Source organism: Sinomonas halotolerans (genome assembly GCF_039615075.1).
Classification (GTDB): domain Bacteria; phylum Actinomycetota; class Actinomycetes; order Actinomycetales; family Micrococcaceae; genus Sinomonas; species Sinomonas halotolerans.
The window spans coordinates 1-43,092 of the sequence record NZ_JBDFRB010000019.1 but is presented as its reverse complement, the minus strand read 5'-3'; the positions used below and the strand labels follow the sequence as shown (position 1 = coordinate 43,092).

Below are 43,092 nucleotides of genomic sequence, written 5' to 3'. Positions count from 1 at the left end.
GGGGGCGCCGCCCGGCCCCGCGGGCCCCCCGCCCGCCCCCCCCGCCTGGCGGCGGCGGCCCGGGGCCGTGGAGCGACGGCTCAGACCGTCTCGGCTCGCTTGGAGCCGAGCACGGCGGCGAAGAAGGCGCCGAGCTCGTCCGTGGCACCGAGCGGCAGGACATTGGCGACGTACTGGTCGGGCCGGACCACGACCACGGCCCCCTCGCGGGAGATGCCGCGCTCTTCGAAGATGTCCTCGCCCTTGTACGTGCCGAAGACGTTCTCGAGGTTGTTGAGCTGGAACGGGCCTACCTGCGGCTTGAACACGGCGGGGACGTCCCCGAGGTCGAATGAGTGGTGGTCCTGCTGGTAGATGACCTTGACATCGAACCACGCGTCGCGGTCCAGTCCCTCCGGCGTCGCCACGACCGGCGAGGCCGGATTGCTGGCCAGCCAGTCGGCGAAGGCCGAGAGCGCGGCGCCGGGGGCGCCGGCCCGGGCAGCGTCGGCGAAGGCGTAGATCCGCCAGCGCCCGTCCGCCTCGGCGAGGTGGCCGAGGTGGAGCGGGTTGGTGTCGCAGATGCGTGTCACCTTGGCGGACTTGAAGCGCTTCCCGACCGGGAACCCTGTGGCGAGGTCCTGGTGGACCGCCTCGGCCACGATCATCGACGGCGTGTACTGGGTCATGAAGCCGGCCGGGAACTCTGCGGTGCGCACGTAGAAGTCCGCCAGCTCCGCCGGGTTCTCGAACTCCTCCGGCTTCTTGGCCATCATGGAGGACCACGTCCGGTCGAAGTCGATGAGGTTCTGGGCGATGACCTGGCGCTCGGCCGTGTAGGTGGAAAGGAGGCTCTCCGGGCTGCGGCCTTCGAGCACGTGGCCGAGCTTCCAGCCGATGTTCCAGCCGTCCTGCATCGAGACGTTCATGCCCTGCCCGGCCTTGGCGCTGTGCGTATGGCAGGCATCGCCCGTGATGAACACGCGGGGCGCGCGGGCCCCCGCCTCGGCCGTCGGGACGTCGTCGAAGCGGTGGGTGACGCGGTGGCCGACCTCGTAGACGCTGTGCCACGCGACGCTCTTCACGTCCACGGTGTACGGGTGCATGATCTCGTTGGCCTTGCGGATGACCTCCTCGAGGGGGGTCTCCCTGACCTTGCCGTGGTCGCCCTCAGAGACCACGCCTAGGTCCACGTACATGCGGAACAGGTAGCCGCCCTCCCGGGGAATGAGCAGGATGCTGCCGCCGTCGTGCGACTGGATGGCGCACTTGGTCCGGATGTCCGGGAAGTCCGTGTTGGCCAGCACGTCCATGACGCCCCAGGCGTGGTTGGCCCGGTCGCCCGACATCTCGGCCCCGATCGCATCGCGCACCCCGCTGCGGGCGCCGTCGGAGCCGACCACGTACTTGGCCCGCACGGTGCGGCGCTGGCCCTCGTTGTGGGCGGTGCCGGCGAGCTCGACGGCCACGGGGTACTCCCCCGCGCCGATTTCGAGGCTGACGAACTCCCAGCCGTAGTCCGGCTCCATGCGGGTCGGCGAGTTCCGCATGAACTCGGCGAAGTAGTCGAGCACGCGCGCCTGGTTGACGATCAGGTGCGGGAACTCGCTGATGCCCATCTCGTCGTCGACTGCACGCGAGGTGCGGATGATGTCCTTCGGGTTCTCCGGGTCCGGGGCCCAGAAGTTCATCTCCGTGATGTGGTACGCCTCGGCGGTGATCTCAGGGGCGAAGCCGAACGCCTGGAAGGTCTCGACGCTGCGGGCCTGGATCCCGTCCGCCTGGCCGATCTGGAGGCGTCCCCCGCGGCGCTCGACGATGCGGGTGGTCACGTGGGGGAATCGGGAGAGCTGGGCCGCGGTGATCATGCCGGCGGGTCCCGTCCCGACGATGAGGACGTCGACCTCTTCGGGGAGCACGTCCGGGCGGTCGATGCCGGTCCCTGCCACGGGCTGGGCCTTGGGGTTGGTGGACACATATCCGTGATGGTGGAACTGCACGGTATTCCTCACTTCGCTGTGGGTGCCTGCCGGACGACTGTGTTCGATATTAGAACTGTCAGTTCAACTATCGCTCACATGATGGTAAGCCACGTGTCACAGCCCATCAAGCGCCGGAGCGGAAGTCGTATACGAAGTCTCCCGTCCTCGGAGACGACAAAGGGCCCCGATCTGCCGAAGCAGATCAGGACCCTGTGTGTGTCGGGCTGACAGGATTTGAACCTGCGACCCCTTGACCCCCAGTCAAGTGCGCTACCAAGCTGCGCTACAGCCCGAACTTTGCCCGCCCGTTCTCGCTGTTCGCGTCCGTTCAAGCAACCGCTTCAGCTTATAGGAAGCGGCCCGCAATCTCCAATCCGAGCGGCCTCCGCGCGGCGCCTTGACGGGAGGGCCCTGAGCCCTCCCGCACTGGGCGCTGTGGGCCTACTTCTTGCGGCTGCGGCGCTCGCGGACGCGCATGCCGATCTCGATCGGCGTGCCCTCGAATCCGAACGTCTCGCGCAGGCGGCGCGTGATGAAGCGGCGGTAGCCCGGGTCGAGGAATCCGGTCGTGAACAGGACGAACTTCGGGGGCCGGCTCTGGGCCTGGGTGCCGAAGAGGATGCGCGGCTGCTTGCCCCCTCGCACGGGGTGCGGGTGGGCCGCGACGAGCTCGCCGAGGAAGGCGTTGAGCCGCCCGGTCGGGATGCGGGTGTCCCAGCCCTCGAGCGCCTTGTCGAGCGCGGGCACGAGGCGGTCCCTATGCCAGCCGGTCTTGGCGGAGATGTTCACGCGAGGCGCCCACTCCACGTGGGCGAGGTCCTTCTCGATCTCCCGCTCGAGCCAGCGCCGGCGCTCCTCGTCCATGAGGTCCCACTTGTTGAACGCGAGCACGAGCGCGCGCCCGGACTCGATCGCGAGATTGAGGATGCGCACGTCCTGCTCGGAGAGCACCTCGTCCGCGGCGAGGAGCACGACGGCGACCTCCGCCTTCTCGAGCGCGGCCTGCGTCCGCAGCGAGGCGTAGTACTCGGCGCCGTGCGCCATGTGCTGGCGGCGGCGGATGCCCGCCGTGTCCACGAAGCGCCACGTGCGGCCGCCGAGCTCGATGTACTCGTCGATCGGGTCCCTGGTCGTGCCGGCGAGCTCGTTGACCACCGCCCGTTCTGACCCGGCGAGCTTGTTCAGGAGCGAGGACTTGCCCACATTGGGCCTCCCGATGAGCGCCACGCGGCGCGGACCGCCGGAACGCTCGACCCCGGCGACGGCCGAGAACTCGGGCAGCACCTCGAGGGCGGCGTCGAGCAGGTCGGCCACGCCCCGCCCGTGCAGGGCGGAGACGGGCCACGGCTGGCCGAAGCCCAGGCCCCACAGCGCAGCCGCGTCGGCCTCCTGGACGAAGTCGTCCACCTTGTTCGCGACGAGCAGGACGGGCTTCTTCGCCTTGCGCAGCATGCGCATGACGGCCTCGTCAGTAGCGGTCGCGCCCACGGCAGAGTCGACGACGAAGAGGACGGCGTCCGCGAGGCCCACCGCGATCTCAGCCTGCTCGGCGACCATCGCGTGGATGCCCTTCGCGTCCCGTTCCCAGCCGCCGGTGTCCACGAGCGTGAAGTTGCGCCCATTCCAGTGGGCCGGGTACGAGACGCGGTCACGCGTCACGCCCGGGACGTCCTCGACGACCGCCTCACGGCGGCCCAGGATGCGGTTGACGAGCGTGGACTTGCCCACGTTGGGGCGGCCGATGATCGCCAGGACCGGGTCCATGCGCGTGGGCGCGTCCGGGTCCCAGTCCTCGTCCAGCCCCTCGAGCAGGCGTGCGTCCTCCTCGTCGAGCTCATAGTCCTCGAGCCCGGCGCGGAGGGCGGCAGCGCGCTGCTCCGCCTCCTCGTCGTCCATCGCGGCGAGGTGCTCGGCGACCTGATCGGCGCCCTCGGGCACGTATTCGTCGCCGTCCACGGCGCCGTCCACGGCGGCGGGAGCAGAGTCCCGGGAATCAGTCATGGAGGTCTCCTAGGAAGTGGGTGGGGCGCCTCAGGCGCCGGAAGTGGAGCGGCCGTCGACGACCGCGTGGACGACGCCGAGGACGGCCGTGACCGTCTGCTCGAAGTCGAGGTCGGATGAGTCGACGGTGTAGACGCCGTCCGCGGCGCGTGTGAAGCTCGCGACCGCCGAGTCCTTGGCGTCCCGCTCGAGGACCTGCTGGGCGAGCTGCTCGTCGCTCTGGGTGCCGCCGAGCTGGGCGCCGCGGCGGCGGAGGCGGGCCTCTTCGGAGGCCGTGAGCAGGAGCCGCACCTCGGCGTCGGGCGCCACGACGGTCGTGATGTCACGGCCCTCGACGACGATGCGGCGCCCATGCTCGGAGATGAGGGCGCGCTGGCGCCGGATGAGCTCGTCCCGCACCCCGAGGTTCGTTGCGACGGCGCTCACGGAGGCAGAGATGCGCGGATCGCGGATCGCGTCCGTCGCGTCGGTTCCGCGGACGAGGACGCGCTCGTGGTCGGGGCTCGTGCTCAGCTCTAGCTCGAGCGCGCGGGCGGCCGCCTCGACGAGCGCCCCGTCCGTGAGGTCGATCCCCTTCTCGAGGCAGTCCCATGCGACGGCCCGGTACATCGCGCCTGTGTCCAGGTAGGCCACGCGCAGGCGGCGGGCCACCTCCTTGGACACACTGGACTTGCCGGAGCCGGACGGGCCGTCGATCGCGACGACGAGCGGCCGGCCCACGCGCACAGGCTCGCCCGAGCCGACGGACCCGTGTGCCCGGACTCCGGCAGAGGTGCCCTCGCCAAGTCCCGAGGCCGTCATTGCAGTACCCGCCATCCGCGTTCCTCCAGTTCAGCTACCAGTGCATCGTGCTTGCTCGGGAGCACGGAGATCTCCACCATGCCCACGTTGCGCCCCGACGAATGGTCGAGGCGCAGGTCTTCGAGGTTTACCCCGATCTCGCCGATCTCCGTGAGGAGGCGCGCGATCTGGCCCGGACGGTCGTCGACGAGCACCGTGAGCCACGCGAACGCCTGCGGCGGACCGCCGTGCTTGCCGGGAATCCTGGCCTGGCCGGCGTTTCCCTCGCTCATGAGCTGGGCGAGGTCGAGCCGCGCGCCCGGCGCGGTCGGCGCCTCGAGCGTCGTGATGAGCCGCTCCACGTCCTCCCGCACCCCGTAGAGGTGGCTGACGAGCTTGGAGGCGTTGGCACCGAGGATCTGCACCCACAGGCCCGGGTCGCTCGCGGCGATCCTGGTGGTGTCCCGCAGCCCGTTCCCAGCGAGGGCGAGGAGGCGCAGGTCCGTGCCCTGCAGCCGGCTCGCGAGCAGCGAGGACATGACCTGCGGGAGGTGGCTCACGAGGGCCACGGCCTCGTCGTGCTCGTCGGCGTCGAACTCGACCACCATGGCGCCGAGGTCCGTGCCGAGGGCCTTCGCGATGCGGACGGCCTCCGGAGTCGCGTCAGGGTGTGCGCACACCACCCAGGGCATCGACGTGAACAGCTCGCCGCGCGCGGCGACCGGCCCGGACTTCTCGCGGCCCGCCATGGGGTGGGTGCCCACGTAGCGCGCCGTGTCCGCACCGGCAGCACGCAGCGAGGCGAGGATGCCCGACTTGACGCTCGCGATGTCGACGACGACGGCGCGCGGCCACCGAGCGAGGGCAGAGGCGACGACCTCCGCCGTGACGTCCGGCGGCGCGGCGACGACGACGAGCTCGGGCTGGACCGCGCCGCGGCCTTCGGCCACGGGGCTCATCTCGGCCACCGGCCGGCCCGCGCCGATGTCCACGGCGACAGCCTGGTTGGTCGGGGACGGGTCCTCGAGGTAGACGGGGACCCCGCGGTGCTCGAGGCCCAGGCCGATGCTCGTCCCTAGCAGGCCCGTGCCGATCACGACCACGGGCCCGTGCAGGTGGGTGAGTGCCATGCTCTCCCCCGGCCTAGAGGCCGACCGCGGCCATGAGGTGGCCGATCTCCTGCTTGCCGAGCTTGCGGATGGTCCCCTGCTTCTGGTCGCCCAGGCCGATCGGGCCTACCTTGGCGCGCACGAGGCGCTGCACGGGGAAGCCCACCGCGTCGAACATGCGGCGCACAATCCGGTTCTTGCCCGAGTGGAGGACCACCTCGACGAGCACGAAGCCCGGCGTCGAGTCCACGAGTCGGAACGAGTCCACCTTGGCCACGCCGTCCTCGAGCTCGACGCCTCGGCGGAGCTGCGCGCCGATGCCCTGGGGCATGGGTGCGCGGACCTGGACCACGTACGTCTTGGGCACCTCGTAGGACGGGTGGGTGAGCCGGTTGGCGAGCTCGCCGTCGTTCGTGAGGAGCAGCAGGCCCTCGGTGTTGGTGTCGAGGCGTCCGACGTGGAACAGGCGCTCAGGCGAGCCCGGGCGGAGGTAGTCCGAGATGCAGGGCCTGCCCTCAGGGTCGTCCATCGTGCACACCACCCCGCGGGGCTTGTTGAACGCCATGTAGACGAGGTGCTCGTTGGTCTGCACGCGGACGCCGTCGACATGGATGACGTCCTTCTCCGGGTCGACGCGGGTGCCGAGCTCGGTGACGATCTGGCCGTTGACCTCGACCCGGCCCTCCGCGATCAGCTCCTCGCACACGCGGCGCGACGCGACGCCGGCGTTGGCCATGGCCTTCTGCAGCCGCACGCCCTCGGCGCTCATCTCGGCGCGCGAGGGGCGGGGACGGTGCTGGGGCAGGGGCGAAGGCGCCTTGCGCTCGGACCCGCGGACGGGACCGAGGCTCTGGCCGAAGCGCTCACCCGCGAAGGGCGCGGCGCCGGACCCCTTGGGCTGGGGGCGCTCGCCGCGGCGGCGCGAGGGTGCCTTCGGCGCGCCCTTGGCGCCGCCGCGCGCCGAGCTCCCGCGGCCTCCGGCGCCGCCCTGCGAGGGCCCACCGCCCTGCTGGCCTGCGCGGCCCCTGCTGTTGTTGTTGCGTGGTGAACCCTGGCGTCCCGCCTGTGTCATGACCAATGCCTCTGCGATATTGACGCCCGCTCGCTGCGGACGGATGTTACGGATGTAAGGGGATTAGGAGGAAGAAGGGCGAAAGCCCGCCTTCAAGGATACCGGATCAGGCACCGCGGCCCGGGTAGCCGCCCTCGAGCTCGGCCAGCCCGGCGAGCTCCGTGAGGCCGGGGAGGTGCGGAGAAAGCTCGGGGAGCTCGGCCACCGAGCCGATCCCGAGCCGTTCCAGGAAATAGGACGTGGTCGCATACAGGATCGCACCGGACTCGGGATCGGTGCCCGCCTCCTCGATGAGCCCGCGCGAGACGAGCGTCTTGACCACCGAGTCGACGTTGACGCCGCGGATCGCGGCGACGCGTGAACGTCCCACGGGCTGCCGGTACGCGATGACCGCGAGGGTCTCGAGCGCGGCCTGCGTCAGGCGCGAGGTCTGCCCCTCGAGGACGTACTTGGAGACAAAGCCGGCATACTCGGGCCGCGAGTAGAACCGCCAACCGCCCGCGACCGCGCGCAGCTCGAACCCGCGGCCCTGCTCGTCGTACTCGGCGGCGAGCGACCGCAGGGCCTCCTCCACCGTGTCAAGAGGCTCGTCGAGGGCGGAGGCGAGCTCGCTCGCGCCGATCGGCTCGTCGACCACCATGAGGACAGCCTCGAGGGCCGCCCCGACCGTCCTAGACCCGTGCATCTGCTGCATCCTCCTCGTACCTCCTCGGCACCGCCGGCTCCCCGGGCTCCCCGGGCTCGGCCTGCTGTCCCCAGTCCTCGTACTCCTCGCTGACCCGCTCGGCCGTCCAGCCCTCCGCGGCCGTCCACCGCACCATGAGCTCGGCGAGCGGCGCCGCCTGCTCGAAGGCGACCGCCCGGTCGCGGAAGAGCTCGAGCAGCGCCAGGAAGCGCGCCACCACCACGAGCCGGGAGTCGGCGTCGTCCGTCAGTGCGCGGAAGCTCAAGGAACCGGCGGCACGCAGCCGTGCACCGAGCACCGCAGCCTGCTCCCGCACGCTCACCGGGGGCGCGTGCAGGTGCCCGAGGGAGACCTCCGACGCCGGTGCCTCCTTCGGCGCGAAGGCCGCGGCCGCGAGCGCCGCGAACTCGGCGGGGGTGTGCCGCCAGACGAGTTCGGGCAGCAGCGCGGCGAATGCGGGCTCGAGCGTGACCGAGCGCGGGTAGCGACGGGCCTCCACCTCGAGTGTGCCGGCGAAGATCCCGGCCACCTCCTTGAACGCCTTGTACTGCAGCAGCCGTGCGAACAGGAGGTCCCTCGCCTCGAGCCGCGCCACGTCCTCCTCGTCCTCGACCTCGCCGGCGGGCAGAAGCCGGGCGGCCTTGAGGTCCAGGAGCGTGGCGGCGATGACGAGGAACTCGCTGGCCTCGTCCAGCTCCCAGTCCTCGCCGCGGTCCTGGAGGGCGCGCGTGTAGGCGATGAAGTCGTCCGTGACGGTTGCGAGCGCGACTTCGGTGACATCCAGACGCCGCTTCGCAATGAGCCCGAGCAGGAGGTCGAACGGACCGGTGAAGTTGGTCAGCCGGACTTCGAAGCCGGACCGGGACGGCTCCGCAGGCGTCTCGTCAGGGAGCGCCACCGCGGGCCACGAGCTCGCGGGCCAGGCTCCGGTAGGCCTCGGCGCCGGGGTGGTTGGAGGCGTACTGCGTGATCGGCTCCGCGGCCACCGTGGCGTCGGCGAACTTGATGGTGCGCTTGATCACCGTCTCGAACACCTTGTCCCCGAATGCCTCGACGAGGCGGGCGAGGACCTCGCGGCTGTGGAGGGTCCGCGCGTCGTACATCGTGGCGAGGACGCCGTCCACGGTGAGCCGCGGGTTGAGGCGGTCCTGGACCTTCTCGATGGTCTCGACGAGCAGGGCCACGGCGCGCAGGGCGAAGAACTCGCAGATGAGCGGGATCACGACGCCATGGGCGGCCGTGAGCGCGTTGACGGTGAGGAGGCCGAGCGAGGGCTGGCAGTCGATGAGGATGAGGTCGTACTCGTCCTCCACCTTCCGCAGGGCCGTCGCGAGGACCTGCTCGCGTGCCACCTCGGTGACGAGCTGGACCTCGGCGGCCGAGAGGTCGATGTTGGCCGGGAGGAGGTCAAGGCCCGGGATGCTCGTCTCGCGGATGGCGTCGTGCACGTCCACGTGCCGGTCCATCATGACGTTGTAGACCGTGGTCTCGAGCTCGTGGGGGTTGATGCCGAGCCCCGCGGAGAGCGCGCCCTGCGGATCGAAGTCCACGAGCAGGACCCTGCGGCCGTACTCGGCGAGCGCCGCGGCGAGGTTGATGGTGGAGGTCGTCTTGCCGACCCCGCCCTTCTGGTTCACCATGGCGATCACGCGGGCCGGGCCGTGCGAGTCGAGCGGCGCGGGCACCGGGAACTCGTGCAACGGCCGGCCGGTGGGGCCCAGGACGGTGTCCTCGGCGTCCTCCGAGATGCCCTCGAGAGTCATTGACCCCTGATCGTTGCTCACGTATCTCCACACTTTCGGTATCGCTGTGCTGCGGTTCCTTCATGCCAGCGTACACAGGCACGACACGCATCCGGCGAACCTTGACACATCGCCCCCGGCGCGCCTCACCTTCAACCGGAGCTTCAGGGTTTGCGCCCCGCGAGCGGGGAATGCCCTGAGGGGCCGCCCGGAATCCGGACGGCCCCTCAGGCCAGGCCAGGGCCCGGCGGGTGCGACGGCCTGGCGGGCGCCAGGCGCCGGCGCGACGTTCAGACGCCGGCCGGGACCTTCTGCCCTGCGCCCTGCACCGGGCTTCCCTCGGCGGTATCGCCGCCGTGCCCGTGCTCGGCGAGCATGGTGGTCTCGTCGAAGGGGAGCTGGCCGGAGAGGACCTCGTCCACGCGGCTGCGGTCGATCTCCTTGGTCCACGTGCCCATGAGCACGGTCGCCACCGCGTTGCCCGTGAAGTTGGTCAGGGCGCGGGCCTCGGACATGAAGCGGTCGATGCCCACGATGAAGGAGACGCCGCCCACGAGCTGCGGCGCATGGGCCTGGAGTCCGCCCGCGAGTGTCGCGAGGCCGGCTCCGGTGACGCCTGCGGCGCCCTTCGAGGCGATGACCATGAACACCAGGAGGCCGATCTGCTCGCCGAGGCCCAACGGCGTGCCCATGGCGGTGGCGATGAAGAGCGAGGCCATCGTGAGGTAGATCGCGGTGCCGTCGAGGTTGAACGAGTAGCCCGTCGGGACGGTGACGCCGACCACCGGCTTCGAGACGCCGAGGTGCTCCATCTTGGCGATGAGGCGGGGAAGAGCGGCCTCGGAGGACGAGGTCGAGACGATGATGAGGTACTCGCGGCCCAGGTACTTCATGAGCTTGAAGATGTTCACGCCGGAGACGGCCTTCAGGAGCGTGCCGAGCACCACCACGATGAACACGATGCACGTGGCATAGAAGGCGAGCATGAGCGTTCCGAGGCTCAGCACGGCCTGCCAGCCGGTCGCGCCGACGACGGCCGCGATCGCGCCGAAGGCACCGATCGGGGCGAGCCACATGATCATGATGAGGATGCGGAAGACCAGGGCCTGCGCCTGGCGGATGAACTCGAGCAGCATGGCGCCGGTGCGGCCCATGCGCTGGAGGGCGAAGCCGACGAGGAGCGCGACGAAGAGGGTCTGGAGGATCTCGCCCGAGGTCAGGGACGAGAGCATCGTCTTGGGGATGATGCCGAGCAGGAACTCGGTGGTGTCCTTCGACTCGGCTGCCTCGTAGGTGGCGTCGGCGAGGTCCAGGCCCTCGCCCGGGTGGACGATGTTGCCCACCACGAGGCCGATGCCCAGGGCGAACGTGCTCATCGCCATGAAGTAGGCGAGCGCGAGGCCTCCGACCTTCCCGACCGTGGCGGCCTTCGCGATCGATCCGATGCCCAGGACGATCGTGCAGAAGATGACCGGCGCGATCATCATCTTGATGAGTGCCACGAAGGCGTCCCCCACCGGCTTGAGGCTTGCCGCGAAGCCCTCCTTGCCCGGGAATACGAGGCCGACCACGACGCCGAGGACGACTGCTGCGATGACTGCGATGTAGAGGAAATGGGTTCGGTCCACCGGCTTCTTGGCCGGTGCGGGCCGCTGGGCCGCAGGCGACATTGCCACGGGGTTCTCCTTGGTACGTTGTCCGTTGGCCCCCCGACGGGGCCGTTCCAGGACCAACTCTCCCCTTGCGTGTGACAGACCTCACCCTTGCGGTCATATTGGTCACAGCACCTCGTTCCCAAGGGCCTGCACCCAGGGCCCGCACCGCCGGAGGAAGGCACAGCACATGAAGGGCATGAGCCTCGCAGGGCGCCTCATCGCGCTGCTGGTGCTTGCCGTCGTGGTGCTCACCGCGTTCGTCGGCACCGCGATGTACCTCGACGCGCGGACGCAGGTGTACGACGCCGCCGGGCTCCGCACGCTCGCCGTCGCCGAGGCGGTGGCGGACAGCCCGCTGGTGGTCGGGGCCGCACAGCAGGCCGCAACGCGCTCGCCCACCCCGCTCCTCCAGCCCTACACCGAGCAGCTGATCGCGGACGCTGACCTGGACTTCATCACGGTCATGGCCCCGGACCGGACCCGCTGGACGCACGCGAATCCCGCGCAGATCGGCGGTGCGTACATCGGGAGCATCGACCAAGCGCTCGCGGGCAGGCCCTTCACGGAGACGTACGAGGGCACCCTGGGCCCCTCCGTACGCTCGATCGTCCCCGTCTTCTCCGAGGACGGCCGCATCCTCGGGATGGTCTCTGCCGGGGTCCGGGTCAGCGCTGTCGACGTCGCGCTCGCGGGCCGGCTCCCCGCGGTGCTCGCGGTCGCCGCGGCCGTGCTCGCCCTCGGCGTGCTGGGGTCGCTCGCGCTCGGCCGGTACCTCTCGGCGGTCACGCGCGGCTATGGCCCCGAGCAGCTCGGCCAGCTCTTCGCCTACTACGAGTCGGTGCTGCATTCCGTGCGCGAGGGCGTGATGCTCGTCGACACAGGCGGGCGCGTCGTCATCCGCAACGACCAGGCCTCGCGGCTCCTCGGGCTCGCCCCCGCAGACGACGCCGTCCCCTCCGCCCGCGGCCCGATCGCCGCCGGCGTGGACTCGCTCGAGCTTCCCGCGAGCCTGCGCGACCTGCTCGCGAGCGGCCGCCGCGCGCACGACGAGATCCACGTGACCCGCGACCGCGTGCTCGTGGTCAACCAGGAGCCGGCAGTGAGCGCGGAGCGCCGCCGGACGCGCGTCATCGGGGCGGTCGCCACACTCCGGGACCGCACGGAGATCGAGGCCCTCGGGAGCGAGCTCGAGACCATGCGGACACTCTCGGACGCCCTGCGGAGCCAGACCCATGAGCACGCCAACCGGCTCCACACGATCGTGTCCCTGCTCGAGCTGGGGCGTACGGAGGAGGCCCGCGACTTCGCAACGGAGGACCTCCGGCTGAGCCAGGCGCTCGCGGACGAGCTCGTCGTCTCGCTCGACGAGCCTGTCCTCGCAGCGCTCGTCATGGGGAAGGCGGCCCAGGCGAACGAGCGCGGTGTGCGCCTCGACGCGGAGGCCACCGCCTCGCTCGCGGGGACCGGCCTGCCGGCGGTGGAGCTCGTGACGGTGGTGGGCAACCTCCTCGACAACGCGATAGACGCCGCAGCCTCCTCGGGCCCGCCCCGGTGGGTCTCGCTCGAGATCGTGCGCGACGGCGGCGAGGTCGTCATCGAGGTGGCCGACAGCGGTCCCGGGGTCGCGGAGGACGAGGCCGAGAAGGTCCTCCGCTACGGGTACTCCACCAAGCCGCATTCGGGGCCGCATTCGGGACGGGGCCGAGGCCTGGGGCTCGCCCTGGTGGCGCGGTCGGTGGACCGGCTCGGAGGGGCGCTCTCGCTCAGCCGCCGGAGCGGGGCCGTGTTCACAGTGTCCCTGCCGTGCCGGGACGGAGCGGAGCGGTGATGCGCGAGCTGCGGGTGCTCGTCGTCGAGGACGAGCAGATTGCTGCGGACGCGCACGCCGCCTACGTGGCGCGCGTGCCCGGATTCGTGCACGTGGGGACGGCGCGCGACGGGGCCTCCGCCCTCCGGGCCGCGGCGGAGCTCGAGGCGGCAGGCAGGCCCGTGGACCTCGTGCTCCTGGACATGAACCTCCCGGACCTGCACGGCGTGGACGTGGGCCGGCGACTCCGCGCCGGCGGCCACGGCGTGGACATCATCGCCATCACGGCCGTGCGCGAGCTGCCGGTGGTGCGGAAGGCCATCTCGGTCGGCGTGGTGCAGTACGTCATCAAGCCCTTCACGTTCGCGGCCCTCGCCGAGCGGCTCGAGCACTACCGCGCCTACCGCGAGGCGCTCGACTCTCTGGGCGGCACGGCGTCGCAGGCCGCTGTCGACGCCGCGCTCGCGGCACTGCGCTCCCCTGTCGCTCCGCCGCTGCCCAAGGGCCTCTCCGGAGAGACCCTCGCGGCTGTCCGCGACTACCTCCGGTCCAGGGACGCCGCCGTCTCCGCCGCCGAGGTGACCGAAGCTGTCGGGGTCTCGCGCGTGACGGCCAGGCGGTACCTCGAGCATCTGGCGGACACGGGCGAGCTCGTGCGCTCCGCCCGGTACGGGTCCCCGGGAAGGCCCGAGAAGGAGTACCGCTGGGCGGGCTGAGCGCCGGGACGGGGCGCCACGCCGGCCCTCCCGCCGGTCGTCGGGCCCGTCCTCCCGCGGGTCCTCCCCTTTAAGGCGGCAGGGGCCTACCGTTGAGTCAGGGAGCGGGCTCCCCTCGCCGCTCCCCCGAGATGGGAAGGAGCTGCCATGAGCCAGGACACCGAGAACGTCCCCGCCGACGAGGAAGCGCCCCGCCGCCGCACCCCCGACGTCGCGAGCCTTCCCGACGGGTCGGGCAATGACCGCGACGCAGACGAGGGCGACGACGAGCGCTTCGACGCAGGCTGAGAGGAGCACGCGATGACGCACAGCCTCGACTGGGGCGACACCGAGGACGACGACCTGACCGAGCCCCTCGACGGACGCGACAGCCAGGCGGTGGAGGGCTCGAGCGACAGTCCGGAGACGATGGACGGGATCGACCCGCTCCACGATCCGCGCCGCCTCATCGAGCTCGACGCCGTGGAGGAGGAGAACCCGGACATCAATCTGGGCTCCGACTGACAGCCCGCTGCGGCGCCCCGGAGGCGGGGCGCCGCATTGGGGCGCGCAGGGACGGTGGCCGAACCGCATCCCGTCCTGTACCGTTGAAGCCGTAGTCGTTGTGGTTCGCATTATGGTTGTACGCAAGGCCAGTCTCCGCCGGAGGCCGGGTGTGTGTCTGCTTCGCGGTACTGAACACCGCTGCAAGCGGTTCCGAGATACGGAACCTGCACCCGTCCGAGGAGGACAGAATGGCAACTGGCACCGTCAAGTGGTTCAACAGCGAAAAGGGCTTCGGCTTCATCGCCCCGGATGACAACAGCGCCGACATCTTCGTGCACTTCTCCGCGATCGAGTCCACGGGCTACCGCGAGCTCCAGGAAGGCCAGAAGGTCGAGTTCGAGGCGCAGCAGGGCCCGAAGGGCCTCCAGGCCGCGAAGGTCCGCCCTCTCTGAGCCTTTCCACTGCATCTGGCTGAGGCCCTCAAGGGCCAAGGCCGAGACGACCGCAGGGCCGGCAGCATCACGCTGCCGGCCCTGCGGCGTCCTCGCGACGGTCCGGCAAGGGCACGCCCCGGCGTCAGGCGAGCAGCCGGCCCCAGCGCGGGTCGAGCAGCGGGGGGCCCACGAGCTGGAGGCACCTCCACAGTGTCACCGCCACCGAGTCGAGGACCGGCACGCCCGTTGACTCCTCGATCTCCGCCGCCACCGCCGCACCGTAGAGGTTCGTGCACAGGTAGACGATCGCATCAGGCCGTCCGGCAGCGAGCTCGAGCGAGCCGGGCACGAGCTCCGCAGGGTCCACCCGCGCAAACGACTCGTTGTCGCTCAGGCCGAGGGCGCGATGGCCGCAGGTGTGGATGCCGGCCTCGGCGTAGCGTTCGATCACCTGCAGGTTCACGTCCGGCGTGTACGGGGTGAAGAGTCCGATCGACCCGGTTCCGAACTGTGCGAACGCATCGAGGTAGGCAAGCGTCGATGTCGTGGCCGGGATGCCGGTCGCCGCGGTGATCTCGGCGGCGATGGCGCGGTCGTGGTCCGGACCGAGCCACGACCCGGACGTGCCGTTCCAGGCGATGACATCCACGGCCGCAGAGGCGAGCAGCTCGGCGGCACTGCGCATGCCGGCCACGTCGAACTGCCGGTCCGAGCCGGCGTCGAGGGCGATGCGCGTGACGGGGATACGGGCAGAGTGGACCGTGGCGTCCTTCCGCGCGCCGAGGACGCGGTAGCTCATCGGCTCGAGGCATGTGTTCGATGAGGGCACGATCATGCCGATGCGGCGGGGCCGGTCTGCGTGGACCATGCTCACTCCCCTCCTCCGCTGCCGGCCGTCTGCAGGGCATGCGGGGTGCCCGGACCCGATGCCCCGGCAGCCTGGTGGGATTCCCGGTAGCCCTGCCTGGCGAGGAAGCGGCCCACCGGACCCGGGTCATGGAACCCGTCCCCGTCGAGGACGACGCGGCCCGCCGAGACGACAGCCTGGGGCCAGCCGCGCAGCCTCATCCCCTCGAAGGGCGAGAAGTCCGTCCCCATGTGCAGCGCCGTCCCGTCGACGGCCCGCTCCTCCTCCGGGTCGAACACGACGAGGTCCGCATCGTATCCGGACGCGATGACGCCCTTGCCGGGGATCGCGTTGATCCTCGCCGGGCCAGCCGCGAAGAGCTCGACGAACCGTTCGAGGAGGCGCACGCCGTCGTCCCCTCCCCCGCGTCCCGTGCCCGCCGCGGACATCGCCTCCGCGAGCGCCGTGAAGGCCACCGGCATGCGGGTCTCGACTCCGGGCAGTCCGTGCGGCATCTGCCGGATGTCGTCGGTGCGCTCCCGCTTCTGCGCCAGGTCGTAGCACGAGTGGTCGCTGGAGACAGTGTGGACGGACCCTTCCGCGAAGCGCCTGCGCAGGGCCTCGACCGTCTCCGGCGAGCGCATGGGCGGGCAGCACGCGTACCACTCCGGGAAGCGCGAGGAGTACACGCCGTCGTCGAGGACGAGGTAGTGCGGGCACGTCTCGGAGTGCGCCTCGACGCCCCGGGCCCGGGCCTGTGCGACGAGGTCGACGGCGCGTGGTGTGGACTGGTGCACGAAGTAGACGGGGGCGCCCGTGTACTCGGCCATCGCGAGCACTTCGCGGACCGAGGCCTCCTCCGCAAGCTCCGGTCGGGTCTCGTGCAGGTGCCCGATGCCGGTCCGCCCCGCATCGGCGTGCTCCTGGGTGCAGTCGGCGATCATCGCGTCATGCTCGGCATGGATGTAGGTGAGCCCGTCCAGGCGGACCATCTCCCGCATGACCTTCAGGACCGTGTCGTCGTCCGCCATGGTCGACCCCCGGTTGGTCATGTACATCTTGACGCTGCGGACCCCTAGGGCCGCGAGCGCGTCGAGCTGGGCCGGGACGGTCTCATCCCACGTGATGACCGAGCCGTGGAGCGCGACATCGCAGCGGGAGTCGGCTGCGAGCTCGAGCTTGTTCCGGGCAGCCGCGAGCGGGGTCTCGGAGGAGTCGCGGGGGATGCCGAAGTCGAGGATCGTCGTCGTGCCTCCCCACAGGGCTGCGGCGGAGGTGACGGCGTAGTCGTCGAGAGTGGTCCAGGGACCCGTGGTCTGGGCCACGTGGCAGTGTCCGTCGATCCCGCCGGGGATGACGGCGCGGCCCGTGGCATCGATGACCCGCTCTGCAGCGGGCACGGGCTCCGTGGCGTCGACGATGGCGGTGATGCGGCCGCCGTCGACCACCACGTGGGCCCTGCGCGCGCCGGTTGCGTTGACCACGAGGCCGTGGGCGATCACGAGCCCGGCAGCCGTGCTGCGGGCACCGTCGGGCACGCGGGCCGTCATCGGGCACCGCCTCGGGTGTGTGCGCCCTGCACGGCGAGCTGAGCGGCGTCGAGCGCGGCGTCGAGCGCCGGAGTGAGCCCGTCCCTCCGCTTGACCGGCGGGGCCGCGAAGGAGCCGGCCCGGTGGGCTCCGGAGCCGAGCCCGACGATGGCCTCGGCGAGGCGGATGCCTGCCCCGATGCCGTCGACGACGGGCACCGGGATGTCATCGGCGACGTCCCGGGCGAGTCCCGCGAGCGGTGCGCCCGCGAGGATCACGACGTCGGCGCCGTCTTCCGCGACGGCCAGTCGCGCGAGCTCGACGAGGGTCGGGCGGAAGTCCTCCTGGACGCTTCCGATGCCGCGCAGGGCCTCCTTGATGGAACGGATCGAGGCGAGGCGGGAGCCGAAGCCGAACCGCTCGACGCAGTCGCGGTACCAGGCGGTGATGCGGTCGGAGATGGCGATGATCGAGAAGCGCTGGCCTTGGAGCGCGGCCGCGCAGAGTGCCGCCTCGGTGATGCCGACGACGGGGACGTCCGCGAGTTCCTTGACCGCGGGCAGGCCCGGATCGCCGAAGGCCGCGACGACGACCCCGTCGACGCGCTGGCCGTCGCCGGCCGCGTGCTCGGCGATGAGCTCGGCGACGGCCCCCGCGGCGATGAGGGACTCGAGGCGGGTCTCGATGTACTCGACGCCGTGGCCGGCGGTGCGCACGACGAGTTCCGTGTCCGGCGCAGCAGAGCGCTGTGCCTCCGCGCGGATGAGCGCGGTGACGTCCTCACTGATGTTCGGGTTGATGACGAGAAGTCTCATTGATGGTCCTTGGTCTCGGACCCGCGTCCTTCGCCGCGTGGCGGCGCTCAGACGGTGTCCGGGTATTGGTCTCTGTACTTGCCGATGTGCCGGCGCGACTGCTCGGCTGCCTGCTCCGGGTCGCCTGTGGCGATGGCGGAGAGGAGGTCCCGGTGCTCCTGGACGAGCTCGGGGAGGTCGGTGACGTGGCGGAAGAGCCAGTGCATGCGGCCTTGGAGGGGCTCGAGGGCCGTGCGGAGGAAGGCATTGTCCGCGATCCTCGTCACCTCGTCGTGGAAGTCGTTGTTGAGGCGGTGGGCCTCGTTGATGCTGCCTCTGGCCAGCGCGTCGGCGGCGCCGTCCAGCAGTGCCCCGAGCCTCGCGAGGTCCTCAGGCGTGGCCCGCTCCGCAGCGAGCCGGCACGCGAGCACCTCGAGGGAGGCGCGTACGTCGAAGAGGTCCTGGACCTCCTTCTCGCTCAGCCCCGCCACGACGGAGCCGCGCGTCGCCCGCTCGGCCAGGAGCCCCTCCTGCAGGAGCATGCGCAGGGCCTCGCGGACGGGCAGCCTCGAGACGTTGAACTCAGCGGCCAGGTCGCGCTCGATGAGCCGGGTCCCCGGGGGGTAGTAGCCCTCGAAGATCCGAGCCCTGAGGGCGTCGCGGATGATCTCGCGCAGCGGGCGGTCCCGCGTCGGCTCGTCGATCGGCTGTGCCATGAGGGAGTTCCTCTCCTCGGGCGGGCCCCAAGGCCCTGCAGTGGCTGATGGCTGTTGCCCCATTCGACCATGGGGCAGGCGGCGGGGCCGTCGCCGCCCCGCCGCCCACGGCTCAGACGGGCAGCCGCTTCGAGTAGTCGAGCGTGAGCACCGAGGCGCCCATGACGATGGCCGACCCGACGAAGTACAGCAGCGCCCACGTGTAGCCGCCCGTCGCCCCCACGATCAGGCCGACGGCGATGGGCGTCACGAAGCCGGCGATGTTGCCGCTGAAGTTCATGGCACCGCCGAGGACTCCGGCGTTCGTCCGCCCGCCCAGCGTGGCGGGGATGGACCAGAAGAGCCCGACCCAGCGCAGGAAGAACAGGACAACCGAGAGGAGGACGACGGCGGCGATCGGGTCCGCCACGATCGTCACCCCGACGAGTCCCGCGGCCACGACGACGCTCGAGGCGCCCAGGAGGGAGCGCATGACGAGGTTGGCGCCATAGCCCTTGCTTCGGAGCCTGTCCGCCAGGAGGCCTCCGAGGATCTCGCCGACGAAGCCCGCCCCGAAGATGACGAAAGTGGACCAGCCGATCGTCTTGAGGTCGAAGCCCTTGGCCTGGGAGAGGTAGAGCGGGCCCCATGTGAGCAGGCCGTAGAAGACGCCGTTGAAGCCGAGCCAGCCGAAGCACATGGCCCAGAACGAGCGGAACTTCAGGTACGGAAGGAGAGCGCGGCGGGCCTCTCCCTTCGTCATGCCGGCAGCCTCGTCCTCGGCGCGGTGCGAGGCCTCGATGTACTCCGCCTCGGCCTCGTTGACTCCCCTGTGCTGGCGCGGGTGGTCCCGCAGGTACCACCAGGTGGCAATGCCGAGCAGCACAGTGGCGACGCCGGCGATGACGAAGGCCGCGCGCCACCCGCCGGCTGCCGCGATGAGCCACGTGATGAGGATCCCGCCCACGCCGGCTCCGAGCGGAGCGCCCGCGTCGAGGATCGTGGCGCCGCGCCCGCGTTCCTTGGAGTGCATCCAGATGGCGTTGAGCTTGCCGCCGGCCGGCATGATGCCGGCCTCCGTGACGCCGATGCCCATGCGGGCGATGAACATGCTGAGGAACCCGCCGGCCATGCCTGAGGCCGCGGTCGCGGCGCCCCAGCCGACGCACGAGGCCGTGACGACCTTGCGCGGGCCGAAACGGTCGATGAGCCAGCCGACCGGGACCTGCATGAGCGCGTAGGTCCAGAAGAAGGCTGAGAGGAGGAGGCCCACGAGTTCCGGAGAGAGGTTGAACTCCTTCTGGATGATCGGCAGGGCCACCGAGATGGAGCCGCGGTCGATGTAGTTGACCGTGACCAGGACGAGCAGGAGCAGGAACAGCTTCCAGCGCACATTGCTGCGCCTGGCGCCGCTTCCCTCGCTGTCCCGAGCGAGGGGCGGCTGGGGACTGGTTTCTTCGCGGACGGACACGCGTCCTCCTTCACGACAGTGTGAATGACGGCCTCCCCGGAAGAGGCCGGGCCCGGATGGGCGTGCGCAACGTGTGAGGAGATCTCTTCTTGGGATTCCAATTTGGGATCCCAAGAGAACGCTAGGGTGTGGCCTGCAACACAGTCAAGAGGGTTGGGATCCCAATTTGGGATCCTGCACCGTCCGTCCCGTTGGCGGCGTCAGAGGCTGTCCCGCCAGCTGTGCTCAGGGCTGTAGCCCAGGAGGCGGCGCGCCTTGTCGATGGACAGGAGCGTCTCGTGCTCCCCCACCTCGCGCGTGAGGCTGGTGTCCGGGAAGACCTCGGCCGCGAGCTCCGCCGAGCGGCGGGACATCACCGTGTCCGCGGCGGCGATGATGTACGCCTCGAATCCGGGCCGCGCCGCCTCGAGGGCACGGCGCACCGCCTGGGCGCCGTCGCGGGCGTCGATGTAGCCCCACAGGTTCCACTTGCGGCCCCGGGGATCCGCATCGAAGGAGGGGAACTCCGCGTAGTCCTCGGGGTCCATGACGTTGGAGAAGCGCAGCGCGCTCACGCTCAGGTCCGGATCCCAGCGGCACAGCTGGACCGCCATCTGCTCCTCGAGGTGCTTCACGAGCGAGTAGGTGCTCTCCGGCCGGGCGGGGTACTCCTCATCCACGGGGATGTACGGCGGCGGGGTGTCGAACGGAAGCCCGAGCACGGTCTCGCTCGAGGCGTACACGATCCGCCTGACCCCTGCACGGCGCGCGCCCTGGAAGACGTTGTAGGTCGCGAGCATGTTGTTGTGGAACGTCGCGGCGTCCGGCACGAGCCCGGGCGCCGGGACCGCCGCGAGGTGCACCACCGCGTCCACACCGCTGTGGCGGTCATCGATCCCCGCGAGCGCGTCGGCCACCTGGCCGTAGTCCGTCAGGTCCGTGCGCACGAACCCCGGGTCCCGCTCCCCCACAGCGTCGAGGTTCCAGACCGTGTGCCCTGCCGCGCGCAGGTGCGCGAGCACCGCCCGGCCGAGCTTGCCGCTTCCGCCCGTGAGCGCGATCTCCATGGTGCATCCCCTTTCGTGCGGCCTGCCGTGGCCGCACGGTCCATCCTCGCCGCTCGGGGCCGGGAGGGCTACGCTTGATGGCACGAGGAGGCACCATGGACTCTCGTCAGGCGGCCATCGACGCGGCCCGGGAGGCCTCCCTGCGCTCCGACTGGCCGGCCGTCCGCGCAGCGCTCAAGGACCTGCCGGAGAGGGATTCGCTCGCCGCCGAGGACCTCGAGGCCCTCGTGGCCGCGCTCTGGTGGCTCGGCGACGTGCCGGCGTCCATGGCCGTGGGAGAGCAGGCCTTCCGCCGTCTCGACGAACAGGGAAAGCCGCGCGAGGCCGGCATGACGGCGCTCCGCCTCTCGCTGCAGTGGGGTCTCCGTGCCGACATCGCCCTCCACGGCGCCTGGCTCGCGCGCGCCGGGCGGCTCCTCGCCCCGCTCCCGGAAGGCCCCGAGCATGGATACCTCGCCTATCTGCGCTCCTCGTTCGAGCTCGACGGATCCGCCGACCCCGCGCGCGCCGAGTCGGCCGCCGCCCAGGTGAGGTCTCTCGCCCGCCGGCACCGGGTCGAGGCGCTGGACGCCTTCGCCCTCGTGCTCGAGGGCAGCGCCCGCGTCATCCGGGGGCACGTGGACGAGGGCTTCTCGCTCCTGGACGAGTCCCTGCTCCCCGTCGTCGCCGGCGCCGTGGACCCGGTCTGGGGAGGGGACATCTACTGCTCCGTCATCCACCTGAGCCACGAGATCGGCGACTACGCGCGCATGAGGGCGTGGACGGACGCGTTGGGCGCGTGGTGTGCCCCGCTCTCCGAGTCGTTCATGTACAACTCGATCACGCAGCTCCACGGGCTCCAGCTCCTCGTCGCGGAGGGGGCGTGGGACCAGGCCCTCGCAAGGCTCGAGGAGACGAGCACGACCCTGCTCGGCGCCCAGTCGTGGACCGCGGCGGAGGGCTTCGCGGCGCTCGGCGACGTGCTGCGGCTGCGCGGGCGGGGCACCGAGGCCGCCTCCGCGTACGCCCGGGCGAGCGCCGCGGGCACCGAGCCCCAGCCGGGACTCGCCTATCTGGCGGCCGACGCCGGCCGGCTGGCTGAGGGGCTCGACTCCCTTCGCGCCGAGCTCGCCGCGGCGCCCCCTGTCCGCCGGCCGCAGCTCCTTCTGGCGGCGGTCGAGCTGGGCCTGGCAGCCGGCGAGCGCGAGGCGGCCGAGAACTGGGCCGGGGAGCTGGACGCTGCGGCGCACTTCTATGGAACGGCCGGCCTCCTCGCCTCGGCGGCACACGCCGCAGCCCTCGTGGCCCTCGGCGCGGCCCGGATCCCTGATGCGGCGGCTGCTGCGCGCCGCGCGGCAGGGCTGTACCGGAGCCAGGGGATCCGCCACGGGCTCGCCCGCGCCCACGAGATCCTCGCCGCAGCCCTCGAGGCGCGCGGGGACGGCTCGACTGCCACCCGGACGGAGGCCGAGGCCGAGCGCGCCACGGCGGCGGCCATCTACCGGCGGCTCGGGGCCGAGCCCGACGTGCGCCGGCTCGACCGCCCGAGGCGCCACATCGCCGTCGGGCCCCTCACCCAGCGCGAGACGGAGGTGCTGCGGTACCTCATGGGCGGAGCCGGCAACCGGGACATCGCGTCGGCCCTCGTCCTCAGCGACAGGACCGTGGCCCGTCACCTCGCCAACATCTACACCAAGCTCGGGGTTGCCTCGCGGACGGCCGCTTCAGCGTGGGCACACGACGCGGGCCTGCAGCCGCCTGCACAGAATGGACCACAGCGCCACTGATGCGGCCGCCGGATGGGCGTGAAGATGCAGGATTCTGCCGATCCGCAGGCCTGGGCGCCGCTCCTACCGTCGAAGCACGGGAACATACCCTGGAATCGACAAGGAGCACACCATGGGCACCACGGCAGACCTCGACCGGGCGACGGGCCTAGGCCAGACGAACGAGCCCGACGGGACGACGGGCCCCGTCCGGGCCCACGCCCCCGGCCAGCCGGCAGAGCAGGAGCCGGAGGGGACGGACCTCGCCGCAGAGCACCTCCTGCGGATCATCAACGATGCGGGCGCGGGCATCCTGCTCAGCATCGGCTACCAGTCCGGGCTGCTCGACACCATGGGCGCCCTTCCGCCTGCCTCGACCCAGCAGATCGCCGACGCTGCCGGGCTCGACGAACGGTACGTGCGGGAGATCGTCCACGGCCTCCTCAGCACCGGGATCGTGGAGGCTGCGGGCGAGGGGGCCTTCAGCCTGGGCCCCGCCTACGTGCCGGTCGTCACCGGGCCCGGCGTGGACAACCTGGCGCGCATGACCCGGTATCTGACGCTCATGGGAGAGGTGACGCCGAAGGTAGTCGAGGCGGTCCGGCACGGTGGAGGGCTCGGCTACGAGGACTATCCGGGCTTCCACCGGATCCAGGCCGAGGAGAGCGCGGCCGTCAACGACGCCTCCCTGCTCTCGGAGATCATCCCGCTCACGGGCGAGGTGGGGCGGCTCGAGGCCGGGATCGACGTCGCGGACATCGGCTGCGGGCAGGGCCACGCGGTCAGCCTCCTGGCCCGGGCATTCCCCGCCAGCCGGTTCGTGGGCCTCGACTTCTCCCCCGAAGCCATCGGGGAGGCACGGGCCGAGGCGGCCGCGTGGGGCCTCGGGAACGCGAAGTTCGAACTTGCCGACGTCGCGGAGCTCTCCGACGAGTCCGCCTTCGACCTCGTGACGGCCTTCGACGCGATCCACGACCAGGCCCGGCCAGCCGACGTCCTGGCGGCCGTGCGGCGTGCGCTCCGCCCGGGCGGCACGTTCCTCATGGTGGACATCAGGGCCAGCAGCGTGCCGGCCGAGAACGCGGAGCTTCCGTGGGCTGCCTTCCTCTACGCCATCTCGACGGTCCACTGCATGTCCGTATCCCTCGGCCAGGGCGGCGCGGGCCTCGGAACGGTCTGGGGCGTCCAGCGTGCGGAGCGCATGCTCCGCGAGGCTGGCTTCGGGGACGTCGAGCTCAAGGACCTCGACGGCGACCCGTTCAACGCCTACGTCGTGGCCCGGCCCTGAGCGGAGGGCCAGCCACCGCACGACGGCGGCACCCGGGTGAGCCCTCAGGCCCACCCGGGTGCCGCCGTCGTGCGCTGCGTAGCACCCCCGCGTCAGGCTGCCACACCCGCCGAGGCGCGGACCGGCTCGAGGGCCTTGGTCCACGCGACGAGCTGGGCGAGCATCGGGTCCACGGAGGCAGCCTGCTGCTCGGTCGGCTTGAAGACGGAGAAGTCCTGGAAGTCGGTGAAGAGCGAGAACATGCCGGTCTTCTGGACGTGGGCGACCTGGAGCTCGGAGAGGATCCCGCGCAGGTGCTCGACCGCGCGGACGCCGAAGGCCGAGCCGTAGGAGACGATGCCTGCAGCCTTGTTGGCCCACTCGGAGTTGAGGTAGGAGAGGGCGTTGGCGAGGGCTGGGGCGACGGAGTGGTTGTACTCCGGGGTCACGAAGATGTAGCCGTCGAACTCGTCGATGCGGGCCGAGAACTCCTTGGTGGCCTCGTGGCCGTACTGGCCATAGGCGGCGGGGAGCGCCTCGTTGAGGAGGGGCAGGCTGAAGTCCGCAATGTCGACGAGCTCGAACTCGACATCGGGGACCTGCTCGGTGGCACGGGCGAGGACCCACTCGGCGACCTGGAGGTTGTTGCGGCCCGGGCGGGTGGAACCGGTGACGACTGCGATCTTGGTCATGGGGACTCCTTGTTGACGCATCAATCAAAACTTGATGGCACCACTGCACCACAGGCATAATTGATGTGTCAAGAAGATGGGGACAGAGGAGTGGGCATGGCGACAGGCGTGCAACAGGATGAGGGGCACAAAGAGGCTGCGCCGGGCGCAGCTGCGCCGGGCACAGCTGCGCCGGGCACAGCTGCGCCGGGCACAGCAGGGCCCGGCACAGCAGGGCCCGGCACAGCGGCGCCGCAGTGGCTCGACGAGCGCGAGCGCGGCGTCTGGCTTGCCCTCCGGAAGCTGCTCTGGGGCCTGCCGCCGGCGATCGACCGCCAGCTCACGCGCGACTCGAACCTGTCGGGCCCAGAGTATTCGGTGCTGGCCACGCTCTCGGAGTGTCCCGACGGCGTGCTCCGCTCGGGCACGGCGGCGCACGAGCTCGGGTGGGAGCGCAGCCGCCTCTCGCACATCCTGCGGCGCATGGAGGCGAAGGGGCTGATCAGCCGCTCGTGCTCGGCCGAGGATGCCCGCGGCCAGGACGTCCACCTCACCGGGGCAGGACGCGCCGCCATCGTCGAGGCCGCCCCGGGCCACGTCGCCTTCGTGCGCAGTGCCCTCTTCGACGCGCTGAGCGCCGAGGAGCAGGCGATGTTCGGTGATGCCTGCCGCCGGATCGTCGCGGCCATCGATGAGGCCGAGAAGGCCGCAGGCGGGGGTCCGGCGGACGAGGAGGCCCAGCCCCGGACAGCCTGACCCCGCCGGCCGGCACAGCGCACCGGCCGGCGTCGGGCCCGCGGCTAGACTGGCCGCGTGACCTGGCAGCGCAGCGCATCCCAATGGTTCCGCCTCCCCGCCGAACGGCTGTGGGACGTCCTGTCCCGGCCCGAGCGCTGGGCCGAATGGAATCCCGCCGTGGCCGGCGCGGCGCTCGACGGCGGGCTCCGCGAGGGCGCAACGGGCCACTACTCCCCCGCCCACCGGCTGCTCGGCCCCCTCCACAGCCGCACGGCTCCCGCCTTCACAGTCACGGCCGCCGAGCCCGTCCGCCGCCTCGCACTCCGGCAGCCGCAGCCGGGCGGCCATCAGGACATCGAGTGGACGGTCGAGGAGCGCGACGGCGGAACGCTCTTCACCCAGACGGTGTCCCTCCATGGGCCGCTCGCGCAGCAGTTCGGCCTCACCGCCGGCGAGCCCCTCGTGCGGCGCTTCGCCGAGCAGTGCGCGCGCCTCTACAGGCTCGCGGAGGCGCACGACGGCGACCGGCCGGAGCGGCTCACCGTGCTCGCCGGCGGCTCGGGCTTCCTGGGCACGCTGTTGGCGGCCGATCTCACCTGCTCGGGCCACGACGTGGCCGTCCTCGCCCGCGCCCGCCGCAGCTCGCCCTTCCGGCAGATCCTGTGGGACGGGCGGCGTCCGGGCGCCTGGAGCGAAGAGCTCGGCCGCGCCGGATCCCTCAGCATCGTCAACCTGTGCGGCGCAGACCTGGACCGCCCCGGCACGCCCGAGAACCTCGAGCTGCTCGAGCGCAGCCGGACGGTTCCGACGCTCGCCCTCGCCGCGGCGTCCCGCGAGTGGGAGCGGCCGGTCGCACACTGGGTCCAGCAGAGCGGCGTCCACGTGTACGCGGGTCTGTCCGAGCCTGCCGGGGAGACGGCGCCGGTGCCGGAGAGCACGCCCGGCCTCGCCGCCGTCGTGCGCGCCTGGGAGGCCTCGGCTGCCGGCGCCCGGGCCGAGCGGATGAGCATCATGCGCACGGGCGTCGTGCTCCACCGGGACGCGCCCCTCATGTCACGTCTGGCAACGCCCGCCCGGCTCGGCGCGGGCGGGCATCTCGGCACCGGCGGCCAGTGGTTCTCCTGGATCCACGCCGCGGACTGGGTGCGCGCCGCGAGGACTGCGCTCGGGCTCCCGCCGGGCCCCGGCGAGGAGCCGCTCGGCGTGCCGGCCGGCGTCATGAACGCCACAGCCCCCCACCCGGTCACGAACCGCGAATTCATGGCGCGGCTGCGGGACGCGCTCGGGGTGCCTGCGGGGATCCCCGCACCCACACCCCTCTTCCGGCTCGCGGCGGCGGTGCTGCGCACCAATCCGGACCTCGCGCTGGACAGCATCCGCGCAGTCCCCGAGTCCCTCCTCTCGGCGGGCTTCCGGTTCGAGCACCCCTATCTCGCCTCGGCGCTGGAGGAGATGACCTCCTAGCAGCCGGTACCAGAACGGCGCGTGCCGCCTGCCCGGGGCGCGGTCCGGCTACCAGAGGTGCGGGGCCGGGCGGCGGGTGCTCGGGAGCGCGTTCTCCTCGCGCCAGCGGTGGAGGAACTCTGGCAGGACGAGGTCCGCCGGCGGCTGCCCCACGGCGGCGAAGATGTCCTCGTTGGGCACGGGGCCCGCCGCCGAGACGAGCCGTGTGGCGATGTAGGCGCGGGCATAGAGCTCGCCGCCGGCCACCATGCGCTGCTCGAAGTAGATCGCGCGCTCGTCCACTCCGATGATGCGGGTGGCCATCGTGTAGCGCTGCCAGAGGTCGAGCGACTTGCGGAACGTGATCGTCTCGAGGTTCACCACGGGGCTCCACCCCCTGGCCCGCAGGGTGTCCCACGCGCCGGAGCGCACCATGAGGTCGAAGCGCCCGAGGTCCATGAGGGAGAAGTACATTCCGTTGTTGACGTGGAGCGCGAGGTCCACGTCTGTGGGGAGCACGCGCAGGCGCAGCTGCGAGGTCTCCCAGAGGCCGAGGGGACGGCGGCGCCGGGACGTGATCAGCAGCAGGAGGGTTCGCAGCAGGAGGTGCATGCACCAATACTACTGACGAGTAGCCTATTCGCAACGCCGTTTTGTATACATAAATCGCCCTAAGCGCCTTGAATGCCGCCAAGAGTCGTGCCAGTGTATACACGTGGCGAGCAAGGGAGGACAATGAAGGCCAGTGATCGCGCCTATGCGTCCCTGCGCGACGACATCGTCGAATGGCGGCTCCCGCCGGGCACCGTCCTCGGCGAGGTCGAGCAGGCGGAGCGGCTCGGCGTCTCGCGGACGCCGCTGCGCGAAGCGCTCGCCCGGCTCGCGGCCGACGGGCTGGCCTCCGCCCAGAAGGGACGCGGCGTCGTCGTGAGCGACATCTCGCTCGCACGCATCGACGAGCTCTTCGAACTGCGCGAGGCGCTCGAGGCCAAGGCCGCTGCGCTGGCCGCACAGCGCGGCGACCGCGCGCGCTTCGCCGGCCTCCGGGACCGGCTCGCCTCGGCGGCCGCGCTCCTGAGCGACGATGACCCGCAGCGGCACGAGTACTACGCCCTCGTCACCGAGCTGGACGACGAGATCGACACCGCGGCCGCCAACTCGTACCTCGGCCAGGCCCTCGGCGCCCTCCGCGTGCACCTCGCCAGAGTGCGCCGACTCGCGAAGGACGACGCGCTGCGGCTGCGCGCCGCCGCCGTCGAGCACGCCGCCATCGCCGGCGCGATCGCGGACGGCAACGCGCACCTCGCCGCCGCCGCGACCACCGTCCACCTCCACAACAGCCTCAGGCACATCACGAACCACGCCCATGCCGGCCCCGCGGGCCGGCCGCACCGAGAGGTCTCCCATGACTGAGAAGCACACGGTCCGCGTCTACCGCAGCGAGGAGAAGCTGCCCCGCGAGGAACAGCTCGCCTACAGGATCGCCAAGGTCGCGGCGGACCCGGCCGAGGTCGCCCCGGAGGTGGCCGAGATGATCATCAACCGCATCATCGACAACGCGTCCGTCGCCATCGCGTCCCTCAACCGCCCACCGATCGTCGCGGCGCGGGCTCAGGCGTTGGCCCACTCGCCGTCGTCCGGGGGGCGGGGGGCGCTCGTATTCGGGATCGGAGACCGGGTGTCCCCCGAGTGGGCCGCGTGGGCCAACGGCGTCGCCGTGCGCGAACTCGACTACCACGACACGTTCCTCGCCGCGGACTACTCGCACCCCGGGGACAACATCCCGCCGATCCTCGCCGTCGCCCAGCACGTCGGCGCCAGCGGGCGCGACCTCATCCGCGGCCTCGCCACCGGGTACGAGATCCAGGTCGACCTCGTCAAGGCGATCTGCCTGCACAAGCACAAGATCGACCACGTCGCGCACCTCGGCCCGTCCGCCGCCGCCGGCATCGGCACACTCCTGGGCCTGGGCGTCGAGACGGTCTTCCAGGCCGTTGGCCAGGCCCTGCACACGACGACGGCCACGCGCCAGTCGCGCAAGGGCGAGATCTCCACGTGGAAGGCCCACGCCCCCGCGTTCGCGGGCAAGATGGCCGTGGAGGCCGTGGACCGGGCGATGCGCGGGCAGACCTCGCCGGTGCCCATCTACGAGGGCGAGGACGGGGTCATCGCCTGGCTCCTCGACGGCCCGGACGCGTCCTACGAGGTCCCGCTGCCGGCTGAGGGCGAGGCGAAGCGCGCGATCCTGGACACCTACACCAAGGAGCACTCGGCCGAGTACCAGGCCCAGGCCTGGATCGACCTCGCCCGCAGGCTCCACACCGAGCACCCAGAGGCCACGGACCCCGGCAACGTGCAGAGCATCCTCATCCGCACGAGCCACCACACCCACTACGTCATCGGCTCGGGGGCCAACGACCCCCAGAAGTACGACCCGAACGCCTCGCGCGAGACTCTGGACCACTCGATCCCGTACATCTTCGCCGTGGCACTCCAGGACGGCGGATGGCACCACGTCGACTCGTACACCCCGGAGCGCGCCGGGCGCCCGGACACCGTGGCCCTGTGGAACAAGGTCACCACCGAAGAGGACCCGGAGTGGACCCGCCGCTACCACTCGCTCGACATCGCCGAGAAGGCCTTCGGCGGTTCCGTGGTCATCACCTTGGCCGACGGGACGGTGATCGAGGACGAGATCGCCGTCGCGGACGCCCACCCGCTCGGCGCCCGCCCGTTCGGCCGTGAGCAGTACATCGCCAAGTTCCGCATGCTCGCCGCCGACGCGGTCGCGCCCGAGGAGATCGAGCGGTTCCTCGACGCCGTCCAGCGCCTCCCCGAGCTCGGCCCCGGCGAGCTCGGCGCGCTCAACATCCTGGCCAAGGACGGGGTCATCGACCTCGCCAAGGGCCCGAAGGGACTGTTCTAGATGCTGTACTCGAAGACGACCCCCGAGCAGAAGCGCCTCCGGCTCCGCGAGGCTCTCGCATCCGGGACGGTCCAGCAGTTCCCGGGCGCGTTCAACCCGCTCTCGGCCCGGCTGATCCAAGAGAAGGGCTTCCCCGGGGTCTACATCTCCGGGGCAGTCCTCGCCAACGACCTCGGCCTGCCGGACATCGGGCTCACGACCCTCACCGAGGTCGCGGCCCGGGCCGGGCAGATCGCCCGCATGACGGACCTTCCCGCGATCGTGGACGCCGACACCGGCTTCGGCGAGCCCATGAACGTGGCCCGCACCGTCCAGGAGCTCGAGAACGCCGGCCTCGCCGGATGCCACATCGAGGACCAGGTGAACCCCAAGCGGTGCGGCCACCTCGACGGCAAGTCGGTCGTGGACCAGGACACCGCCCTCAAGCGCATCCGCGCCGCCGTCGACGCCCGCCGCGATGCGGACTTCCTCATCATGGCCCGGACCGACATCCGCGCGGCGGAGGCCGGAGACGCGGGGCTCCGCGCCGCGGCCGACCGCGCCAAGGCGCTCGTGGATGCCGGCGCGGACGCGGTCTTCCCCGAGGCCATGGCCACGCTCGAGGAGTTCGCGGCCATCCGCGCCGCCGTGGACGTGCCGATCCTGGCCAACATGACCGAGTTCGGCAAGAGCCGCCTGTTCACTGCCGACGAGCTTGCCGGGGTGGGCATCAACCTCATCATCTACCCGGTCACCCTCCTGCGCATTGCCATGGGCGCGGCAGAACGTACTCTGGATACCATCAGGGCCGATGGCACCCAGGAGGCGCAGGTCGAGAACATGCTCACACGCTCCCGACTGTATGAGCTGGTGGACTACGAGGCGTACAGCCGCTTCGACGCCGGCGTGTTCAACTTCAAGGTTCCCGGGCGCCACTGAGCCCCGGCACCTTTCGCCGCCAGACCTGAGACCGACAAAGGAGTCACGCCATGACGCAGGTGCCCAGCGCCACGCAGAGCGACAGCGAGATCAAGAAGGGCCTCGCAGGGGTGGTGGTCGACTACACGGCCATCTCGAAGGTCAACCCCGAGACCAACTCGCTCCTCTACCGCGGCTACCCCGTGCAGGAGCTCGCTGCCCGCTGCAGCTTCGAGGAGGTCGCCTACCTCCTGTGGAACGGCGAACTCCCCACCCGGGAGCAGCTGGCCGAGTTCGAATCACGCGAGCGTGCCGGCCGTTCCCTCGACCCGCTCCTGAAGCAGGTCGTGGACGAACTGCCTATTACCTCCCACCCCATGGACGTCTGCCGCACCGCCGCTAGCGTGCACGGGGCCCGCCACCCCCTCGCTGGGGACTCCTCCCGCGAGGCCAACCTGGCCAAGGCGCTCGAGCTCTTCGCCGCGATGCCCGCCGTCATCGCCTACGACCAGCGCCGCAGGCGTCACGACGGCCGCGGCCAGGAGCCGGTCGAGCCGCGCGCGGACCTCGGCTACGCCGCCAACTTCCTCTGGATGGCCTTCGGCGAGGAGGCGGCCCCCGAAGTCGTCCGCGCGTTCGAGGTCTCGATGATCCTCTACGCCGAGCACTCCTTCAACGCCTCCACCTTCACCGCACGCGTCGTCACCTCCACCCTCTCGGATCTCCACTCCGCCGTCACCGCCGCGATCGGCGCCCTCAAGGGCCCCCTCCACGGAGGTGCCAACGAGGCCGTCATGGAGACCTTCGAGGAGATCGGGATCCGCGCCGACGAATCCCACGCGGACGCCAAGACCCGCGCGAAGGCCTGGATGGACGCCGCCCTGGCCCAGAAGAAGAAGATCATGGGCTTCGGCCACCGCGTCTACAAGCACGGCGACTCCCGCGTGCCCACCATGAAGGCCGCCCTCGACGATCTCATCGCCTTCTACGGCCGCCCCGAGATCCTCGGCCTCTACGACGGCCTCGAGCAGGCCATGGACGAGGCCAAGGGCATCAAGCCCAACCTCGACTACCCCACCGGACCTGCCTACCACCTCATGGGCTTCGACATCCCGACCTTCACCCCGCTCTTCGTCGCGAGCCGCATCGTCGGCTGGACTGCCCATGTCATGGAACAGCTCGAGGACAACTCCCTCATCCGCCCCCTCTCGGCCTACAACGGGCCGGACGAACGGCACCTCGACTAGGCGCCTCGATCAAGGGGGCGGCTGGGCCTCACGGAACAGCTGCCGGGCAGGCGCGCTGGTCTGCTCAGGGGCCGAGGACAGCGAAACGGGCCACCGTCTCGTTGTCCTCGGCCATTTCCACGAGGAAGTCCGGCGGGACCGCCCACGCCCCGGTCAGGACGATCGGGAGCCAATGGTCGGCGTCCTGCCACATCCTGTCCACCGGGAGTGCGTCGACCGGGAACCACTCGGGTTCGATCTCCTCGGTCGTGCACACCTCGCCCTCCCAGCGGGTGCAGGTGAACATGGTGCAGGCCATGTCCCATTCCGGCCTGGCCGGGAAGCGGAAGTCCACGGTGCCCGCGGCGCGCATGGCTGCGGCGTCGAGCTCCACGCAGGCCTCTTCGGCGAGCTCGCGCCGAGCCGCCTGCGCGGCTGTCTCCCCCGCCTCGATGTGCCCTCCGAGCCCCACGATCTTGCCCACGCCGAAGCCCCGGCGCTTGCGCCCCAGGAGCACCTCGCTGCCTTCCTGCCCTTCGCGCAGGAGGAAGCAGAGCACCACGGGAGCGCCCATCAGCCCAGCCGTCCCATCAGCCCAGCGCCCTGGGGTGGGCTGCCGCGTAGACCTCGCGGAGCGTGTCCGCGGTGACGAGTGTGTAGACCTGCGTAGTGGTGACTGAGGCGTGCCCGAGCAGTTCCTGGACCACCCGGACGTCCGCGCCGCCCTCGAGGAGATGGGTCGCGAAGGAGTGACGCAGCGTGTGCGGGGAGACGTCCCTCTCGATCCGGGCGCTCTCCGCGACGTCCTTGAGGATGGTCCACGCGCTCTGGCGGCTGATCCGCCCGCCGCGGGCGTTGAGGAAGAGGGCCGGAGTGCCGCGGCCCTTCGCCACGAGCGCCGGGCGGCCTCGGACGAGGTACGCCTCGAGCGCGCGGGCGGCATACGATCCCAGCGGCACAAGGCGCTCTTTGGAGCCCTTGCCGAAGAGCCGCACGATCGGCGGCCCTTCGTCGCCGGAGTCGAGGCGGAGGTCGTCGACGTCGAGGCCTACCGCCTCGCTGATGCGTGCCCCAGTTGCATAGAGGAACTCGAGAAGGGCCCGGTCCCGCAGACCCGAGGGAGTGTCCGCGGCCGCCGCATCGAGGATCCTGCCCACCTCGTCGATGCTGATGGCCTTGGGCAGCCGCTGGCCTGCCAGCGGCGGGTGGACGTCCGCCGCCGGGTCGCCCACCGTGCAACCCTCGAGCGCCCAGAAGCGGTGGAGGCCGCGCACGGCGACCACCGTGCGCGCGGCGGACCGCGCAGTGAGGGGACTCCCGCCGTCGGCCCCGTCCCTGAGCGCCTCGGCGAAGCGGTCAACGTGGGCCCTTGCGATGGAGCCCGGCTCGGCGACGCCCTCCCGGTCGAGGAAGGCGGCGTAGCGCGCGAGGTCCCGCCGGTACGCGGCGAGGGTGTTGGGGGCAAGCCCGCGCTCGACGGCGAGGTGGCGCAGGTAGTCCTCGACGGCGCGCGCGAGCGGGGGCGGGGTCGACTGGGACACGCTCACGTCAAGCCCTCCCGCTAGCGCTGGGCCGGGTGGGCCGGCCAGGGGACGTCGCCCGGGCGGAGCGAGGCGAAGCCGTCATCGCGGGCCGCACGGGCGGCGAGGATGCCGACCACAGCGCTCGGGTTGTTCAGGCGGCCCTCCATCACGGCGCGCACTGCCTCGTCGAGGTCCATCCAGGCGAACTCGATCTCGGCTTCCTCGTCGGTGCGCTCGTGGCGCTCGTGGTGGGGGACCTCCGTCAGGCCGCGCGCGAGGTACACCCGGATCGCCTCGCTCGAGGATCCCGGCGAGGTGAAGAAGTCCGCGAGCACGTTCCACGTGTCCGCGGCCAGGTCGGCCTCCTCGGCGAGCTCGCGGGCCGCGGCGGCGAGGTTCGGCTCGCCCTCCATGTCCAGGAGCCCGGCCGGGATCTCCCAGAGGTCCATGCCGACGGGGTGCCGGTACTGGCGCAGCAGGAGGATCCGGCCCGCCTCATCCATCGGCACGACCGCGACGGCGCCCGGGTGGTCCACGTAGTCGCGCTCGAGTGCCCCCGTGCCCTCGGCGAGTTCGAAGGTGTCGCTGCGGACGTCCCAGATCCGGCCCGTGTAGACCGTGCCCGAGGACAGCACCCGGCGCGGGCTCAGCGCGTCCCGGACGACCGGGCGCTCCCCCCCATGGGCGGGACGCGCGCCGGACTCCGCGCTGGGGGCGGGCCCGCGGTCAGCAGGCCCCCCGTCAGCCCGCTCGCCCTGGCGCTGCGGCGCGCGCTCCCCCATGGCCGGCGCCTACTTCGCCTTGGCCGCGGTCGGGGCCTTGACGGCCGAACCGTCCGACTCCTTGGCTGCCGCCGTGGAGGACGACACCGGAGCGCCCTGCTGGCGGTCGAGGGCCGCCTTGACCAGACCTGCGAAGAGGGGGTGCGGCCGCGTGGGACGGGAGGCGAGCTCCGGGTGCGCCTGCGTCGCGACATAGTACGGGTGCACCTCGCGCGGCAGCTCGACGAACTCGACGAGCTTCCCGTCCGGGGACGTGCCCGAGAACTTCAGTCCCTTGGCCGCGATCTGGTCGCGGAAGGCGTTGTTGACCTCGTAGCGGTGACGGTGGCGCTCGGAGACCTTGGTGGCGCCGTAGGTCTCGGCGACCACAGAGCCGGACTCGAGGACCGCGTCGTAGAGGCCCAGGCGCATGGTGCCGCCCATGTCCCCCTTGCCCTCGACGATGTCCAGCTGCTCCTCCATGGTCGCGATGACCGGGTACTTCGAGTTCGGCTCGAACTCGCTCGACGACGCGCCCTCGAGGCCCACGACGTTGCGTGCGTACTCGATGACCATGCACTGCAGGCCGAGGCACAGCCCCAGGGTCGGTACGCCGGTCTCGCGGGCGAGCGTGAGGGCGCCCAGCTTGCCCTCGAGCCCGCGGATGCCGAAGCCGCCCGGGACGAGGATCGCGTCCACGCCCTCGAGGGCCTTCTTGGCGCCGGCCGGGGTCTGGCACTCGTCCGAGGCCACCCAGCGGATGTTGACCTTCGTCTCGTTCGCGAAGCCGCCAGCGCGGAGCGCCTCGGTCACGGAGAGGTAGGCGTCCGGGAGGTCGATGTACTTGCCGACCAGGGCGATCTCGACCTCGTGGGACGGCTCGTGGACGGCCTTGAGGAGCTTGTCCCACTTGGTCCAGTCGACGTCCTTGAACGGCAGGTCGAGGGCGCGCACGATGTACGAGTCGAGGCCCTGGGCGTGCAGCGTCTTCGGGATGTCGTAGATGCTCGGGGCGTCTGCGGCGTTGATGACGGCGTCCACGTCGACATCGCACATCCGGCCGATCTTCTCGCGCATCGCCTCCGGGACCTCGCGGTCGGAACGGATCACGATCGCCTCGGGCTGGATGCCGATGGAGCGCAGGGCCGCGACAGAGTGCTGGGTCGGCTTGGTCTTGAGCTCCTGCGACGGGCCGATGTACGGCACGAGGGAGACGTGGACGAAGAAGACGTTGCTGCGGCCCACGTCCTGGCGCACCTGGCGGGCGGCCTCGAGGAAGGGCTGCGACTCGATGTCCCCGACCGTGCCGCCGATCTCGGTGATGATGACATCCGGCGCGTTCTCGCCCTCGGAGGGGAGGCGCATGCGCCGCTTGATCTCGTCAGTGATGTGCGGGATGACCTGGACGGTGTCGCCGAGGTACTCGCCGCGGCGCTCCTTGGCGATCACAGTCGAGTAGACCTGGCCCGTGGTCACGTTCGCGGAGCCGTCGAGCGACTCGTCGAGGAACCGCTCGTAGTGGCCGATGTCGAGGTCCGTCTCAGCGCCGTCCTCGGTCACGAAGACCTCGCCGTGCTGGAAGGGGTTCATTGTGCCCGGGTCCACGTTGAGATACGGGTCGAGCTTCTGCATCGTGACGGAGAGGCCACGGGCCCGCAGCAGGTGACCGAGGCTGGAAGCCGTCAGGCCCTTCCCGAGCGAGGAGGCCACGCCGCCAGTGACGAAGATCTGCTTGGTCGTCTGGCCGGAGTCTGAGAAACGGGAATGAGTTCGCTGCACCACGGAATTCGAGCATATCACCGATCCGCCGTCCACCCCTGACATAACGCCCCCTGCGCGCCCCCGGCGCGCCGCGGCCCGACCCTCCGCCGTCGGCCGCGACGTCAGCCGACGGCGGCCGCGCGCGCCGAGCGGGCGTCCTCGAGGAGCTCGAGCGCATGCGCGCGGGCGCTCTCCGAGTCCTCCTGGCCCGCGAGCATGCGGGCGAGCTCCACGACGCGCTCCTCCTCGGTGAGCAGCCTCACGTCGCTCGAGGTCACGCCGTCGACCCCTTCCGAGGTGCGCCCCGTGGCCACTGAGTTCTTGATCACGGTGACGTGCCGGTCCGCGAACGCCGCGACCTGCGGCAGGTGCGTGACCACCAGGACCTGGACGTGCCGGGCGAGCATCGCGAGACGCCGGCCGATCTCGACGGCGGCGCGTCCGCCCACGCCGGAGTCCACCTCGTCGAAGACGAAGGTCGGCACGGGGTCGACCGCGGCGAGGACCACCTCGATCGCGAGCATGACCCGCGAGAGCTCGCCCCCGGACGCGCCCTTGCCGAGGGGGCGGGCCTGCGCGCCGGCATGCGGGCGGAGCTGGATCGAGACCGTGTCCGCTCCGTGCGGCCCCAGCTCCTGGGCTGGCTCGACGTCGATCTGCAGGGTCGCGTCCGGCATCGCGAGCGCCGTGAGCTCAGCGCTCACGCGCTCCGAGAGGTCTGCGGCGGCCGCCGTCCGCATCCCGCGCAGTAGTTCGGCGAGCTCCTGCAGCTCGGCCTCGTCCGCCGCGGCCTGGGCCGTGAGGGACTCGATGCGGCCGTCGTCGTCCTGGAGCTCGAAGAGCCGCTTCTGCCCTGTCTCGGCCCACGCGATCACCTCGTCGAGCGTGGGCGCGTACTTGCGGATCAGGCCCGTGAGCGCCGCGCGGCGCTCCTCGACCTCGCCGAGGCGGGCGGGGTCGGCGTCGAGCGAGGATGCGTAGCTCGCGAGCGATGACGCGACGTCCGCCAGGAGGTAGCCCGCCTCGGCCAGGCGGGCGGCTGCGGTGGACAGCTCCGGATCGTGCTCGGCCACCTGCTCGAGGGTCCGCTTCGCGCCGTCCACGAGCGTGGTCGCATCGGGGCTCTCCCCGAAGTCCTCGGAGACGAGCGCCTCGTGGGCCTGCTGGGCCGCGACGCGCAGCGCCTCGGAATGGGACAGGCGCACGGACTCGGCCCGCAGCGCCTCGTCCTCCCCCGGCTGCGGATCGACCTCGGCGATCTCCGCGAGCGCCGCCTCGAGGGACTCGGCCTCGCGGATCCGCTCGCGGGAGGTCGAGGTGAGCTCCTCGAGCTCGCGCTTCGCGGCGAGCCACCCCGTGTACCGCTCCGAGTACCGGGCCAGGACGCCGGCGAACTCCTCCCCTGCGAACTTGTCGAGCGCCTCGCGCTGTGCGGCGGGGCTCTTGAGCCGCAGCTGCTCCGACTGGCCGTGCACCACGACGAGCTGGCCGCCGACCTCGGCGAGCGCGCCGACAGGGGCGCTGCGCCCGCCCACGTGCGCCCTGCTGCGCCCGTCCGCGCCCACGGTGCGGGCCAGCAGGAGCTCGGCGGCGCCGTCGTGCTCCTCGACGTCAGCGCCCGCCTCCTCGGCGCGCACGACGGCGGGATGTCCGGTTCCGAGGCGGACGCTCGCCTCGGCGAGCGCGGACTTCGCGCCCGTGCGCACCGCCCCCGCATCCGAGCGGCCGCCCAACAGGAGCCCGAGCGCCGTCACGACCATGGTCTTCCCCGCGCCCGTCTCGCCCGTCACGACGCTGAGGCCGGGCCCGAGCGGGAGGGTGGCCTCGGTGATGACACCGAGGTCGCGGATCCTGAGTTCCTCGATCATGTCTGCTCCTCGATCAGCTCTTCTCTCCGGGCCTGCCGCCCCACGGCACGGCCGGGACTTCCGGGACCGCGGCCTCCTCGCCAGCCTCCGCGAGGGCCCCCGCCCGCACCGGGCCGCGCCAGCCGTGGATGGGCAGCTCGAACTTGCGCACGAGCCGCGCCGAGAACGGCGTCTCGCTGATCCTCGCGAGGCGCACGGGCCGCGGCGACCGCGTGATCTCCACCCGCGCCCCGGGCGGCAGGTCGATCGACCGGCGCCCGTCGCACCACAGCACCCCATGCGCGTCAGTGCGGCCCAGGATCTCCACGGCGAGGCGGGAATGCGGAGAGACGACGAGCGGCTTCGCGAAGAGGGCGTGCGCGCTGATGGGCGCGATCACGAGGGCCTCGACCTCCGGCCACACGACCGGGCCGCCCGCCGAGAACGCGTACGCGGTGCTGCCGGTCGGGGTCGCGAGCACCACCCCGTCGCAGCCGAACGAGGTGAGCGGCTTGCCGTCCACCTCGGTCACGACCTCGATCATCCGCTCGCGGCTGGCCTTCTCGACCGCCGCCTCGTTGAGCGCCCACGTGTGGGCGACCTTGCGGCCCTGATGCCACACCGTCACGTCGATGGTCATGCGCTCCTCGACCGAGTAGCTGCGCGCCGCGACCCACTCGACCGTCTGGGCGAGGTCCGCGCGCTCGCTCTCGGCGAGGAAGCCCACGTGGCCGAGGTTGACGCCCAGGAGCGGGACGTCCTCCTCGCGCGCGATCTCCGCGGCGCGGAGGATGGTGCCGTCGCCGCCGAGGACCATGACGAGCTCGACGTCCGCGAGCTGCACATCCTCGCCGAGTATCTCGGTCGGATGGTCGATCCCCTCGGCGTGCCGCTCGAGGTCCTTGCGCTGGCCCGCGGTCATGACCGGCACGAGGCCGGATCCGTACAGCTGCGCGCACGCCTCCCGGGCCGCCGTCACGGAGTCCTCGCGGCCCGTGTGGGCAAGGACCAGGATCCTGCGGGTCATGCGCGTGCCTCCTGTCCCGTGGCCGCCGGCCATGCCTGCTCGACCCACGCTGTGGGGTCGACCGTGCTCCCGGGCGCCTCGGGCCCGCCCACCGCGGTCGCGGCGTTGGGCACCTTGAGCCAGAGGAAGTACTCGTGGTTCCCGTCCTGGCCGGGAAGCGGGCTCTCCGCGAGGCCCCGCAGCTGCAGCCCCTCGGCAGCCGCGGCCTGCGCGACGGAGGCGACGGCCCGGCGTCGTTCGCTGTCCGAGCCGACGACGCCGGTGCGCGCCAGGCGCTCGCGTCCCACCTCGAACTGGGGCTTGACCATGACGAGCAGGTCCCCGCCCGGCTCGGTGCACGCGGCCAGCGGCCCGAGCACGAGGGTGAGGGAGATGAAGGAGAGGTCCGCGACCGTGAGACGGACCGGCCCGCCGACCGCCTCCGGGGTGAGGTCGCGGACGTTGATGCCCTCGTGGACGCGGACGCGCGGGTCCTCGCGGAGGCGGGGCACGAGCTGCCCGTGGCCGACGTCGACCGCCACCACCTCGGACGCACCCGCCTCGAGCAGTACGTCGGTGAAGCCGCCGGTGGAGGCGCCTGCGTCGAGGCACCTCAGGCCTCGCGGCTCTATCCCGCCGAACCGGTCGAGGGCACCCGCGAGCTTGCGGCCGGCGCGGCTCGCGTAGCGGTCATGCTCGGAGGCTGCGACGTCGATCGCCGTGTCCTCGCCGACGTCATGGGCGGGGCGGGTCACCGATGCCCCGTCCACGGCCACCGAGCCTTCGGCGATGAGCTTCGCGGCGTGCGTGCGGGAGCGCGCCAGGCCGCGGCGGACGAGCTCGAGGTCGAGTCTGGCCACCGCTAGTCCCCGGACTCCACGCCGAGTGCACGGGCAAGCTGGTCGTGGAACGCCTCGAGCGCTGTGGCCTGCTCCGCGAGGCCGAGGCCGCCAGAGTCCTCGAGTCCCCCGAGGGCCGCGGTGACGGCCTGATCCTGGTCCGGCTGTGGCTCCTCGCTCATGGGCCCCAGCTTATCCATCATGCGAGGGCGTGTCGTGACACTCCGGTCCAGACGAGCTCCGGCGCCGTCATGCCCTGGGCCTCAGGGTTTGCTTCCCACCAGGCCGCGCAGGCGGCCCGCCACCCGTCGAGGTCCTCGGGGGTGCCCTCCACCACGAGCCGGCCGCCTTCAGTCCGCGCCGCCGCGGCACCTGCCCGCCACACGCCGTCGTCCGAGACGGGAGCGGCGTAGGGGCGGTAGAAATCGGCGAGAGTGGCCAGGATGTACTGCGGACGCTCCGCCGCGCGGGCGCGGAGGATGCTCTCAGGCGTGTCGACGCCGGTCAGGACAGCCGCGGTCGCGAAGCCGGCCCGGTTGCCGCCGAGGATGTCCGTGTCGAGGCGGTCCCCCACCACGACCGGGCGGGAGGCTCCGAGCCGCTGCGCGGCGGCGACGAACAGCGGCGCCTCGGGCTTGCCGGCCACGAGCGGCTCGCGTCCCGTGGCCGCGCGGACAGCCGCGACGAGGGTACCGTTGCCTGGCGCCGTGCCGCGGGCCTGCGGGATGGAGAGGTCCGTGTTCGTCGCGACCCACAGCGCCCCCGCTGCCACGGCATAGGCCGCCTCGGCGAGGTCCCGCCAGCCGAGGTCCGGGCTGAAGCCCTGGATCACCGCGTCCGGCCGGTCCTCGGCGCTCTCCACCGGAATCAGCCCCCGGTCCTCGACCTCGCGGGCGAGTGCCCGGCTGCCGGTGACGAGAACGCGTGCGCCCGCGGGCACCTTGGACGCGAGCAGGTCCGCACCGGCCTGGGCGGAGCTTACGACGTCATCCTCGGCCGCCGGAGCGCCTAGCTCGCGCAGGTGCGCGGCGACGTCGGCAGTGCTGCGCGAGGCGTTGTTCGTCACGTAGCCCAGCCGCACGCCCCGGGGGCCGAGCGCCTGGAGCGCCTCGACCGCGCCGGGGATCGCGTGCGGGCCGGCATACACGACGCCGTCCAGGTCGGACAGGACGGCGTCGAACGCGTCGATGAAGGCGGCCACGCTAGGACTCGTCGTCCGCAGCCCGGCCCTGGTCCGCCTCGGCATCGCCTGCATCCCCCGCCGAGGCCATGGGCTCCACGGGCTCGTTGGGCGACGATGCCTCGTGGACACCGATCTCATCGTCGGCCAGCGCGGTGTGGGAATCGCCGGCGGCGTCCCGTGCCTCCCTCGCGGCCTCGGCGGCCGGCGAGGAGCCCGCCGCGGGCGAGCCCTCGGCGTCGGACGCCGACGAGTGGGCTTCAGCGTCCCCAGCGCCCTCAGTGCCGGAGCCACGGGGGGACGCCGCCGCGCTGCGCGCACGGCGCTCCTCCTCCTCGCGGCGCTCCTCCTCCTCGTCCCAGCCGAGGTCGACGATCTCGGGCTCCGCGAACTCGCCGACGCCGAGGGCGTTCTCCGCCACGCCGATCTGGCGGTACCAGCGCGAGGCCTCCTGCGAGCGGCCGGCGGCCGAAAGCGCGTCGGCGTACGCCTCGAAGAGGCGCGGGCTGAAGGAGAAGGCCCGGTTGATGTCCAGCTGGGGGATCTCGAGCTCGTTGACAGCGCCCTCAAGGTCGCCCATGTCTGCGCGGGCGCCCGATGCGACGATGGCCAGCTCAGCCCTGCCAGCGTTGTCCAGCATGCTGCTCTCCTCCGAGGACGCGAGCTCGAGCGCCTTCTCCGGCCGGCCCAGGCCACGTTCGCAGTCCGCCATGTGAGGCAGGTGGATGCTCGAGCCCGTGATGCGGCGGAATGTGCGGAACTCCCGGAGCGCATCATCGTAGCGGCCGGCGGCATACGCCGTCATGCCGACGGCCTCGCGGACGGCGCCGATGCGGCCTCCGCGACGGCTCGCTGCGAGGGCATGCTGGTAGGCGAGCTCGGGGTCGTCCTCGATGAGGCGGCCGGCCATGACGAGGTGCTTCGCCACCCACTCGCTGTTCTTGCCCTCAAGGGTCCGCAGCTGGCCCATGGTCGCCCGGTCCAGCTCGCGGCCCGTCACGTCAGGATCGACCTCGGGCGAGCGCTCACGGTCGGCCCTGTTCGAGACACGGAGGTCGGCGGCGTTGTGCTCGCGCGGGCGATCCTCGCGGGCACCGCCGTCGAATCCGCGCTCCGGCCGCTTGAACGGGCGGCGCTCGCTCGATCCGCCGCGGTCGAAGCGGGGACGCTCACCACGCTCGTCCCGGGTGAACGAGCGGCCCTCGCCACGCTCACCACCACCGAACGGACGACCCTGGCCACGCTCACCACCACGGTCATCGCGCCCGAACGGACGACCCTGGCCACGCTCACGATCGAAACGAGGACGCTCACCACGCTCACCACCACCGAACGGACGACCCTGGCCACGCTCACCACGCTCACCACCACGGTCATCGCGCCCGAACGGACGACCCTTGCCACGCTCACGATCGAAGCGGGGACGCTCACCACGCTCACCATCACGGTCATCGCGACCGAACGGACGACCCTTGCCACGCTCACGATCGAAGCGGGGACGCTCACCACGCTCACCATCACGGTCATCGCGACCGAACGGACGACCCTGGCCACGCTCACCACGCTCACGATCGAAACGAGGACGCTCACCACGCTCACCACCACGGTCATCGCGCCCGAACGGACGACCCTGGCCACGCTCACCACCACGGTCATCGCGCCCGAACGGACGACCCTGGCCACGCTCACCACCACGGTCATCGCGCCCGAACGGACGACCCTGGCCACGCTCACCACGCTCACGATCGAAACGAGGACGCTCCCGGTCATCGCGATCGAAGGGACGGCGCTCACCTGCGTCCCGACCCGCGTCGTCCCGGTCGCGGTCGCGGAACCCGCGAGGACGCCCACCGGAGTTGCTGGTTCCGCGGAAGGGGCCACCGAAGCGCTCGGATCCCCGGCCGCTGTCGCCTCCTCGACGGGGTCCGCCGAATCCCCGTCCGTCGCGGCCGCGCCCGTTCTCCTCTGCCATGTGGCTCCTCTTTCACTATCGACTTATCCGCCGGAATCAACTCTCCAGCACAGCTCTGATCAAGTCTACGGGGTGCGGACCTCCGATTCCGGGGCGGAACGGGCAGGGGTGCTGCATCCCACACGGGCCCCGGTACTGCATCCCGCACACAGCCGGCCCTCCCGTCGAGGAGCTGGCGTCCGGCAGACGCTCGAGCACACCTGCCGGGCGCCAGGGGCTTGCGAGGTCCGGGCGGTGCGATCGCCCTGGTGATGCGGAGCGCCCTCGTTGCGGGCCGTGTCCCCCGGGCCGTGTCCCCGGGGCGCGTCCCCGGGGGCGTGTTGCGGGTGGTGGTTGGTTAAGTGGTGAGGACCCCCACCGTGTGGTGGGGGTCCTCGTGAATGGTTGTCCGGCGGTGTCCTACTCTCCCACACTCTCTCGGGTGCAGTACCATCGGCGCTGTGGGTCTTAGCTTCCGGGT

41 protein-coding genes and 1 tRNA gene are annotated in these 43,092 nt (G+C 71.6%); 14 read left to right on the top strand and 28 right to left on the bottom strand.

What is annotated here, in order from left to right; genetic code table 11:
• Nucleotides 1-80 precede the first annotated feature (80 nt).
• The 10 genes from ABCQ75_RS15155 to ABCQ75_RS15110 all read right to left on the bottom strand — a co-directional run bounded on the left by ABCQ75_RS15155 (nucleotide 81) and on the right by ABCQ75_RS15110 (nucleotide 11,020).
• The gene (locus tag ABCQ75_RS15155) at nucleotides 81-1,979 is read right to left on the bottom strand and encodes an FAD-binding monooxygenase (protein WP_345886457.1); all 1,899 of its coding nucleotides are present in this window, start codon (nucleotides 1,977-1,979) and stop codon (nucleotides 81-83) included.
• A gap of 201 nt (nucleotides 1,980-2,180) precedes the next feature.
• Nucleotides 2,181-2,254, bottom strand: a tRNA-Pro gene (locus ABCQ75_RS15150).
• Nucleotides 2,255-2,402: 148 nt separating this feature from the next.
• Nucleotides 2,403-3,962 (bottom strand): ribosome biogenesis GTPase Der, encoded by a 1,560-nt coding sequence (gene der / locus ABCQ75_RS15145; protein WP_345886455.1) that lies wholly within the window; start codon nucleotides 3,960-3,962, stop codon nucleotides 2,403-2,405.
• A 30-nt stretch (nucleotides 3,963-3,992) separates the two neighbouring features.
• Nucleotides 3,993-4,778, bottom strand: a complete 786-nt coding sequence (cmk, locus tag ABCQ75_RS15140; protein ID WP_345886453.1) for a (d)CMP kinase — start codon at nucleotides 4,776-4,778, stop codon at nucleotides 3,993-3,995.
• Nucleotides 4,760-5,872, bottom strand: coding sequence for a prephenate dehydrogenase (locus tag ABCQ75_RS15135; RefSeq protein ID WP_345886452.1), 1,113 nt, complete (start codon nucleotides 5,870-5,872; stop codon nucleotides 4,760-4,762). Before ABCQ75_RS15135 ends, cmk begins: the two co-directional genes overlap by 19 nt.
• 13 nt (nucleotides 5,873-5,885) lie before the next feature.
• The gene (locus tag ABCQ75_RS15130; RefSeq protein ID WP_345886450.1) at nucleotides 5,886-6,923 is read right to left on the bottom strand and encodes a pseudouridine synthase; all 1,038 of its coding nucleotides are present in this window, start codon (nucleotides 6,921-6,923) and stop codon (nucleotides 5,886-5,888) included.
• A 106-nt stretch (nucleotides 6,924-7,029) separates the two neighbouring features.
• Entirely contained in the window at nucleotides 7,030-7,617 is a 588-nt protein-coding gene (gene scpB, locus ABCQ75_RS15125) for an SMC-Scp complex subunit ScpB (protein ID WP_345886448.1), read from the bottom strand.
• On the bottom strand, nucleotides 7,595-8,506 hold the full coding sequence (locus ABCQ75_RS15120; RefSeq protein ID WP_345886447.1) for a segregation and condensation protein A: 912 nt from the start codon (nucleotides 8,504-8,506) through the stop codon (nucleotides 7,595-7,597). The genes scpB and ABCQ75_RS15120 overlap by 23 nt, the downstream gene beginning before the upstream one ends.
• On the bottom strand, nucleotides 8,493-9,371 hold the full coding sequence (locus tag ABCQ75_RS15115; RefSeq protein ID WP_427916118.1) for a ParA family protein: 879 nt from the start codon (nucleotides 9,369-9,371) through the stop codon (nucleotides 8,493-8,495). Before ABCQ75_RS15115 ends, ABCQ75_RS15120 begins: the two co-directional genes overlap by 14 nt.
• Before the next feature lie 269 nt (nucleotides 9,372-9,640).
• Nucleotides 9,641-11,020 (bottom strand): cation:dicarboxylate symporter family transporter, encoded by a 1,380-nt coding sequence (locus ABCQ75_RS15110; protein ID WP_345886485.1) that lies wholly within the window; start codon nucleotides 11,018-11,020, stop codon nucleotides 9,641-9,643.
• 172 nt (nucleotides 11,021-11,192) lie between these two features.
• Between ABCQ75_RS15110 and ABCQ75_RS15105 the strand changes: the two genes are divergently transcribed.
• The 5 genes from ABCQ75_RS15105 (at nucleotide 11,193) to ABCQ75_RS15085 (ending at nucleotide 14,466) form a co-directional block, all read left to right on the top strand.
• Complete coding sequence (locus tag ABCQ75_RS15105) at nucleotides 11,193-12,833, top strand: sensor histidine kinase (protein ID WP_345886443.1); 1,641 nt, start codon at nucleotides 11,193-11,195, stop codon at nucleotides 12,831-12,833.
• Nucleotides 12,833-13,528: a response regulator gene (locus ABCQ75_RS15100; protein WP_345886442.1), complete on the top strand. Its 696-nt coding sequence runs from the start codon at nucleotides 12,833-12,835 to the stop codon at nucleotides 13,526-13,528. Before ABCQ75_RS15105 ends, ABCQ75_RS15100 begins: the two co-directional genes overlap by 1 nt.
• A 147-nt stretch (nucleotides 13,529-13,675) precedes the next feature.
• A complete protein-coding gene (locus tag ABCQ75_RS15095; RefSeq protein WP_345886441.1) occupies nucleotides 13,676-13,816 on the top strand; it encodes a hypothetical protein in 141 nt (46 codons plus the stop codon).
• A gap of 12 nt (nucleotides 13,817-13,828) precedes the next feature.
• Nucleotides 13,829-14,032: a hypothetical protein gene (locus ABCQ75_RS15090; RefSeq protein WP_345886440.1), complete on the top strand. Its 204-nt coding sequence runs from the start codon at nucleotides 13,829-13,831 to the stop codon at nucleotides 14,030-14,032.
• Between the two features lie 230 nt (nucleotides 14,033-14,262).
• The gene (locus ABCQ75_RS15085; RefSeq protein WP_345886438.1) at nucleotides 14,263-14,466 is read left to right on the top strand and encodes a cold-shock protein; all 204 of its coding nucleotides are present in this window, start codon (nucleotides 14,263-14,265) and stop codon (nucleotides 14,464-14,466) included.
• Between the two features lie 124 nt (nucleotides 14,467-14,590).
• Here ABCQ75_RS15085 and ABCQ75_RS15080 read toward each other — a convergent pair whose 3' ends face one another.
• The 6 genes from ABCQ75_RS15080 to ABCQ75_RS15055 all read right to left on the bottom strand — a co-directional run bounded on the left by ABCQ75_RS15080 (nucleotide 14,591) and on the right by ABCQ75_RS15055 (nucleotide 20,830).
• The gene (locus ABCQ75_RS15080; protein WP_345886437.1) at nucleotides 14,591-15,316 is read right to left on the bottom strand and encodes a maleate cis-trans isomerase family protein; all 726 of its coding nucleotides are present in this window, start codon (nucleotides 15,314-15,316) and stop codon (nucleotides 14,591-14,593) included.
• Between the two features lie 2 nt (nucleotides 15,317-15,318).
• Nucleotides 15,319-16,845: an amidohydrolase family protein gene (locus ABCQ75_RS15075; protein ID WP_345886436.1), complete on the bottom strand. Its 1,527-nt coding sequence runs from the start codon at nucleotides 16,843-16,845 to the stop codon at nucleotides 15,319-15,321.
• Nucleotides 16,842-17,639 (bottom strand): aspartate/glutamate racemase family protein, encoded by a 798-nt coding sequence (locus ABCQ75_RS15070; protein ID WP_345886435.1) that lies wholly within the window; start codon nucleotides 17,637-17,639, stop codon nucleotides 16,842-16,844. Before ABCQ75_RS15070 ends, ABCQ75_RS15075 begins: the two co-directional genes overlap by 4 nt.
• Before the next feature lie 47 nt (nucleotides 17,640-17,686).
• On the bottom strand, nucleotides 17,687-18,334 hold the full coding sequence (locus ABCQ75_RS15065) for a GntR family transcriptional regulator (RefSeq protein WP_345886434.1): 648 nt from the start codon (nucleotides 18,332-18,334) through the stop codon (nucleotides 17,687-17,689).
• 112 nt (nucleotides 18,335-18,446) lie between these two features.
• Complete coding sequence (locus ABCQ75_RS15060; RefSeq protein ID WP_345886432.1) at nucleotides 18,447-19,706, bottom strand: MFS transporter; 1,260 nt, start codon at nucleotides 19,704-19,706, stop codon at nucleotides 18,447-18,449.
• Nucleotides 19,707-19,984: 278 nt separating this feature from the next.
• Nucleotides 19,985-20,830 (bottom strand): NAD-dependent epimerase/dehydratase family protein, encoded by an 846-nt coding sequence (locus ABCQ75_RS15055; RefSeq protein WP_345886431.1) that lies wholly within the window; start codon nucleotides 20,828-20,830, stop codon nucleotides 19,985-19,987.
• Nucleotides 20,831-20,925: 95 nt separating this feature from the next.
• On the opposite strand from ABCQ75_RS15055, the gene ABCQ75_RS15050 reads away from it, so the two are divergent.
• Both ABCQ75_RS15050 and ABCQ75_RS15045 read left to right on the top strand, forming a co-directional pair.
• Nucleotides 20,926-22,596 carry a LuxR C-terminal-related transcriptional regulator gene (locus tag ABCQ75_RS15050; protein ID WP_345886430.1) on the top strand — a complete coding sequence of 557 codons (1,671 nt, stop codon included), beginning with the start codon at nucleotides 20,926-20,928 and terminating at the stop codon, nucleotides 22,594-22,596.
• Between the two features lie 112 nt (nucleotides 22,597-22,708).
• Nucleotides 22,709-23,863 carry a class I SAM-dependent methyltransferase gene (locus ABCQ75_RS15045; protein WP_345886429.1) on the top strand — a complete coding sequence of 385 codons (1,155 nt, stop codon included), beginning with the start codon at nucleotides 22,709-22,711 and terminating at the stop codon, nucleotides 23,861-23,863.
• Between the two features lie 92 nt (nucleotides 23,864-23,955).
• On the opposite strand, the gene ABCQ75_RS15040 is transcribed toward ABCQ75_RS15045, so the two are convergent.
• A complete protein-coding gene (locus ABCQ75_RS15040; RefSeq protein ID WP_345886427.1) occupies nucleotides 23,956-24,534 on the bottom strand; it encodes an NADPH-dependent FMN reductase in 579 nt (192 codons plus the stop codon).
• Nucleotides 24,535-24,630: 96 nt separating this feature from the next.
• Here ABCQ75_RS15040 and ABCQ75_RS15035 point away from each other — a divergent pair, with 96 nt between their 5' ends.
• Together ABCQ75_RS15035 and ABCQ75_RS15030 are read left to right on the top strand one after the other, a co-directional pair.
• Nucleotides 24,631-25,269, top strand: coding sequence for a MarR family winged helix-turn-helix transcriptional regulator (locus ABCQ75_RS15035; RefSeq protein WP_345886426.1), 639 nt, complete (start codon nucleotides 24,631-24,633; stop codon nucleotides 25,267-25,269).
• A 57-nt stretch (nucleotides 25,270-25,326) separates the two neighbouring features.
• Entirely contained in the window at nucleotides 25,327-26,715 is a 1,389-nt protein-coding gene (locus tag ABCQ75_RS15030; protein WP_345886425.1) for a DUF1731 domain-containing protein, read from the top strand.
• Between the two features lie 48 nt (nucleotides 26,716-26,763).
• Here ABCQ75_RS15030 and ABCQ75_RS15025 read toward each other — a convergent pair whose 3' ends face one another.
• Entirely contained in the window at nucleotides 26,764-27,306 is a 543-nt protein-coding gene (locus tag ABCQ75_RS15025; protein WP_345886424.1) for an acyl-CoA thioesterase, read from the bottom strand.
• 123 nt (nucleotides 27,307-27,429) lie between these two features.
• Between ABCQ75_RS15025 and ABCQ75_RS15020 the strand changes: the two genes are divergently transcribed.
• Genes ABCQ75_RS15020 through ABCQ75_RS15005 form a run of 4 tightly spaced genes read left to right on the top strand, consistent with a single transcriptional unit; the run spans nucleotide 27,430 to nucleotide 31,764 of the window.
• On the top strand, nucleotides 27,430-28,107 hold the full coding sequence (locus tag ABCQ75_RS15020; protein WP_345886423.1) for a GntR family transcriptional regulator: 678 nt from the start codon (nucleotides 27,430-27,432) through the stop codon (nucleotides 28,105-28,107).
• A complete protein-coding gene (locus tag ABCQ75_RS15015; protein ID WP_345886422.1) occupies nucleotides 28,100-29,620 on the top strand; it encodes an MmgE/PrpD family protein in 1,521 nt (506 codons plus the stop codon). The genes ABCQ75_RS15020 and ABCQ75_RS15015 overlap by 8 nt, the downstream gene beginning before the upstream one ends.
• Complete coding sequence (gene prpB / locus ABCQ75_RS15010) at nucleotides 29,621-30,538, top strand: methylisocitrate lyase (protein ID WP_345886421.1); 918 nt, start codon at nucleotides 29,621-29,623, stop codon at nucleotides 30,536-30,538.
• 50 nt (nucleotides 30,539-30,588) lie between these two features.
• Complete coding sequence (locus ABCQ75_RS15005; RefSeq protein WP_345886419.1) at nucleotides 30,589-31,764, top strand: bifunctional 2-methylcitrate synthase/citrate synthase; 1,176 nt, start codon at nucleotides 30,589-30,591, stop codon at nucleotides 31,762-31,764.
• 64 nt (nucleotides 31,765-31,828) lie between these two features.
• Here ABCQ75_RS15005 and ABCQ75_RS15000 read toward each other — a convergent pair whose 3' ends face one another.
• From ABCQ75_RS15000 to ABCQ75_RS14955, 10 genes are all read right to left on the bottom strand, one after another.
• Nucleotides 31,829-32,317 (bottom strand): 8-oxo-dGTP diphosphatase, encoded by a 489-nt coding sequence (locus ABCQ75_RS15000; protein ID WP_345886418.1) that lies wholly within the window; start codon nucleotides 32,315-32,317, stop codon nucleotides 31,829-31,831.
• 16 nt (nucleotides 32,318-32,333) lie between these two features.
• Nucleotides 32,334-33,290: a site-specific tyrosine recombinase XerD gene (xerD, locus tag ABCQ75_RS14995; protein ID WP_345886416.1), complete on the bottom strand. Its 957-nt coding sequence runs from the start codon at nucleotides 33,288-33,290 to the stop codon at nucleotides 32,334-32,336.
• A gap of 14 nt (nucleotides 33,291-33,304) precedes the next feature.
• Entirely contained in the window at nucleotides 33,305-33,898 is a 594-nt protein-coding gene (locus tag ABCQ75_RS14990; RefSeq protein ID WP_427916117.1) for an NUDIX domain-containing protein, read from the bottom strand.
• Between the two features lie 159 nt (nucleotides 33,899-34,057).
• The gene (locus ABCQ75_RS14985) at nucleotides 34,058-35,827 is read right to left on the bottom strand and encodes a CTP synthase (RefSeq protein ID WP_345886482.1); all 1,770 of its coding nucleotides are present in this window, start codon (nucleotides 35,825-35,827) and stop codon (nucleotides 34,058-34,060) included.
• Between the two features lie 83 nt (nucleotides 35,828-35,910).
• Complete coding sequence (gene recN / locus ABCQ75_RS14980; protein ID WP_345886415.1) at nucleotides 35,911-37,656, bottom strand: DNA repair protein RecN; 1,746 nt, start codon at nucleotides 37,654-37,656, stop codon at nucleotides 35,911-35,913.
• A 13-nt stretch (nucleotides 37,657-37,669) separates the two neighbouring features.
• Nucleotides 37,670-38,662, bottom strand: coding sequence for an NAD kinase (locus tag ABCQ75_RS14975; RefSeq protein ID WP_345886413.1), 993 nt, complete (start codon nucleotides 38,660-38,662; stop codon nucleotides 37,670-37,672).
• The gene (locus ABCQ75_RS14970; RefSeq protein WP_345886411.1) at nucleotides 38,659-39,501 is read right to left on the bottom strand and encodes a TlyA family RNA methyltransferase; all 843 of its coding nucleotides are present in this window, start codon (nucleotides 39,499-39,501) and stop codon (nucleotides 38,659-38,661) included. The genes ABCQ75_RS14975 and ABCQ75_RS14970 overlap by 4 nt, the downstream gene beginning before the upstream one ends.
• A 2-nt stretch (nucleotides 39,502-39,503) precedes the next feature.
• Nucleotides 39,504-39,662, bottom strand: coding sequence for a hypothetical protein (locus tag ABCQ75_RS14965; protein WP_345886410.1), 159 nt, complete (start codon nucleotides 39,660-39,662; stop codon nucleotides 39,504-39,506).
• Between the two features lie 17 nt (nucleotides 39,663-39,679).
• A complete protein-coding gene (locus ABCQ75_RS14960; protein ID WP_427916116.1) occupies nucleotides 39,680-40,726 on the bottom strand; it encodes an HAD-IIA family hydrolase in 1,047 nt (348 codons plus the stop codon).
• The gene (locus ABCQ75_RS14955; RefSeq protein WP_345886408.1) at nucleotides 40,683-41,660 is read right to left on the bottom strand and encodes a tetratricopeptide repeat protein; all 978 of its coding nucleotides are present in this window, start codon (nucleotides 41,658-41,660) and stop codon (nucleotides 40,683-40,685) included. The genes ABCQ75_RS14960 and ABCQ75_RS14955 overlap by 44 nt, the downstream gene beginning before the upstream one ends.
• A 66-nt stretch (nucleotides 41,661-41,726) precedes the next feature.
• On the opposite strand from ABCQ75_RS14955, the gene ABCQ75_RS14950 reads away from it, so the two are divergent.
• A complete protein-coding gene (locus tag ABCQ75_RS14950) occupies nucleotides 41,727-42,884 on the top strand; it encodes a hypothetical protein (RefSeq protein WP_345886407.1) in 1,158 nt (385 codons plus the stop codon).
• The last annotated feature ends 208 nt before the right edge of the window (nucleotides 42,885-43,092 follow it).

Coding starts and splice junctions, on each gene's coding strand:
- ABCQ75_RS15100 (WP_345886442.1), top strand. CDS start 12,833: ATGCGCGAGCTGCGGGTGCTCGTCGTCGAGGACGAGCAGATTGCTGCG.
- prpB (WP_345886421.1), top strand. CDS start 29,621: ATGCTGTACTCGAAGACGACCCCCGAGCAGAAGCGCCTCCGGCTCCGC.
- ABCQ75_RS15000 (WP_345886418.1), bottom strand. CDS start 32,317: ATGGGCGCTCCCGTGGTGCTCTGCTTCCTCCTGCGCGAAGGGCAGGAA.
- ABCQ75_RS15055 (WP_345886431.1), bottom strand. CDS start 20,830: ATGGAGATCGCGCTCACGGGCGGAAGCGGCAAGCTCGGCCGGGCGGTG.
- der (WP_345886455.1), bottom strand. CDS start 3,962: ATGACTGATTCCCGGGACTCTGCTCCCGCCGCCGTGGACGGCGCCGTG.
- ABCQ75_RS14975 (WP_345886413.1), bottom strand. CDS start 38,662: ATGACCCGCAGGATCCTGGTCCTTGCCCACACGGGCCGCGAGGACTCC.
- ABCQ75_RS15090 (WP_345886440.1), top strand. CDS start 13,829: ATGACGCACAGCCTCGACTGGGGCGACACCGAGGACGACGACCTGACC.
- ABCQ75_RS15015 (WP_345886422.1), top strand. CDS start 28,100: ATGACTGAGAAGCACACGGTCCGCGTCTACCGCAGCGAGGAGAAGCTG.
- ABCQ75_RS15035 (WP_345886426.1), top strand. CDS start 24,631: ATGGCGACAGGCGTGCAACAGGATGAGGGGCACAAAGAGGCTGCGCCG.
- ABCQ75_RS15050 (WP_345886430.1), top strand. CDS start 20,926: ATGGACTCTCGTCAGGCGGCCATCGACGCGGCCCGGGAGGCCTCCCTG.
- ABCQ75_RS15070 (WP_345886435.1), bottom strand. CDS start 17,639: ATGAGACTTCTCGTCATCAACCCGAACATCAGTGAGGACGTCACCGCG.
- ABCQ75_RS15040 (WP_345886427.1), bottom strand. CDS start 24,534: ATGACCAAGATCGCAGTCGTCACCGGTTCCACCCGCCCGGGCCGCAAC.
- ABCQ75_RS15105 (WP_345886443.1), top strand. CDS start 11,193: ATGAAGGGCATGAGCCTCGCAGGGCGCCTCATCGCGCTGCTGGTGCTT.
- ABCQ75_RS15025 (WP_345886424.1), bottom strand. CDS start 27,306: ATGCACCTCCTGCTGCGAACCCTCCTGCTGCTGATCACGTCCCGGCGC.
- cmk (WP_345886453.1), bottom strand. CDS start 4,778: ATGGCGGGTACTGCAATGACGGCCTCGGGACTTGGCGAGGGCACCTCT.
- ABCQ75_RS15115 (WP_427916118.1), bottom strand. CDS start 9,371: ATGACTCTCGAGGGCATCTCGGAGGACGCCGAGGACACCGTCCTGGGC.
- ABCQ75_RS15095 (WP_345886441.1), top strand. CDS start 13,676: ATGAGCCAGGACACCGAGAACGTCCCCGCCGACGAGGAAGCGCCCCGC.
- ABCQ75_RS14960 (WP_427916116.1), bottom strand. CDS start 40,726: ATGCCGAGGCGGACCAGGGCCGGGCTGCGGACGACGAGTCCTAGCGTG.
- ABCQ75_RS15005 (WP_345886419.1), top strand. CDS start 30,589: ATGACGCAGGTGCCCAGCGCCACGCAGAGCGACAGCGAGATCAAGAAG.
- ABCQ75_RS15085 (WP_345886438.1), top strand. CDS start 14,263: ATGGCAACTGGCACCGTCAAGTGGTTCAACAGCGAAAAGGGCTTCGGC.
- ABCQ75_RS15020 (WP_345886423.1), top strand. CDS start 27,430: ATGAAGGCCAGTGATCGCGCCTATGCGTCCCTGCGCGACGACATCGTC.
- ABCQ75_RS15065 (WP_345886434.1), bottom strand. CDS start 18,334: ATGGCACAGCCGATCGACGAGCCGACGCGGGACCGCCCGCTGCGCGAG.
- ABCQ75_RS15075 (WP_345886436.1), bottom strand. CDS start 16,845: ATGACGGCCCGCGTGCCCGACGGTGCCCGCAGCACGGCTGCCGGGCTC.
- ABCQ75_RS15130 (WP_345886450.1), bottom strand. CDS start 6,923: ATGACACAGGCGGGACGCCAGGGTTCACCACGCAACAACAACAGCAGG.
- ABCQ75_RS15080 (WP_345886437.1), bottom strand. CDS start 15,316: ATGGTCCACGCAGACCGGCCCCGCCGCATCGGCATGATCGTGCCCTCA.
- ABCQ75_RS15135 (WP_345886452.1), bottom strand. CDS start 5,872: ATGGCACTCACCCACCTGCACGGGCCCGTGGTCGTGATCGGCACGGGC.
- recN (WP_345886415.1), bottom strand. CDS start 37,656: ATGATCGAGGAACTCAGGATCCGCGACCTCGGTGTCATCACCGAGGCC.
- ABCQ75_RS14965 (WP_345886410.1), bottom strand. CDS start 39,662: ATGAGCGAGGAGCCACAGCCGGACCAGGATCAGGCCGTCACCGCGGCC.
- scpB (WP_345886448.1), bottom strand. CDS start 7,617: ATGCAGCAGATGCACGGGTCTAGGACGGTCGGGGCGGCCCTCGAGGCT.
- ABCQ75_RS15045 (WP_345886429.1), top strand. CDS start 22,709: ATGGGCACCACGGCAGACCTCGACCGGGCGACGGGCCTAGGCCAGACG.
- ABCQ75_RS15110 (WP_345886485.1), bottom strand. CDS start 11,020: ATGTCGCCTGCGGCCCAGCGGCCCGCACCGGCCAAGAAGCCGGTGGAC.